Origin of the sequence: Sphingobium jiangsuense, from assembly GCF_014196495.1 — a bacterium.
In the GTDB taxonomy this organism is placed as follows: domain Bacteria; phylum Pseudomonadota; class Alphaproteobacteria; order Sphingomonadales; family Sphingomonadaceae; genus Sphingobium; species Sphingobium jiangsuense.
Genome location: NZ_JACIDT010000002.1, coordinates 57,672 through 113,104, shown reverse-complemented (window position 1 = coordinate 113,104; position 55,433 = coordinate 57,672). Strand labels below are relative to the sequence as shown.

The following is a 55,433-nucleotide window of genomic DNA, read 5'->3' as shown; positions in this document are numbered from 1 at the left end:
AGGCGATGCCGGAGCCGCGGATCATCGGGCCGGAAAAGCCCCAGCGCAGCGCGTCTTCCTTCGACACCACGGCGATGTCGACATTGCGCTGCTTGAAGATGCGGTTGTCGGCGACGAGGCTGATCGCATCCTCGAACAGGCGCGGCAGGCGGGTGTCGAGCCATTCGCCGATGTCGGTCAGCAGCTTGAGCGGCACGTCCTGATGGACGCCGCCGGGGCGGAACCAGGCGCTGTGCATGCGCGCGCCGGACGCGCGCTCGAAGAAGTTGAGGCAATCCTCGCGGATTTCGAACAGCCACAGGTTCGGCGTCATCGCGCCGACGTCCATCACATGGCTGCCAAGGTTCAGCATGTGGTTGCAGATGCGCGTCAGCTCCGCGAAGAACACGCGCAGATATTGCGCGCGCAGCGGCACTTCGAGGTTCAGCAGCTTCTCGATCGCCAGCACATAGCTGTGCTCCATGCCGAGCGGCGAGCAATAGTCGAGCCGGTCGAAATAGGGGAGCGCCTGCAAATAGGTCTTGTGCTCGATCAGCTTTTCGGTGCCGCGATGCAGCAGGCCAATATGCGGGTCGCAGCGCTCGACGATCTCGCCGTCCATTTCCATGACGAGGCGCAACACGCCGTGCGCGGCGGGATGCTGCGGACCGAAATTGACGGTATAATTCTCGATGCCGTCAATGTCGGAACCCGCGCCGTTGCCGACCGTCACCGTGCGCTTGCCGCTCGCGGCGGCCTTTCCGGCCTGTTCAAGAGTCTCGGCGCTCATGCCTTTTTCTCCGAGGCGTTCTCCGAAGCCTTTTCGTCGCCCGGAAGCACATATTGCGCGCCTTCCCACGGGCTCATGAAGTCGAAATTGCGGAAATCCTGCGCCAGCTTCACCGGCTCGTAGACGACGCGCTTGTCCTCTTCCGAATAGCGCAGCTCGACATAGCCGGTGAGCGGGAAGTCCTTGCGCTGCGGATAGCCGGAAAAGCCGTAATCGGTGAGGATACGGCGCAGGTCTTCATTGCCGGAGAAGATGACGCCGTACATGTCGTACACCTCGCGCTCCAGCCAGCCCGCGACCGGCCAGATCGCGGTGACGGACGGCACCGGGGTCGCCTCGTCGGTGCTGACCTTCACCCGCACACGATGGTTCCGCGTGACCGAGAGGAGATGATAGACGACCTCGAACCGCTCCGCGCGGTCGAGATAATCGACGCCGGCGATCTCCATCAGCTGCTGATAGGCGGCTTCGTCGCGCAGCTTCACCATCACCCGCTCGATCGACTCGCGGGCGACGATCAGCGTGATCTCGTCATGCGCCTCGACCAGCGCAATCAGATCGGCGCCGACCAGCGCGCGCAGTTCGTCCGCGATGCCTTCGGGATTGACGACGGCAGGAGCATTATGACCCATGACGCGTCCTCCTTACCGCTCGACCGTGCCGATGCGGCGGATCTTCCGCTGCAACTGCATCACGCCGTAGAGCAGCGCCTCGGCGGTCGGGGGGCAGCCCGGCACGTAGATGTCGACCGGCACCACCCGGTCGCAGCCGCGCACGACACTGTAGCTGTAATGATAATAGCCGCCGCCATTGGCGCAGCTGCCCATCGAGATGACATATTTGGGCTCGCTCATCTGGTCGTAGACCTTGCGCAGCGCCGGGGCCATCTTGTTGCACAGCGTGCCCGCGACGATCATCACGTCGCTCTGGCGCGGGGACGCGCGCGGGGCGGCGCCGAAGCGCTCCATGTCGTAGCGGGGCATGTTCACATGGATCATCTCGACCGCGCAGCAGGCGAGGCCGAAGGTCATCCACCACAGCGAGCCGGTGCGGGCCCACTGGAACAGCTCTTCCGTCGAGGTGACAAGGAAGCCCTTGTTGCCCACCTCATCGGAAAGGGATTTGAAAAAGTCGGGGTCGGGCTGCGTACCGGGCGCGGGCACCCGGCCGGTCGCGGGCCGCTCTAGCTCTACTCCCAATCCAGTGCTCCCTTCTTCCACGCATAGATGAGGCCGAGGACAAGCTCGCCGATAAACACCATCATCGTCGCCCACCCGGTCCAGCCGATCTGTTCCAGGCTGACCGCCCAGGGGAACAGGAACGCCGCCTCCAGATCGAAGATGATGAAGAGAATCGCGACCAGATAGAATCGAACGTCAAACTGGTTGCGGGGATCCTCGAACGCCGGAAAGCCGCATTCATATTCGCTGAGCTTTTCCGGATCCGGCTTGTGCGCCCCGGTCAGGCGGCCGACGATCATCGGCAGGAACACGAAGGCGCTGGACAGGATCAGCGCGATGGCCAGAAATAGGAGGATCGGCAGATATTGGGCGAGGTCGACCAAGTTCATCCCCTGCGACACGAGTGTGGGTGTTTACCGGGGCGCTTTAGGCCCGCTGCACATGCGAAGCAAGGGGGTGGACCCATGAGAATGACTCGCAATTGGCGAGTTCGCGCGGGCGCGCTCAACCCAGCAGGCGGATGCCCGACAAAAGCAGCATCGCGGCCAGCGCGGTGCGCAAATAAGCGGGGTTAATCATGCCGGTAAGGCGGGAACCGATGACGATGCCCGGAATCGAGCCGAGCAGCAGCGAGCCCAGCAGCATCAGGTCGACATGGCCCATCCAGAAATGGCCCAGCCCGGCCAGCAACGTCAGCGGCACGGCATGGACGATATCGGTGCCGACCACCTTCCCCGGCGTCATGCGTAGCGGGTAGAGCATCACCAGCATCGTCGCCCCCAGCGCGCCCGCGCCCACGGAGGTCAGCGTCACCACCGCGCCGAGAACCACCCCGGCCAGCACCGTCATCGCGGGCAGGATGCGCCGCAGGAACGCAATATGCGCGCCTTCCAGGCACAGCGCCACGTCGCGCACCCTCTTCTGCATCAGGGTGACGGCGGCGGTGACGATCAATATGCCGCCCAGCACCTGCACGATCAGGCCGCCCTTCACCTGCGGCATGTGGGACGAGGACAGATAATAAAGCGTCAGCCCGGCCGCGGGCAGACTGCCGATACAGAGGCGTCGGACGATCTGCCAGTCGGCATGCCCCTGCCCGTGATGCACCGTGCCGCCGACCATCTTGGTGATGCCGGCGAACCAGAGATCCGTTCCCACCGCCGTCGTCGGCGCGACGCCCAGCAGCAGGATCATCAGCGGCGCCATCAGCGATCCGCCCCCTACCCCGGTCAATCCCACCATGATCCCGACGATGAACCCGCAAACCGGATGCAGGAAATCCATCAGGCGGCAATCTCCGCGAGGAGATCGAGGATGGGGCCGGCATGTTCCTTGCGGCAGATGAGCAGGTCCGGCATCGAGACGTCGCGCTGGTTGTAGACGAGCGGCGAGCCGTCGATGCGGGAGGCGTGGAGGCCGTGGGCAAGAGCGACGGCGGCGGGCGCGCAGCTGTCCCATTCATACTGGCCGCCGGAATGGAGGTAGATATCGGCCTCTCCGCGCAGGATCGCCATCGCCTTGGCGCCGGCCGAGCCCATGGGGACAAGCTTCGCGCCCAGCTTGCCCGCGACCGCCAGCGCCTCGGCGGCGGGGCGGGTGCGGCTCACCACCATGCGCGGCGGCGTTCCGGCGGGCGGCAGCGGCGCAACCCGGTCGGAGCGCAGCACCGCGCCGCCGCCCGTGCCGTCCGCGTTCAGCCCCGGCAGCGCCACCGCGCCGAGGACGGGCACGCCGTCGATCGCAAGACCGACATGCACCGCCCAGTCGGGTCGCCCCTCCCCATATTCGCGCGTGCCATCGACCGGATCGACGATCCATACCCGGCGCTTGGCCAGGCGCGCGGGCGTGTCCTTGCTCTCCTCGGAAAGAAGGCCGTCGTCGGGCCGCAATTCGCGCAGCGCGTGGACGAGGAACTGGTTGGCGGTCTGGTCTCCCGCCTTGCCGAGCGACTTTTCCGCAAACACGCCCGCCTCCCGCACCGCGAGCAGGATGCGCCCGGCATGATGCGCCAGATGGGCGGCCAGTTCCGCGTCGGTCAGCGCGGCGGGATCGAACGCGTCCCCGCTCAAGGCCGCCCCGCTCAAGGGATCAGCCTCGCGACGATCGCCTCGGCGGCTTCCTCGGCGCTCATGCCGGTGGTGTCGATGCGGATCTCCGGGTTCTCCGGCGCCTCATAGGGGCTGTCGATGCCGGTGAAGTTCTTCAGTTCCCCGGCCCGCGCCTTCTTGTACAGGCCCTTGACGTCGCGCGCCTCAGCCTCGGCCAGCGGCGTGTCGATGAAGATCTCGACGAACTCGCCCGGCCGCATCATCTGCCGCACCATGTCCCGCTCCGAGCGGAAGGGCGAGATGAAGGCGGTGATGACGATCAGCCCCGCATCGGTCATCAGCTTCGCCACCTCGCCGACGCGGCGGATATTCTCCACCCGGTCGGCGTCGGTGAAGCCGAGGTCGCGGTTGAGGCCGTGGCGCACATTGTCGCCGTCGAGCAGGAAGGTGTGCCGGTTCATCCGCGCCAGCTTCTTTTCCACCAGATTGGCGATGGTGGATTTGCCCGCGCCCGACAGCCCGGTGAACCACAGCACAGCGGGCTGCTGGTTCTTGAGCGCGGCATGATGCTCGCGGCCGATGTCGGTCGGCTGCCAGTGCACATTCTGCGCGCGGCGAAGCGAGAAGTGCAGCATGCCCGCCGCGACGGTCGCATTGCTGATCTTGTCGATCAGGATGAAGCCGCCCAGCGCGCGATTGTCGGCATAGGGCTCGAACACCACCGGCTTGTCGGTCGACAGGTTGGCGACGCCGATCGCGTTCAAGTCCAGCGTCTTGGCCGCCAGATGCTCCATCGTGTTGACGTTGACCTGATATTTGGGCGCCTGCACGCTCGCCGACACGGTCTGCGTGCCGATCTTCAGCCAATAGGAACGGCCCGGCAGCATCTCCTCATCGGCCATCCACACGATGGTCGCCTCGAACTGGTCGGCGGCCTGCGGCGGACTGTCGGCGATCGCGATCACGTCGCCGCGCGAGCAGTCGATCTCGTCGGCGAAGCACAAGGTCACCGACTGGCCCGCGACGGCCTCGTCCAGATCGCCATCCAGCGTGACGATGCGGCTGATCGTGCTGGTCTTGCCCGAGGGCAGCACACGGATCGCGTCGCCCGGCTTCACCGTGCCGGTCGCGATCAGCCCGGAAAAGCCCCGGAAGTCGAGATTGGGGCGGTTGACCCATTGCACCGGCATGCGGAAGGGCCTGGCCCGGTCCGCGGCCTGATCGACCTCGACCGTCTCCAGATGCTCGATCAGCGAGGGACCCTTATACCAGGGCGTATTGTCGGAAGGCCCGGTGATATTGTCGCCCTTGAAACCGGAAATCGGGATGGCGAGGAAATGGGTGATGCCGATCTCGCTCGCAAAGGCGCGATAGGTCATCACGATGCGGTTGAACACCGCCTGGTCGTAGCCGACCAGATCCATCTTGTTCACCGCCAGCACGATGTTGCGGATGCCCAGCAGATGGCAGAGATAGCTGTGCCGCCGCGTCTGGGTGAGGATGCCCTTGCGCGCGTCGACGAGGATCACCGCCAGATCGGCGGTGGACGCGCCCGTCACCATGTTGCGGGTATACTGCTCGTGCCCCGGCGTGTCGGCGACGATGAACTTGCGCTTTTCCGTGGTGAAGAAGCGATAGGCGACGTCGATGGTGATCCCCTGCTCGCGCTCGGCGGCGAGGCCGTCGACCAGCAGCGCGAAATCGATCTCCTGTCCCTGCGTGCCCACGCGCTTGCTGTCCGCTTCCAGCGCGGCCAGTTGATCCTCGAAGATCATCTTGCTGTCGTAGAGCAGCCGGCCGATCAGCGTCGACTTGCCGTCGTCCACGCTGCCGCAGGTGATGAAGCGCAGCATCGACTTGTGCTGGTGCACGTCGAGATAACGGTCGATATCCTCCGCGATCAGCGCGTCGGTCTTGTAAATGGGTTCGTCGGTGACATCAGTCATTGGCTTGATCCTTCCCTGCGGGCAGGGCTGTGATTATCGGTTCGCGCGGAGACGCGGAGGCGCGGAGAAGGTGGAACGGGCCGAAGGCCCCCCGATCCACTCCGACCTTGCGTCCGGGGAAGCTGCCTGTCTGACAGCGTGGCTTCGCCACGGGCGCGTGCACTCCGCGTCTCCGCGTCTCCGCGTGAAAACCCGGCCCGGCGCCACCATCAGAAATACCCTTCCTGCTTCTTCTTCTCCATGCCCGCGCCGCCCGCGTCCTTGTCGATCGCGCGGCCCTGCCGTTCGGAGGTGGTGGTCAGCAGCGTTTCCTGAATGACCTCGGAAAGAGTGCTCGCCTTGCTCTCCACCGCGCCGGTCAGCGGATAGCAGCCCAGCGTGCGGAAGCGGATCGAGCGCATCACCGGCTCCTCGCCGGGCTTCAGCGGGAAGCGCTCGTCATCGACCATCAGCAGCATGCCGTCGCGCTCCACCGTCGGGCGTTCCTCCGCGAAATAGAGCGGCACGATCGGCACGTCGTTGAGCTGGATATATTGCCAGATGTCGAGCTCGGTCCAGTTGCTGATCGGAAAGACGCGGATGCTCTCGCCCTTGTTCTTCTTCGCATTATAGAGGTTCCACAGCTCCGGCCGCTGGTTCTTCGGGTCCCAGCTATGGGAGGCCGTGCGGAACGAGAAGATGCGCTCCTTCGCCCGGCTCTTTTCCTCGTCGCGCCGCGCGCCGCCGAACGCCGCATCGAAGCCGTAGAGGTCGAGCGCCTGCTTCAGCCCCTCGGTCTTCCACATGTCGGTGTGCAACGCGCCATGGTCGAACGGGTTGATCCCCCGCTCCTGCGCCTCCGGGTTGTGATAGACCAGCAGCTCCATGCCGCTTTCCTTCGCCATCCGGTCGCGCAGCTCGTACATCGCGCGGAATTTCCACGTCGTGTCGACATGGAGCAGCGGAAAGGGCGGCGGCGAGGGATAGAAGGCCTTGCGCGCCAGATGCAGCATCACCGCGCTGTCCTTGCCCACGCTGTAGAGCATAACGGGACGCTCGGCCTCCGCCACGACCTCGCGCATGATGTGAATGCTCTCGGCCTCCAGGCGCTCAAGATGGGTAAGTGTTTTCGCGTCTGCCATCGTCTCTTCCATTTTTCTTGCGGCGGGGATGACAGAAGGCCGACAGGGCTGGAACTCCCATATGGGAGTATGTATATCAGCCGCATGCGACTGGACGACGGCGACCTCCTGACCTCCCTTTACGAAGGCATGTTCGAGCAGCCCTTGTGGCAGAGCTTCCTCGAAAAGCTCCGTGCAAGGACCGGCGCATCCTACGCAACCCTTATTTTCCGCCCGATCGACGACCAGAACAGCTTCGTCGAGCTCTACGCCGGAAAGCGCCCGCCGGAACATCTGCGGCAGCTTTTCTTCGAAAAATTCGAGCGCGATCCCCTGCCCCATCGGCAGATGCGCGAAGGCAGAGTTTATGCGCTGACAGAATTGCTTGACCCCGACAATGCGACGCAGCAGGCGTTTTACGAGGAACTGCTGGTGCCGTCGGGCATGCGCTATCTGCGCACCATGCGCATTACCGAACCGAACGGCGTCACCGCCTGGCTCAGCATCGCCTCCGACCGGGATTTCAGCGCCGCCATCGCCGCGCGCCTCGCGGTGCTGGCGCCCCATGTCCGCATCGCGCTGCGCAGCTTCGTCGCGCTGGAACGGGAACGCTTCCGCTCCGCCGTGACGTCGCGGGCGATACGCAACCTGAATTTCGGCTGGCTGACGCTCGACGCGCAATGCCGGATCGTCGACAGCGACGAGCATGCGGAACGGCTGCTGGAACGATCGGGCATATTGAAACGCGGCCGCTACAACCGGCTGACCCCCGCCCTTCCCGCCATCGACCGGGAAATCGCCGAGCTTGTCCGCTCCTTCGCGCGCGGGGAAGGGGGTCGCCCGAAGGCCATCAACATCAATCGCGATCCGTGGATGGACATTTTGGTCGCCCCGTTCAGCGAGCGCTCCGTCTCCACCAACTATACGCCGGTCGCCATTCTCTATCTGCGCGGGGACAGCCAGTCGAACGTCGATCGCTACGAGCAGCTTGTCGACCTGTTCGGCCTGCTGCCCAGCGAAGCGCGACTCGCCTGGGCGATGGCGCAGGGCCTCAGCATCGCGGAAGCGGCGAAGGAACTGGGCCTGTCGGTCGAGACGGCGCGCAACTATTCCAAGAAAATCTACGCCAAAACCGGCGCGCGCGGACAGGCGGAGCTGGTGCGCACCCTGCTGACGAGCGTGCTGGCGCTCGCCTGACCCGCCCCGCGATTCGCGCGCCCTTCCTGCATGCAGGCGGCCTTTCTTATTGCGAACGAATCGCTTTTCTTTTCGCAACAAAGAGGCTATTGATATTGATTATCACAACTCGAATCATGCCCGGCAGAGGATTGAAGGCAGATGTTGGTTTGCGTTTGTAACGGAATACGGGAAAAAGACTTTCGGGCCGCCGTGCGCGAGGGGGCTTCCACCCCCTGCTCCGCCTATAATCGCATCGGCCATCGCCCCAAGTGCGGACAATGCGTCTCCTTTGCAAAAACCATTATTGCCGATGAACGGGTGAGCGCCTGATACAGGTCTATTGCGAAATATTATCACAATAGACTTGAGAATTACTATAAATCATTATCCCGCTTAACATTCCCATGTTGCGGGCTATACTAGGGTTTTGCAATCCCATTCGGAGCCAAAACCCATGAAAGGCGATGCCAAGGTCATCGAATTGTTGAACGAGGCGCTCAAGAACGAGCTGACCGCGATCAACCAATATTTCCTCCACTATCGCATGCTCGAACATTGGGGCGTGCAGAAGCTCGCGAAATTCGAATATGGCGAATCGATCGACGAGATGAAGCATGCCGACAAGCTCGCGCAGCGCATCCTGTTCCTCGACGGCATCCCGAACTTCCAGCTTCTCGGCCGGCTGAAGATCGGCGAAACCGTCGAGGAGATATTGAAGGCCGACCTCGAGCTGGAAATGGAAGCCCTGCCGGTGCTGCGCGAAGGCATCGCCTATTGCGAGAGCATCCGCGATTATGTGACCCGCGACCTGTTCAACCATATCCTCGAAAGCGAGGAAGAGCATGTCGACATGATCGAGACCCAGTTCGAACTGATCGAGCGGATCGGCATCCAAAACTATATCCAGCTCAATTCCGAATCCGCGAAGGAGCAGGACTGACCTTCCTCTCTCCGCGCCCTCTGCCTTCGCAGCACCGGGCGCGGGAGGGAGAGGAGAAAAAGGGGAAGCCGCTCAAGCCGACCCCGCCGGACCGCAGCCAGAAAGGCGCCCCATGCCACCGGCCCCACCAACGCTCTACGCCCATCCTTTCTCCTCCTATTGCCAGAAGGTTCTGGTCGCCTTGTGGGAAAAGGATATCGCCTTCACCTATCGCCATCTGGAGGAGCCGGGCGCTGCCGAGGAACTGGCGCGGCTCTGGCCGGTGAAGCGCTTTCCCGTGCTGGTGGACGGCACGGGCCGCGTTGTCGCGGAATCGAGCATCATCATCGAATATCTCGACACCCCGCATCCCGGCGAACCGCGCCTGCTGCCTCAGGAGGCGGAGGCCGCGCTGGAAGCGCGCTTCATGGACCGCTTCTTCGACAATCATGTGATGACGCCGATGCAGAAGCCCGTCTTCGCCGCGCTGCGCGGCGACCCGGCCCGCACCGAGGAAGCGCTGGGGGAAGCGCGCGAGGCGCTCGGCACCGCCTATGCGTGGTTGGAGGAAAGGCTGCGCGGCAGGCCATGGGCGGCCGGGGAAGCCTTCACCATGGCCGATTGCTCCGCCGCGCCGTCGCTCTTCTATGCCGACTGGGTGCACCGGATCGACGACGAGGCCTTTCCCCGACTGCGCGCCTATCGCTCCCGCCTGCTGGAGCGGCCATCCTTCGCGAGGGCGGTGGAGGAAGCGCGTCCCTATCGGACCTATTTCCCCCTCGGCGCGCCCGACCGCGATTGAGAATACCTGGTTGACCCGTCCAGCACTGCCCAGAATGCCGAAGAGCAGGAATGGGGAGGATGCCAGCCTGCGCTGGCATGATGCGGCAGAATAGCGGGTTTGGGTGGGAAACTGACATAGCTTCAACCGTCATGCTGAACTTGGTTAGCTGCGCTGGCCTTCGGCTCAGCATCCATCAAGCCCCACACTCCTCCGTTCAATTCGGTGAAATGGACCCTGAAACAAGTTCAGGGTGACGATGAAGGCTAAGGTCAGCTTCTGGCCCGAAGCAGCCGCCCGGCGAGTCCCGTGAAGGACAATCGCCTAGCGCAGCGCGCCCGCGACCAGCTTGTGCAATTTCGAATGGATGCCGTCATTGGCGGCGATTACCTCGCGCCGTTCGATCGGCTGGTCGCCGCCCCGGAAATCGGTGACGAAGCCGCCCGCCTCGCGCACCAGCAATATGCCCGCCGCGACGTCCCAGGGCTGCAGCCCGCTTTCCCAGAAGCCGTCATAGCGCCCGGCGGCGACATGGGCGAGGTCCAGCGAGGCCGCGCCGAAGCGGCGGATGCCCGCTACGCTCGGCGCCACCGCGCCGAAGATCCGCGTCCATTGGGGCAGGTCGCCATGGCCGAGGAACGGGATGCCGGTCGCGATCAGCGCATCGCCGAGGTCGCGCCGCGCCGACACGCGCAGGCGCTGGTCGTGCCGCCACGCCCCGCGCGACCGCTCCGCCCAATAGCTCTCGTCAGTGACCGGCTGATAGATGAGGCCGGTCGAAACCTCGCGCCGTCCGTTGGGCAGCGGCTCCTCCACCGCGATGGAGATCGCGAAATGCGGGATGCCGTGGAGGAAATTGGTCGTGCCGTCGAGCGGGTCGATGATCCAGCGCGGCTTGGTCGGGTCGCCGGGAATCTCGCCGCCTTCCTCAAGCAGGAAGCCCCAGTCCGGACGCGCCTTGCGCAGCTCGTCGAACAGCGTCCGTTCCGCCTGCTGGTCGGCCTTGGACACGAAGTCCGCCGGTCCCTTGCGGCTGACCTGAAGATGCTCGACCTCGCCGAAGTCGCGGCGCAGCTTGGCCCCGGCCTTGCGCGCGGCGCGTTCCATGACGGTGAGCAAGCCCGAATGCGAAACCATTATTCTTCTCCCACGCGCAAGGCGGCTTTTCGGGCGCTTTCGGACGGAAAACCGGTTCCCACTTTTCCTGAAAGCGCCATGGTGCGCGCGGCGCGTTCCGTAACGGTGGGCAAGCCCGAATGCGAAACCATCGTTCAACTCCCGCGCGCATCCACTGGCGCGCTTTCATCCCAAAAGAAAAACCGGCCCTCCCCGCTGTCGCAACGGGATCGAGGGCCGGACCTTATAGCGCGGAAAGTCAGTCCGCGCGCTTCACATATTCGCGCTCGTACACATCGACGATGATGCGCGTGCCGGTGACGATGTGCGGCGGCACCATCACGCGCACGCCATTGTCGAGAATCGCGGGCTTGTAGCTGGCCGAGGCGGTCTGCCCCTTCACCACCGCGTCGGCTTCCACCACGGTCGCCTCGACCTGTTCGGGCAGCTGCACCGAAATCGGGCGCTCCTCGTACATTTCGAGCATCACCATCATGCCGTCCTGAAGGAAGGCGGCAGCGTCGCCGACGAGATCGGCGGGCAGGCTGATCTGCTCATAGGTTTCGGTGTCCATGAACACCAGCATGTCACCCTCGGCGTAGAGATACTGGAAATCCTTGGTGTCGAGGCGGATGCGCTCGACCGTTTCGGCGGAACGGAAGCGGACGTTGTTCTTGCGCCCGTCGATCAGATTCTTCAGCTCCACCTGCATATAGGCGCCGCCCTTGCCGGGCTGGGTGTGCTGGATCTTCACGGCGCGCCAGAGGCCGCCATCATATTCGATATTGTTGCCGGGACGGATTTCGACGCCGCTGATCTTCGCCATAGCGCTTTTCTGCCTGTATCTGAATTTCAAGGAGCTGGTGGCGCCCTTTAGCCGCCCTCGCCCGCTTGGGCAAGGGCAAGCCGGGGTCAGCCGCCGCGAATCTCGCTCAGTTTCCGTTCCCAGCCCAGTGCGTCCGTGACGATGCGGTCGAGATCGGCATGTTGCGGCTTCCACGGGAATGCCTTCAGGATCGCGCCATTGTCGGAGATGAGCGCGGGCGGATCGCCCGCCCGGCGCCCTTCCAGCCGCCGCTCGACCTTGCGGTTGGTGACGCGGTCGACCGCATCCAGCACCTCCAGCACCGAAAAGCCCCGGCCATAGCCGCAGTTGAGCATGTAATTGCGCTCCGGCTCGGCGATCAGCGCCTCCAGCGCCAGCACATGGGCGGCGGCAAGATCGCTGACATGGATATAGTCGCGCACACCGGTGCCGTCCGGCGTGTCGAAATCCGTGCCGAAGACGGAGACATGATCGCGCTTGCCCAGCGCCGCCTCGACCGCGACCTTGATGAGGTGCGTCGCGCCCGCCGTCGACTGGCCGCTGCGCCCCTGCGGATCCGCGCCCGCGACGTTGAAATAGCGCAGCGCGCAGAAATTCATCGGATGCGCGGCCGCCACATCCTTCAGCATGATCTCGGTCATCAGCTTCGACATGCCATAGGGGTTGATCGGCCGCTGCGGGCAATCCTCCCGCACCGGGCTGGTTTCGGGAATGCCGTAGGTCGCCGCCGTCGAGGAGAAGATGAAATGCGGCACGCCGCACCGCACCGCGCTTTCGATCAGGCTGCGGGTCTTGGCGCTGTTGTTGTGATAATATTTCAGCGGATTTTCGACCGATTCGGGCACGACGACCGACCCGGCGAAATGCATGATCGCCTTGATGCCATGCTCGCGCAGCGTCGCCTCGACCAGCGGCTGGTCAGCGATGTCGCCCTCGACGAAGGGCACCCCTTCGGGCACCGCCCAGCGGAAGCCCGTCACCAGATTGTCGATCACGACGACCGGCCAGCCTTTATCCAGCAGCGCCAGCACCGCATGGCTGCCGATATAGCCGCCGCCGCCCGTCACCAGCACCGCAGGCCTGGTCGTCATAAAGCACTCCTCCGCAAAATCCCGTGCGCTTGCAGCAATAACGGCACGGATGCTGTTTGCAATGCCTTCAACTCCGCGTATCTAGGCGCGTCGGGACGGAACAGCCGCACGGCCTTGCGCGCCGTGCAATCAAGGGATTCTGGAAGTTGATGCATCATTATCGTTCCCTCCGCGCCTTGCTTCTGGGCGTGCCCTGCCTCGGCCTCGCCACGCCGGCGCCGCTGTCGGCCGAGACGCTGCAACAGGCGCTGGCCCGCGCCTATCGGAACAACCCCACCCTCACCGCTGCCCGCGCGGGGCAGCGCGCGCTCGACGAGAACGTCGCTCTCGCCAAGGCGCCGGGACGCCCGGCCGCGGGCATCGACGGCAGCTTTACCGAGCAGCTTCATCGCCAGTTTCCCGACTCCACGCCCCGGCGCAACATAAGCGGGCAGGCGTCGCTGTCGGTGCCGGTCTACCAGGGCGGCACCGTGCGCAACCGCATCAAATCCGCCACGGAGGGCGTGAAGGCCGGGCAGCAGGATCTGCGCGCGACCGAAGCCTCCGTGTTCGCCGCCGTGGTGGCCGCCTATATGGATGTGATCCGCGACACGTCGGTGGTCGCCTATAACCGCCAGAACGTCGCCTCGCTGGAAACCAACCTGCAAGCCAGCAACGACCGGTTCGAGGTCGGCGACCTCACCCGCACCGACGTCGCCCAGTCCGAATCCCGCCTCGCCCTCGCCCGCGCCAGCCTGCAATCGGCGGAAGCGCAGCTGATCGCGTCGAAGGAAAATTACATCGCGCTGGTCGGGGTGGAGCCGGAAAATCTCGAAGCGCCGCCGCCGCTGCCCGGCCTGCCCCCCTCGGTCGACCAGGCGGTCGCCACCGCGCTTTCCGACAACCCGGATCTGCTGGCGGCCGAGCACAGCCGGCTGGCAGCCCGCCATGACGTCAATGCCGCGAAAGGGCTCGTCAGCCCCCGCCTGTCCGCGGTCGCGAGCGGCTCCTACACGGATTATCTCGGTTCGCAGGACAATGGCGGCCCGCTCGCCGGCACCCAGTTCGCACCCGATGGCGCGGTCAAGGCGGCGTCGGCCGGGGTGCAGCTGACCATCCCGCTCTATCAGGGCGGCCAGCCCGGCGCGCAGACGCGGCAGAGCATCGCGCGGGAATCGCAGGCGATCGAAAACCAGATCGCGGTCGAACGCAGCGTGATCGCGCAGACCCGCTCGGCCTATGCGGCGTGGCAGGCGTCGCTGCACACGATCGAATCGACACGGCTGGCGATCAGTTCGGGCGAGTTGTCGCTGGAGGGCGTGCGCGCGGAAAACAGCGTCGGCACGCGCACCATCCTCGACATACTGGATTCGCAGCGCGACCTGCTGAACGCGCAGGTCCAATATGTGACCGCCCAGCGCGACGCCTATGTCGCGGGCTTTTCCCTGCTCGCGGCGATGGGCCGGGCGGAGGCGGCGGACCTCAACCTCGACACCGGCGGACCGCTCTACGACCCCACGGTCAATTATGAGCGGGTGAAGGGCAAGCTGTTCGATTTCGACTTCGGCAGCCCCGCCGCGCCGCAGGCGTCGCGCACCGTCGACACGGCGCCCCAGTCGGCCGATGGCGGCAGCGTTTCGGCGAACTAGCGGTTTTTCGAGCCGGATGGAGAGACCGGCCGGTTGCGGGGCGGCAGGCCGCGCTGCATAGGTAGAGGCGCGCCCAGCGCCGACGCGGGCATGCGCCCTTCCTCCTGCCCGGCCCGACCCGGCGGGCCTGATCCTTTCCGCGACTTTCCTGAAGCTCCGTTAACGATACGGAGTCAGTCTTTCTTAAGGCTGTCCCGGTAAAGCGGGTGGCGTGTGCACGGGCGCCGCAAGGGCGCACGTTCTGGAGATTCGCCATGCCGTTGCAGAGTGCCGCCACCGCCGCCGACATCGCCAAGGAAATGCCCGCCGCCGCGCGTCCGGCAAAGGCGGGCTATCAGGCGGGCGGCTCGATCGGCGCGCTCCACGAAACGCTGGAGCAAAGGCTGGCGGCGGAAGCCCGGCTTGCGGCACCGGCCCAGCCGGTCCACTGGTCCGAGCGCGCGGTCAGCCTCCTCTCCCGCGCGCTCGGTCCGGTACTGCTGATCGCGGGCTATTTCGTGGTCGCGCGCCTGCTGTTCTGACCGGCCCGGCCGGGAAGGCCCCCTTCAATTCCGCGAAACCGCGGGGTTCCACGTCTGGTAGGTCCTGCCCGCGAAGGAATCCAGCACCCCCAGAAAGGTCGCCACGATCGACAGCAGGATCTGGTAGACGCCCCGGAACAGCGGCATGCCCGCCATGCCCAGCAGCAGCGCGACCAGCGCGAGTCCCGCGCCCGCCAGCGCCAGTCCGGGCCATCCCGCCGCGATCAGCCCCGCCGCTCCCAGCACCAGCGCCGCCGCCAGCGACGCCAGGCCGAACCAGCGCAGCAGCTTGTGCGAGACATATTTGTATATGTCCCCCGCGCCATAATGCCGCCGGATGCGCGGCCAGAGATAGCGATGGGTGTTGAACGAGCGGCAGGCGATGCGGCGCTTGCGGCGGAACTCGTCGGCGCTGGAGGTCGCGTTCTTCTCATAGGCCGGCACGTCGGTCGCGTGGATCAGGCGCAGGCCCGCGAAGGTGACGCTCATCGACACGGTCATGTCGTCCAGCAGATGCGGCGGCACTTCGGGATAGTGCGCCTTGCGGGCCGCGAAGATCGATCCGTCCGCGCCCATGATCGACCCCACGCGGGATTCGCGCTGCTTGAGAGCCTCCTCCAGCCGCCAGTAGAGGCCGCCCACGCGAGCGGTCGCGCTCGCATCCTCGTTCACATAATGGAGCGCGCCGGCCACGCCGCCGATCGCCGGATCGGAGAAATAGCGCAGCAGCGGCTCGATCGCCGCCGGGTCGAGCAGGACATTGGCGTCGGTGAAGATCAGTATCTCCCCCTTCGCCTCGGCCGCCATCCTGCGCATGCCCGTGGCCTTGCCGGTCCGTTCACGCGAAGGGACCACGCGCAGAAGATCCGGTTCCGCCGACAATATCTCCAATGTCCTGTCGCTGCTGCAATCCGAATAGGCCAATATTTCGATCCATGGATAGCGGTTTTTTATTTCACGCAGATTGGCGATTTTCGCGGGAAGGGCGCGTTCTTCATTATAGGCACTGAACATCAGCGTCGCACTGGGCAGAGGAACGCTGTCGTCCCATCGGACCGGAACCTCACGGAACCAACGCAGCGACAAAGGGTAGAAGAGATAAGGATGCAAAAACAACGCCATGGAGGCCATGGCCAGGAGCAGGAGCATGATCGCCATCAGGGCCGCCTTTCGGATTTCGCCTCGCGCGGACGCCGGGGCAGCGACGTTCCGTCGCTGCGCTATTAGGCGGCGGACCCGATCCCGCGCAAGTCCCGCGCAGGAACCGCCGGCAACCGACCGCGCGCGATGGACAGGCGCGTCACGTAGCGGGATGAATTCGCTGCAACGCAAAAGAAAAACCGCCGGCGCCATCCGAAAAAGCAATTTACGGACAGTCGATTTTCCGGTATATTATCAGTATATTACAGGAGATGTAAAAAACATTATACGACCGCCTTTTGAATATTGTCATATGGGTATTTGTGATATTTAAAAATAGAAACGAATAATATCGAAATTTCCATATGATCAGGAAATTTCACACAATAAGGGGCAAGTACAGGAGGGGTTCCTTATGCAGACGTTACGGAACGATAATTTCACTCCGTCAGGCACCCATAGGAAAGGCAGGGCGGACCGCAGGCTGGAAACCATCGTTTCCCGGCTTTCGCGCACCGGCGGCTATGTCGCGCTGGCGCTCGGCATCGCCGGGGTGATCCTGCTACTCGACCTGATTTTCTGACAGGAAGCAAGGCGACCGCGCGCTGCCGCCGTCGCCGCCTGTCCCCCTGCGCGCCCGCGACTCCGCTTCCGCAATGCAGCGTCGAATGAGTCGCCCGGCCGGCGGACCACACGCCTTCTCTCTTTCCGGACCGGCCTTTTGACCCCCAAAAGGCCCGCTTCCTGTGGATTCATCGTATCTTGCGAACGCCTTGCAGTCTTTGCACTCGCCAATTCCACGTTCCATAGTAGGACATTGCGGCACAGCAAAAGCTGAGCGAAGGCATTGCGCTTTGCTTTTCTCAAAGGGTATAGATTTTACCTGTCTGAACGGGTGAGACCTTTCCTGGGTCGGCAAGGCAGCAAAAAAGACAGGGAGCAGTGTCGGTGATAGAAAGCTTTGCGCCGATAGAGCTGATGCATGGCCAGAGCCGTCGAATGATCTCCCGTCAATCGGTCAGGCTCCTGCTTTACTTTCAGTTAATGCTGCTGGACATGATGGCCATTGCCGTCGGCTTTCTGGTTGGCGGTTATCTCGGCGGCTATACCTGGGCCGCGCCCAACGGCATCAACCTCGCCTTTCTCGTCATTCCCACCTATATTTTCCTCGCCGCCAACCAGAACGCCTACAGCCTCAGCACGCTCAAGTCGCTGCAGCAAAGCCTGCGGCGGAGCCTGATCGCCTGGGCGGTCACGGCGGCCTTCATCCTGCTCGCCGGCTTCTTCATGTATTCCCGTCCGATCGCATCGCGCGGGTCGGTCGCGCTCGGCATCGCCGGGACGGGCTTCCTCCTCATCTGCGTGCGCTTCGCCTTCGACCGGCTGGTGCTGAAGCGCTATGCGGGCGGGTTGCTGAACGAGCTTGTCATCGTCGACGACGTTCCGTTCAGCAACGCCGGCGGGCGGCAGGTGATCGACGCGAACAAGGCGTCGATCCAGCCCGATTTGCAGGACCCGGCGATGATCAACCGGCTGGCCTCCTGCCTTCAGGGCGTGGACCGCGTCGTCGTCGCCTGCCCGCCGGAACGGCAGCAGGCCTGGTCGCTGCTGCTGAAGGGATCGAACATCCGCGGCGAATTGCTGCTCCAGCGAAACGACAATGTCGGCGCCATCGGCCTCAGCCGGTTCGGCGACGCCGAAACGCTGGTGGTTTCCCACGGCCCGCTCAGCCTCCGTTCGCGCGCGCAGAAGCGGGCGCTCGATCTGGCGATCACCGTGCCCCTCCTCATCCTGCTCACGCCGCTGATGGTCGCGGTCGCCATCGCGATCAAGCTCGAAAGCCCCGGCCCCATCTTCTTCAAGCAGGGCCGCATCGGCCGCTCCAACTCGGTTTTCAGCATCCTGAAGTTCCGCAGCATGCGCACCGAATTGTGCGACGCCGCCGGGCATCGCTCCGCCTCGCGCGACGACGATCGCATCACCAGGGTCGGCGCCTTCATCCGCCGCACCAGCATCGACGAGCTGCCGCAGCTCATCAACGTGCTGCGCGGCGACATGAGCCTCGTCGGCCCCCGCCCCCATGCGCTCGGCTCCCTCGCCGGGGACAGGCTGTTCTGGGAAGTGGACGAGCAATATTGGGTCCGCCACGCGCTGAAGCCCGGCATTACCGGCCTTGCGCAGGTGCGCGGCTATCGCGGCGCCACGTTGCGGCGCCAGGATCTGGAGATGCGGCTCCGGTCCGATCTCGAATATGTCAACGGCTGGAGCCTGTGGCTCGATCTGGTCATATTGTTTGCAACGGCGAAGGTTATAAAGCATCAGAACGCCTATTGACGGCACCCGCCCGCGTCGCTGCTTTCCGATGCGGCGGGCGGTTGCCGGTGGGCGTTGCACATCTGGGGCAAGGAGTTTGGTTGAATGAAGATTACGATGATCGGGTCCGGCTATGTCGGCCTGGTATCCGGCACCTGTTTCGCGGACTTCGGCCATGACGTGGTCTGCGTGGACAAGGACAAGAGCAAGATCGACGCGCTGCTGGCCGGACGTATCCCGATCTTCGAACCCGGCCTCGATCATCTGGTGGCCAGCAACGTCGCGGCGGGCCGCCTCAAATTCACCACCGACCTTGCCGAGGGCGTGCGCGACGCGGATGCCGTGTTCATCGCCGTGGGCACTCCGTCCCGGCGTGGCGATGGCCATGCCGACCTCAGCTATGTCTACGCCGCCGCCGAAGAGATCGCGCAGGCGATCACCGGCTTCACCGTGATCGTGGACAAGTCGACGGTCCCGGTCGGCACCGGCGACGAGGTCGAGCGGATCATTCGCGCCGCCAACCCCGACGCCGATTTCGCGGTCGTCTCCAACCCCGAATTCCTGCGCGAAGGCGCGGCCATCGACGATTTCAAGCGGCCCGACCGCATCGTGATCGGCGGCGACGACCAGCGCGCGCTGGAGGTGATGCGGCAGGTCTATCGCCCGCTCTACCTCAACAAGTCGCCGATCGTGGAGATGAGCCGCCGGGGCGCGGAACTTACCAAATATGCGGCCAATGCGTTTCTCGCGGTCAAGATCACCTTCATCAACGAGATCGCCGACCTGTGCGAGAAGGTGGGCGCCGACGTGCAGGATGTCGCGCGCGGCATCGGCCTCGACAATCGCATCGGCTCCAAATTCCTCCATGCCGGCCCCGGCTATGGCGGCAGCTGCTTCCCCAAGGACACGCTGGCCCTGCTCAAGACCAGCCAGGATTATGACGCGCCGCAGCGGATCGTCGAGGCGGTCGTCGCGGTCAACGACAACCGCAAGCGCGCGATGGGCCGCAAGGTCATCCATGCCTGCGGCGACGATGTGCGCGGCAAGACCATCGCGGTGCTGGGCCTGACCTTCAAGCCCAATACCGACGACATGCGCGACAGCCCGGCGATCGCGGTCATCCAGACCTTGCAGGACGCGGGCGCGTCCATCCGCGCCTATGACCCGGAAGGGATGGAGCAGGCGAAGAAGGTGCTGGAGAACGTCACCTATTGCGACGGCTCCTATCAGACGATGGAGGGCGCGGACGCTCTCGTCATCGTGACGGAATGGGATGCGTTCCGCGCGCTGGACCTCGATCGCGTCAAGTCGCTGCTGTCGCAGCCGATCCTGATCGACCTGCGCAACATCTATCCGCGCGAAATGGTCGAAAAGGCGGGCTTCACCTACAGCGCGATCGGGCGATGAACCGATGACCGACAGGTCCCCCATAGTGGTCACCGGCGTCGCCGGGTTCATCGGCCACGCCACCGCGCACCGGCTGCTGGAACGCGGCGAGACGGTCATCGGCGTGGATATCGTCAACGACTATTACGACCCCTCGTTGAAGGAAGCGCGCCTCGCGACCTTCAACGGGCGTCGCGAATTCGCCTTCCACCGCGCCGATGTCGCCGATGCGGCCGCCATGGCCGCGCTGGTCCGCGACAATGGCGTGCGCCGGGTGATCCACCTCGCGGCGCAGGCGGGGGTGCGCTACAGCCTCGAAAACCCGTTCGCCTATGAGCACAGCAATCTGGCCGGGCACCTCTCCATCATGGAAGCCTGCCGCCACGCGCCGGGTTTCGAGCATCTGGTCTATGCCTCCTCCTCCTCCGTCTACGGCGAAAGGCCGATGGGCGGCAAAGGCTTCACCGAGGAGGAACCGGCGACCAGCCCCGTCTCGCTCTACGCCGCGACCAAGCGCAGCTGCGAGCTGATGAGCCAGAGCTATGCGAAGCTATACGGCTTCCCGCAGACGGGCCTGCGCTTCTTCACCGTCTACGGCCCCTGGGGGCGGCCGGACATGGCCTATTTCAGCTTCACCGACAGGATCCTGCGGGGCGAGCCGATCGAGGTCTATGGCGAGGGCAGGATGGCCCGCGACTTCACCTATATCGACGATATCGTCGACGGCATATTGGGCGCGCTCGACCATGTGCCGCAACAGGGCGAGCACCGCGTGCTCAACATCGGCGACAGCCATCCGGTCGGCCTGATGGAGATGATCGAGACGCTGGAAAAGGCGATCGGCCGCGAGGCGGAAAAGATCATGCGCCCGATGCAGCCGGGCGACGTCACCGCCACCTATGCGGACGTGTCGAAGCTGAACGCGATCTGCGGCTATCGGCCGAAGGTGATGCTGGCCGAGGGGCTGGACCGCTTCGCCAGCTGGTACAGGGACTATTACGGGCGCGGCTGATCGGGCGCGGTTTTCCCGAACATCGGCGCGCAATGGCGGGTTGGGATGGGAAGCGGAAGTCCCGCCCTGTCGTCGCCCCGGCGCAGGCTGGGGTCGCAGGCCATGTCGCGCGCCGTCTCCTGAGATGCCAGCCTCCGCTGGCATGACGGGAAAGGGATAGCGGGTTGGAGATGGATGAGAAGCCACTCCTCCTGCCGTTCGGCTGCGCTTGTCGAAGCCCTGCCCTTTCTTAAAGAGAGGAACTACGTCCCTCCAACGGGCTCAGGGCGAACGGAGTACTGTCTGGAAATGGCCGTAATCCGCCACAAAAACCGCTGCCGGCTCCAAGCCTACCAGCCCAGCACCCCGGCAAAAGCCCCGACGCCCGCGCACGGGCCGCTTTCATGTCCCCACACCGCGCCGCTCACCGCGAGGAAATCGGCGCCCGCCGCCACCAGCGGGGCGGCGTTGTGCGCGGTGATGCCGCCGATGGCGACGCAGGGCAGCTCGAACAGCGCCGTCCACCAGCTCAGGATCGACGGGTCCGGCCGGTGCGCCGTCTCCTTGGTCGTCGTCGGGTAGAAGGCGCCGAAGGCGACATAGTCCGCCCCGGCCTCCCCCGCCTCCATCGCCAGATGGCGGCTGTCATGGCAGGTCACGCCGATCTGCGCCGACGGGCCGAGCAGCGCGCGGGCCGCCCTCGGGTCGCCGTCGCCCTGCCCCAGATGCACGCCGTCCGCGCCCAGCCGCTTGGCCAGTTCCATGCTGTCGTTGACGATGAACGCCACCTCCCGCTCGGCGCAGAGCCGTTGCAACGGCCCGGCCGCCCGCGCAATCTCCTCCTCGTCCACATCCTTGAGCCGCAGTTGAAAGGCCGCGACCGGCCCGCCCTCCAGCGCCTGCTTCAACTGCTCCGCGAAATCGGCGCCGATGCGCGGCGGGGAAATCAGGTAGAGCTGGCACGGCGGGCGCTCGTCATCCCGCTCGAAACGCGTGGCGAAATTCGGGTCGAGCTTCAGGTCGTCGTCGGAAAAGTCGGTCATGCCCCCCCATATCGCGCCCGGCATCGCGAAGCCAGCGGGGAAGAGCGCACCGTTCCGAAAGAAAGGGCTATTGGGGTTGATAGCGGTCATGCTGCCCACCGTTCGCTGAGCTTGTCGAAGCCCTGTACTTTCTAAAGGTTGAAAACAGCCGTTGGGCTTCGCCCGCCCTTCGGGTCGACAAGCTCAGGGCGAACGGTTTCTTAAGCCCGTTTTGGCCGAAACCCACCATTAACAGGAGACAGTTCGCAACCACCATACAGGCCGAAAAAGGGCGTGACATTCGAATGCAAGGAGAGGAATGAGACGGCCGGGCCGACTCCAGCCCCTCCGGCGAAAGACGACATGACCGAGCAGCACAGCCAAGCACCGGAAAGAAGCGGCGGCCATTCCCCGGCTGTGCCGATCGCGATGCTGCTCGTCGCGATGCTGTCGGTGCAATGGGGCGCGTCGATCGCCAAGGCGCTGTTCCCGATCCTCGGCGCGACCAACATGGCGGTGCTGCGCATCCTGTTTTCCACCCTTTTCATGGCAATCGCGCTGCGCCCGTGGAAAATCCGGCTGGACCGCGGCAACTGGCGTGCGCTCCTGCTCTATGGCCTCGCGCTGGGGAGCATGAACCTCACCTTCTATCAGGCGCTGGAGCGCATTCCGATGGGCATTGCGGTGGCGATAGAATTTGTCGGGCCTTTGGGGGTGGTGATCGCGACGTCGCGCCGGGCGGTGGATTTCCTGTGGGCGCTGCTGGCGATCGCCGGGCTGGCGCTGCTGACGCCGCTGGGACCGGACAGCCATGATCTCGACCCTGTCGGCATGAGCTTCGCGCTGCTGGCCGGTCTTTTCTGGGCCATCTATATCCTCGCCGGCAAGCGGGCGGGGCAGGATCACGGCTCGCGCAGCGCGGCCGCCGGGATGCTGATCTCCTCGGCGCTCGCCCTCCCCTTCGGGGTGGCGACGGCGAGCCCTGTCTCGGTGCTGCTGCCCGTGCTGCCGCTGGTGCTGGCCGTCGGCCTGCTTTCCGGCGCGATCCCCTATACGCTGGAGATGGTCGCGCTGCGCCGCATGCGTCCGGGCACCTTCGGCATATTGATGAGCCTCGAACCGGCGATCGCGGCGATGCTCGGCGCGCTGACGCTGCAGGAGCATCTGCCGCTGCTGCACTGGGTTGCGATCTGCGCGGTCATGACGGCCTCCGCCGGGGCGGTGCTGACGGCGGCGCGAACGGTGCGGGTGGCGGACGCGCCCTGAATAACGGGGCCGAATAGCAAAGGGCCGGACGCCCATCGACGTCCGGCCCTCGCCAGACTCTATCCTGTTCAGATTGAACCGGACAGAGTGTGGCTATTCCTTGTTTGCCGCGTTTTCCGAGCCGTCAGATGTTCCATCTGACCTGAAAACGCTCTATCGCTTCGGCGGCAGGCGCGAAAAGCGCGCCCGCCCGCCTGTGTCCTCAGGCCGCTTCGGTCACGGTCTTTTCGGTCGAGGCCTTGTAGATCTCGTCGATCGCGCTGCCGAGCGAGGCGTTGAATTCCTGATCGCTCATCTGCGCGCGCAGGTCTTCCAGCAGCGCGCGGCTGAAGCTGGCGATGATGCCCTTGTTCTTCGCTAGCTCGACGCAGGCTTCGGGGCGCTTGAACCCGCCCGACAGCGCCACCACCCGCAGCACGCGCGGATGGGCGACCAGCGGATCGAACAGGCCCGGCCGGGCGGGCAGCGACAGCTTCAGCATCACCTGAGCGTCACCGGTCATCGCGTCCAGCGCCTTCAGCGTCTCGTCCAGCAGGATCTGGTCGGCCTGCGCCCGCTCGGCGCTCTTGATGTTCACCTCCGGCTCGATGATCGGCACCAGCCCTGCGGCCAGCACCCGCTGCCCCACCTCGAACTGCTGCTTGACGACAGCGGCGATGCCCTCGCGGTTGGCGAGGTTGATCACCGAGCGCTCCTTGGTGCCGAACACGCCCAGCCCCCTGGCGCGGGCCAGCAGCGCATCCAGTTCCGGCATCGGCTTCATCAACTGGACGCCGTTCGCCTCGTCCTCAAGGCCCTTGTCGATCTTGATGAACGGCACCACCCCCTTGTCGATCAGCGCCTGCGGGGTCGGCTTGCCGTCGACCTGACCGTCCATCGTGCGCTCGAACAGGATCGCGCCCAGCACCTTGTCGCCGGTGAACGCCGGCGAGGTGATGATGCGGCTGCGCATCCGGTGAATGAGGGAGAACATCTCCTCCTCGCTCGACCACGCATCCGCCTCCACTCCATAGCCCGCCAGCGCCTTGGGCGTCGAGCCGCCGCTCTGGTCCAGCGCCGCGATGAAGCCCTTGCCGCCCGCAATCTTGTCACGCATTTCCGCGAAGTTCATGAGTATATCCCTTTTCTGCACAAAGGAGAGTTGATCGAAAAAACCGACAAATGACCTGGAATTCTTTGTTTTCCGCGTTTTCCGAGCCGTCAGATGCTCCATCTGACTTGGAAACGCTCTAGCCCAAGATACCGCACCGCTCAATGCTGCGGCGCGACAAAGACGGTCGACCTGCCGCCCGCGCGCGATGACAGGCCCATTTCGGGACAGGTCGCGCGGGAAGAGGCCCGCGCGCGGCGCATCGCCCCTAGGCGGTCAGCGCGGCGACGCCCGGCAGTTCCTTGCCTTCCATCCATTCGAGGAAAGCGCCGCCCGCCGTCGAAACGAAGCTGAAATCGCCGGCCACGCCCGCATGGTTGAGCGCCGCCACCGTATCGCCGCCGCCGGCGACGGAGGTCAGCGAGCCTTCCTTGGTCAGCGCCGCCGCCGTGCGGGCGAGCGCCACCGTCGCCGCATCGAAGGGCGCGATCTCGAACGCGCCGAGCGGTCCGTTCCATACCAGCGTGCGGCAGGTCTTGAGCGCATCGGCCAGCGCCTCGACCGCCGCCGGGCCGACATCGAGGATCATCTCGTCGGCCGCGACCTCATGCACGTTGCAGGTGCGCAGCGACGCCGGATTGGCCGCGAATTCCTTCGCCACCACCACGTCGTAGGGCAGATGCACGGTGCATCCGGCGGCATCGGCCGCGTCCATGATCTTCTCGGCAGTTTCGGCAAGATCATGCTCGCACAGCGACTTGCCGACATCCACCCCGCGCGCGGCAAGGAAGGTGTTGGCCATGCCGCCGCCGATGATGAGATGATCGACCTTCGCCACCAGATTGTTGAGCACGTCGAGCTTGGTCGAAACCTTCGCCCCGCCGACCACGGCGGCGACCGGCTTCACCGGCTTGCCGAGCGCGGCTTCCAGCGCATCCAGTTCCTTTTCCATCGAGCGCCCGGCAAAGGCGGGCAGCCGGTGCGCCAGCCCCTCGGTCGAGGCGTGGGCGCGGTGGGCGGCGGAGAAAGCGTCATTGACATAGAAATCGCCGAGCGCGGCCATCGCTTCGGCCAGCGCCGGATCGTTCTTTTCCTCGCCCGCGTGGAAGCGGGTATTTTCCAGCACCGCGATGCCGCCTTCGGGCAGCGCATCGACGGCGGCCTTGGCCTCGGCGCCCTGGCAATCGGCGATGAAGGCGACCGGGCGGCCCAGCACATCGGACAGCGGCTTCGTCACCATCGCCAGCGACATGTCCGGGTTCGCCTGCCCCTTGGGGCGGCCGAAATGGGCGAGGATCAGCACCTTCGCGCCCCGGTCGGACAGTTCGTTGACCGTCGGCATCGCGGCGCGCAGGCGGGTGTCGTCGCTCACCACGCCATCCTGCATCGGCACGTTCAGGTCCTCGCGCACCAGCACGGCCTTGCCGCGTATATCGCCCATGTCGTCAAGCGTCTTGAAGGATTTCACGTTGCAATCACCCTGTTGCGTCATCTGCTGCCGTTCATATGCGAAGACGCCCGCCGATCCATATCGGCGGGCGGCATCGGATCAGAGGAACTTCGCCACCACGCCGGTGGTGTCGATCATCCGGTTGGAAAAGCCCCATTCATTGTCGTACCAGCTGAGCACGCGCACCAGCTTGCCGTCGATGACCGCCGTTTCGAGACTGTCCACGGTGGAGCTGCGCGGATCGCCATTATAGTCGATCGACACCAGCGGCTCTTCCGAATAGCCCAGCACGCCCTTGAGCGGGCCGCTTTCCGACGCCGCCTTCAGCAGGCCGTTGACTTCCTCGATGGTGGTGTCGCGCTTGGCGATGAACTTCAGGTCGACGACCGAGACGTTCGGCGTCGGCACGCGCACCGACGAGCCGTCCAGCTTGCCCTTCAGCTCCGGCAGCACCTCACCCACCGCACGGGCGGCGCCGGTGGTGGTCGGGATCATGGAAAGCGCGGCGGCGCGGGCCCGGCGCATATCCTTGTGCAGCTGGTCCAGCGTGTTCTGGTCGTTGGTGTAGCTGTGGATCGTGGTCATGAAGCCGCTCTCGATGCCCACCGCCTCATGCAGCACCTTCGCCAGCGGGGCGAGGCAGTTGGTGGTGCAGCTGGCGTTCGAGATCACGATGTCGTCGCCGGTCAGCGTTTCATGATTGACGCCGTAGACGATGGTCTTGTCCACGCCGGTCGCGGGCGCGGAGACGATGACGCGCTTCGCGCCGGCGGTCAGGTGCGCGCTCGCCTTCGCCTTGTCCGCGAAGATGCCGGTGCATTCCAGCGCGATATCGACGCCCAGCTTCGCATGCGGCAGATTGGCCGGGTCGCGCTCGGCGGTGACGGTGATGCGCTTGCCGTCGACGACCAGGGCATCGCCATCGACGCTCACCTCGCCGGGGAAATTGCCGTGCACGCTGTCGCGCTTGAACAGCAGCGCATTCGACTTGGCATCGCCCAGATCGTTGATTGCCACCAGTTCCAGATCATGATCGGTGCGCTCCAGGATCGCGCGCGCGACCAGACGACCGATACGACCGAAACCATTAATAGCTACTTTGACAGCCACTGCACTAGCCTCCTGTTTATTTCAGCGCCGCAAGGACTTGCGGAGCAATCTTCTCGGCGGTCAGGCCGAAATGGTCATAAAGGGCGTCGATCGGCGCCGACGCGCCGAAGCTGTCGATGCCGAAGCGCAGCCCCTTGCCGCCGGTGATCGTTTCCCAGCCGAAGGTCGTGCCCGCCTCGATCGACACGGTCAGCGCGTCGCCGGGCAGCAGGTCGGCGCGCCAGGCGGCGCCCTGCGCGAGGAAGCGCGACATGCTCGGCATCGAGACGACATCGGCGCCGATGCCCTCGGCCTCCAGCCGATCCGCGACCGCGACCGCGATCTCGACCTCGGAGCCGGTGGCGACCAGCACCACCTTGCGGGCGGCCTTCGCCCCGCGCAAGCGATAGGCGCCCCGCGCGCTGCGATTTTCCGACGCTTCGGTGCGCAGCTGCGGCAGGTTCTGCCGGGTCAGCGCGAGGATCGAGGGCTTGTCCTCATTTTCCAGCGCCAACTGCCAGCATTCGGCGGTTTCCACCACGTCGCAGGGGCGGAACAGTTCCAGATTGGGGATCATGCGCAGCGTCATCACCTGCTCGACCGGCTGATGGGTCGGGCCGTCCTCGCCGAGGCCGATGCTGTCATGGGTCAGCACATAGACGACGCGCTGGCGCTGCAACGCCGACATGCGGATCGCGTTGCGGCAATAGTCGCTGAACACCAGGAAGGTGCCGCCATAGGGCACCACGCCGCCATGCAGCGCCATGCCGTTCATCGCGGCGGCCATGCCGAATTCGCGGATGCCGTAATAGACGTAGCGGCCGGAATAATCGTCCTTGGTGAAGGGCGCGGTCGCCTTGGTCTTGGTGTTGTTGGAGCCGGTGAGGTCGGCCGAGCCGCCGATCATCGCCGGGATCGTCTCGGTGAGCGGGCCGAGCGCCATTTCGCTCGCCTTGCGGGTCGCGACCTTCTGCGGGGCGGCGATCAGGCCGTCGATGAACGCCCTGGTCGGCGTCGCGGCGTCGAGCTTGCCCGCCATCTGCGCCTCGAACTCCGCCTTGCGGGGGGAAGCCGCGAGGCGCGCTTCCCATTCGGCCTTGGCGGCAGCGCCGCGACGACCCGCCTGCTCCCATTCCGCCTTGATATCGGCGGGGATTTCGAACGGCGCATCGCTCCAGCCCAGTTCGGCGCGGGCGGCGGCGATTTCCTCCGCGCCCAGCGGCGAGCCGTGGACATTGTGGCTGCCCTGCTTGTTGGGCGCGCCCTTGCCGATGATCGTCCGGCAGGAAACGAGCGACGGGCGCGGATCGGCGGCGGCCTCGGCCAGCGCGCGGCGGATATCCGCGAAATCATGGCCGTCGCATTCCGTCACATGCCAGCCCGACGCGCGATAGCGGCCCGGCACGTCCTCGCTCGACGACAGCGACACGTCGCCGTCGATGGTGATGTTGTTGTTGTCCCAGAGGACATTGAGGCGACCGAGGCCCAGTGTGGCCGCAAGGCCCACCGCCTCATGGTTGATGCCTTCCATCAGGCAGCCGTCGCCCGCGATCACCCAGGTGCGGTGGTCGACCAGATCGTCGCCATAGACGGCGTTCAGATGCCGCTCGGCCATCGCCATGCCGACCGCCATCGCGAAGCCCTGCCCCAAGGGACCGGTCGTGCATTCGACGCCCGGCAACTCGAAATTTTCCGGGTGGCCGGCGCAGGGGCTGTGCAGCTGGCGGAAATTGCGGATGTCCTCGATCGTCGGCCGGGCATAGCCGGTGAGGTGGAGCAGCGCATAGATCAGCATCGAGCCATGGCCCGCCGACAGCACGAAGCGGTCGCGGTCGGCCCAGCGCGGATCGGCGGCGTCATATTTCAGATAGTCGCGGAACAGCACCGTCGCGACGTCGGCCATGCCCATCGGCATGCCGGGATGACCGCTGTTCGCGGCCTGGACCGCATCCATCGCCAATGCCCGGATCGCATTGGCCAGCTTCTGCTCGGGAACGGTCATCGGAAAAGGCTCTCACTCTTGGACTGGTCAGGAATGACTCCGCGCGGCGCGAAGTGCGCGAGTCGATGGCTTGGGGTTCCTTTGTCGCGGCGGGGCCGAATCGTCAACCGCGGCAACCACGAATCTGCAACTCGCGCGCTTCGTGCGGCAAAGCTTGTGCGGGCCGCCGCTCCCTTGCTATGGTCCTTCCATGCCCAGTCCCGCCCTGCTGCAAGCGATCAACCGCCTCGATCAGGCAATCAGCCGCGCCGAAGCCGCATTCCAGGAAGCCAGAAGCCGCGCGCGGCGGAATGCCGACCGGCGCGACGCCCTCATCACCGAAGCGATGACGGAGATAGACGAGTTGATGTCCGCGCTGCGGGAGAATGGCGATGGCTGAGGTGACGCTGACCATCGGCGGCCGTCAATATGACGTCAACTGCCGCGACGGGGAGGAAAGCCACCTCCTCCGGCTGGCGGAGATGATCGACGCCAAGACGATGACGGCGCGCAAATCCTCGCCCGGCCTGACCGAGGTGCGGCAATTGCTGTTCGCCGCCGTGCTGCTGGCCGACGAGGTGCACGACCTGCGACTGGAGCGGAACAAGGGCCAGTCCTCGCTCAACCTGCCGCCGATCGACGACAGCGCCGCCGAGGAGATGATGGCGGGACGCCTCAACGCCCTCGCCGCCCGAATCGAAAAGCTCGCGGAGAAGCTTGCGGAAAGCGACGGGGCATCCTAGATGGAGGACGGCGGGTACTGCCCGGCACGAGCTTTAGCGAACATCCCTGAGGCGATAAAGACATCCAAGGGGACTGTCCCTGTCCGGGCCCTGGCCCGATGCACATGGTTCCCACCTGACGTTGAGGCGTCAGAGGATATTCCAGCAAACGACCACGGCGGTCCCGCCACCCGCCCTTTTGGTTTCATATGGGCCTGCGAAAGGCGCCTTTCTGCGCTTCGGCGCTCACGGGCCATAAGCCCGCTGCGCTCCGATGCTCGAAAATCACCCTTCTCGGCTCCATCTGAAATCAAAAGGGCGCGTCTCCCTTGGTCCGACAAGACAGGAAGTTTTCACCATGTCTGATACAGCCGGTTCCGACATGGCGGACAAGGATGCCGCGCGGCAGGCGGCGCGGGCGGCGCGCAGGGCGTTCGTCGCCGCGCTCGATCCGATGGCGCACCGCCTCGCCTTTCATGCGCTGCCCAGTCCGATTCGCGCGCTGATCGCCGATTGCGCGACCGTCGCCCTTTATTGCCCGGTCGGGGACGAAGCCCCCGCGCTGCGTCTCGCCAAAGCCTTGCTGACCGAGGGCAAGACGCTGTGCCTGCCCCATGTGGTCGACCGGATGGGCACCATGGAATTCCGCCAATGGGCGCCCGGCGACGAGCTGGAGCAGGGCAGCTTCGGCACGCTCCACCCGCCCCGCTCGGCCCCGCTGCGCGAGCCCGATGCGATCTTCGCGCCGCTGGTCGCCTTCGACGCGCGGCTGATGCGGCTGGGCCAGGGCGGCGGCTATTATGACCGCGCCTTCGCCCGCCATGAAGGGGCGATCCGCATCGGCCTCGGCTGGTCGGCGCAGGAAATCGCCCATGTCCCCGCCGACCCGTGGGACGTGCCGCTGCATCGCGTAATGACGGAGCGCAGCATATTCGCGCCCGCGCAGGGGGAGGATCTGCCTTGATCGAACCGCACAAGCCGAGCTGGCGCAAGCCCGCGGGCATGTTCATGATCCTCGGCCTGATCGCGCTGTGGGCGTTCATCATCGGCAGCTTCTCCCGCCAGATCGGCGGCCTGCCGGGCTGGGCGCAAATCCCCATTTATGTGGTGAGCGGCATCGTCTGGATCGCACCGCTGAAACCGCTGCTGCTGTGGATGGAAACCGGACGCTGGCGGATCTAGGCACCGCAGCGCCCCAATTCCCTCCATATCGGAGCAATATGCGGGCGAAAGCCGTCGCAATCGGATCAAGCCGGGAATAGCGGCCCCGCGGCCCTCCTCTAAACCTGTCCGCATGACCGTTCGGACCCTTTCTGCCTTTCTGGCGGAGCTTTTCCAATGCCGCGAAGGCGACCCGGAAATGGCCGCCATCCTGTTCGCCGATCATCGTTCCCACATCATCGACACCCGGATCATCGAGGGCGCGCCGGATATGCTGATCCTGCCCGTCAGGCAGATATTGCGCGACAGCCTGACGATGCGGGCACGGCAGATCGTGATGATCCACACCCATCCTTCGGGCGACCCACGCCCCAGCGAGCACGATGTCGCCGCCACCCGCCTGCTCTGCGCCCATCTGCGCCGGCAGCGGCAACGGCTGATCGATCATATCATCCTAAGCCGGAATCTTTATTTCAGCTTCCGCGCCAATCATATGCTATAGGAAAGCGTGGATTTTCGGGCGTTCACCGGTGCCCGTGCGGGCATGAGACGAAGAAATGCGGTGCGGCGGACAGAAAATGCCATGAGGGGTGTTGACAGCCAACCGCCCCTCCCATAGATGCCCCTCCACACCGAACGCGGGTGTAGCTCAGTTGGTTAGAGCGCCGGCCTGTCACGCCGGAGGTCGCGGGTTCGAGCCCCGTCACTCGCGCCATTTTCCCTGATCGATACAGCAGGAAAATGGCGCACCCGCCTTCCTCATTTCCATCATGAACGACGCGCCGCCCCGAAGCGTACGGGCGCCTGCTCCCCATTCTCGCAGCGATCCCCTTCGCCGCAATCGGGGGCCGCGCCTGCCGTCGCGCGGCCCTGCGGCCTCCTACACGGCGACCGGCGCCGCGATATGGGCCTGCGGCGCATAATCCGTCACCTCGAAATCCTCGATCCGATAGTCGAAGATGCTGTCCGGCCGCCGGTTGATGCGCAGCTTCGGCGCGCCGCCGGGCGTGCGGGACAATTGCTCGTCCACCAGCGCGGCATGGTTGAGATAGAGGTGCACGTCCCCGCCCTGCCAGACGATCTCGCCCGGCTCCAGATCGCATTGCTGCGCCAGCATCCGGGTAATCAGCGCCAGGCCGAAGATGTTGAACGGCACCCCCAGCACCAGATCGGCGCTGCGCTGGAACAAGAGGCCGGACAGCCGCCCGCCCGACACGTGGAACTGATAGGTCATGTGGCAGGGCGGCAGCGCCATCCCGGCGATCTCCGCGACGTTCCAGCCGGTGAACAGCAGGCGGCGCGATCCGGGGTTGGCGCGGATCGCCTCGACCAGATCGGCGATCTGGTTATGCCCCTGCTCGGCCCGGCGATAAAGGCCGTCGCCCGCCGCCTCATAGCGCGGCCAGTTCACCCATTGCGCGCCATAGACCGGCCCCAGATCGCCCCATTGCTCGGCAAAGGCGGGGTCGGCGACGATTCGCGCCTCGAACGCGTCGCGCTCGATCTCTTCCCCCGTTGCGCGGCGATATTTGTCGAGCGGCCAGTCGGTCCAGATGTGCACGCCCTGCTCCACCAGCGGGCGGATATTGGTGTTCCCGGTGAGGAACCAGAGCATTTCCCGCACGGCGACCTTCCAATAGACGCGCTTGGTCGTCAGCAGCGGCACCGCATCGTCGCGCAGGGAAAAGCGCATCTGCGCGCCGAACACCGACCGGGTGCCCACGCCCGTCCGGTCCACGCGCTCGTCGCCCGTGTCCCGGATTTGGCGCATCAGGTCGAGATATTGCTGCTCATAATGTGCTGGACCCGCCACGTCGTTCCTTTCCCCGCTCACCGATGCCCTTCCCCATGCGCCGTTTGCGCGGGGAGCGTCAACCGCCCTGTCACAACCCGGCCCATGGAACGCCCAGCCCCAGCCTGTGGCGCGCGGCCGTCAGCGCGCCGACGACGATCAGGAACAGCAGCGTCCCGCCCGTATCCTGCCGCCCGAAGGCGATGCCGAGCGCGCGCTGGCGCAGGCTCGCAAGGCTCATGTGGAGGAAGCGCCCCGCCTCGCTCGCCACCAGCGCGGCGGTCGCGCCGGCAAGGCCGTAATGGTGGAAACCCGGCGGCATGAAGAGGCACAGCAGTGCGATGCGCACGCCATTGGCGTAGCTGATGGTGCTGGCCTTGCCCAGCCCCAGCAACGCGACCTCGTTGAGCTGCGCCAGCACCGTGCACCATGCGGAGAGGAGCAGCAGGAAGAGGATCGGCCCGGCGGCGCGATAGCGGTCGTCATAGAGGATATCGATCGCGATGTCGGCCCCGGATGCGACGGCGCCGATCCCGCCGGCCGCCACCGCCACGATCAGCAGGCGGACACGGGCGAATTCCCGCAGCGCGGCTTCGTCGCGGCTCGCCTTCAGCCGGGCGATCAGCGGAAAGAACACGCGATAGCCCAGCCGCCCGGCGAGGCTGCCCGGCAGGTCGGAGATGTTGCGCGCGATGCCGTAAAGCCCCAGCGCCTGCATCGGAGCCATCCGGCCGATGAACAGGCGGTCGATATAGGTCGACGCGTAGTTGAGCAGCGAGGACGCCATGATCCATTTGCCGAAGCCGAGAATCTCGCGCACATGCTGCCGGTCCAGCAGCAGGCGGTGCGCCGGGTGCGGCAGGCGATAGCTCAGCGCGGAGCGGGCGGCGATCGACAGCAGCATGCCCCAGATCAGCGCCCAGACCGTCGGCATCAGCAGCGCCAGCCCGACGCAGAGCAGGAAATTGATGACCTCCGCCTGCAATTCGAACAGGTTGCGGCGGCGCACCTCCAGGGTCTTGACCAGCACGAAGATCGATGTCGAGGCCAGTGAATTGAGCAGCGGCGCGCAACTGACGACGAGGAAGATCGTGGGATCGAGCCGGTAAACGGCGCTGAGCCAGGGTGAGAGGGCCGCGAACAGCAGCGACAGCAACAGCCCGCGCACGATCTGCATCGTCCAGGCGGTGTTGAAGAAGCGCGGCGTCAGGCCGTGGCGGTGATTGACGATATTCTGCTCGATGCCGACATCGGTCAGCAATTCCATACCGATGCGGATGCTCTGCACCACCACCATGACGCCGAAGATTTCCGGCGCCAGCAGCCGCGCCAGCAGGACGGTGGACGCGATCTTCAACAGGAAGGAAGCGCCGAAGGCGCCCGCCGTCCACATGATCTTGTGCAACAGCGAAGTCCGCTCGCCGCCGCCCGCCGCCGCCGATCCGCCTTCAGTCATGGAAAGGCCGCTTCCTGATCAACCGCTCACTATCCTTGCCCCTCGGACCGGCATTCGCCCTAACCCACTCGCTCCTCTTCGCCAAGAGGCCCTCTTGCCGGACGAAGGCGGCTGACCCAAAACAGGATGCTGCCGCCGCGCCGCGCTTGACAGGGCGAAAACCGGGCTGTCATAGCCGGGAAGGCGAACGGGACGGGAGCGTGCGGCGTTGAAAATCCGGTCGATACACTATTGGCGGGTGGTCGCCGCGCTGATGGTCGTCGTCGCCCATACCCTGCTGCATCCCCTGCCCTTCCCCACCCCCTCGCTGCGGCGGCTCGGTTCCTTCGGCGTGCTGCTGTTCTTCGTCATCAGCGGCTTCATCATGGTCTACACGACCGGCAAGGCGAATTTCGACCCGTGGAGATTTTTGCGCCGCCGCATGGAGCGCATCGTGCCGCTCTACTGGCTGGTGACCTTCGCCGTCGCGGCCCTTGCCATCGCCGCGCCCTGGCTGCTCAAGAATACGGAATTTTCCGTCCGCCAGCTGATCCTGTCCTGCCTGTTCATCCCCTATGCGCGCGGCGACGGGGAGATCGTGCCGCTGATGAAGCTGGGCTGGTCGCTCAATTACGAGATGTTCTTCTATCTGGTCTTCGCCTGCGCCAGCCGGCTGCGGGCGGCGGCGCGGGTGGCGGCGGTCACCGGCGTCTTCCTGCTGCTGGTGCTGTTGGGCACGGCGATTGGCGGCGGCGGCGCCATCGTCACCTTCTTCACCCAGCCGGTGATCCTCTCCTTCTGCGTCGGCATGGGAATCGGCCTCTGGTATCTGCACGGCGGCATGGACAGGGGGAGCCCGGCGGCGCCGGTGCTCGCAATCGCGGCGGCGGGGCTGATCGCCGCGGGGTTCCTCATCCCCACCGCCAGCGCGATCAATCCGGCGACGGACGGCCTCTTCACGCTGGCGGCGGCGGCCATGCTCGTCCTCGGCCTGCGCGTCGAACACAGGCTTCCGGCCTCGCCGGCGGGGCTGCTGCTGGGCGATGCGTCCTACGCCATGTATCTGGTGCACATGTATGTGGTGGGCGCCGTCATCCTGGTCGGCCAGCGGCTGGGGCATGGCTCCGCCGCCCTCGACCTGCTGCTGACGATCGGCATCACGATCGCCGCTTCGGTCCTCATCCATCTGCGGATCGAACGGCCCATCGGCAAGGCGCTGCGCGGCTGGCGTCCCCGACCCGCCATGGCGCTGGGCTAGAGCATCGTGCGCAAAAGTGGGAACCGGTTTTGCGCTTAAAACGATGCGAAAACAAAAAACTAGAGCGCGCGGCCTGCATCCGATTAAATACAGCGTGCTCTAGGCCAACAGCTGCCGCGCCAATTCCCCGAAGCGCGCGCCGATCCGTTTCCAGCCATAGCGGTCCAGCATATGGTCCCGATAACGCAGGGCGCTGCTTTCCCACTCGTCATAGGGGCGCTGGAAATAGGAGAGGATCGCCGCGCCGACGCTCTCGCCCGTCACCGGCTGGGCGATGGGGGAACAGGGCATGCCTTCGGCCATCAGCGAGGCGATGCCCCCCGCCGCCGACGCGATGACCGGCCGCGCATGGCCGCCCGCGACCATCGCCACGCCGCTTTGCGAATGAAAATCCTTGTACGGCATCAGCAGCGCATCGCACCGCGCGATCAGATCCGGCAGGGCTTCCTCGCCGACATAGCCGACCTCCAGATCGACCGCATCGCCGGCGGCCTCGGCGGCGTGGCGAATCTCGGCCAGATAGGCCGCCTCGTCCCGGTGCCCGCCGCCCCGGATCAGCAGCGCGAGCGGCCCGGCCATCGCCGCGCGGGCGAGCCGGACGCCCTCGATCGCCTCGACTATCCCCTTGTTGGACCGCAGCGTGCCGAACAGCAGCAGCACCCCCTGCCGGGGCAAGGGCGCCGCCCGGTCGGCCGCGACGATGCCATGGTCGATCACCGCGACAGGGCCACGAAAATCCGGCAATTCCCGCATCAGCACTTCGCGCGTCGGCTCGCTCAGCACCACCAGCGCATGGGACAGCCGGTGCGTCCCATGCCATGCCGCCCGTTCCACGGCGCGCAGAAAGGGCGGGAGATGCCAGGCATGCGGCAGCGGATCGTGCACGACGAAAATGATCCGCGCCCCGCTCAATCGCAGCAGCAGCAGCATCGCCAGCGCAAAGGGCAAGGGGTCCATGATCGTGACGACGAACACCCTGTTGGCCAGACGCGCCCGCGCCAGCAGCAGGAAACCGGCGGCGATCCGGCTGAGGCTGAGCACGGCATTGCGCAGCCGCCCGGCGCCCGGCCGCTCATGCGGCTGGCGCAGGCGGCGCAACCCGTCCATCGGGCGCTCCAGCTTCGGGTCGGAAGAGCGGGGCGCGACGAACGTCACCTCCAGCCCCGCCTCGGCCATGCCGCGCGCCAGTTCGCTGGCGTAGAGGCCGGTCCCCGATGCCCGCCATGCGCGGGTGAAGAGGCAGAGCCGCATCGGGGAAGCCGCCGCGCTATCCATCGATCGAGGCTGTCGGCCGCAAGGCCAGATCGCGCACGGTCATCGCATAGCTTTCGGGCGCGCTCGCCCGATAGACGCCGATCTTGAAATAGGGGCCCTGCCGGTCGTTGAACCCGAACGGCCCGTCGTGAGAGGCGATCAGGCGGTCGTCCCGCCAGACGCGGACGGCCCCGGTCCCGCCCCGGTCGAACCGCACCCTTATCTTCATCCGATAGGGATGGCCCCGGCGGATATCCTCCTTGTCCTTGTACAACGGAATATACAGGAAGCCGTCCGGCGGCGTGATCTCGACCGGGGAGGACCGCGCCGCGATGACCATCTTCTCTCCCTCCATATACAGGCCGAAGGGCGGGCTGTGCCCCTGTTCGCCGGGGTCGAAGGTCGACTGGATCTGCGCCAGCGTCATCCATTTCGCGCTGTTCGCCGCGCCCGGCGCGATTTCCAGGCTGAAGCCGATCTCGTAGGTCTGACCGAAGGCCAGCTTCATCCGGTCATAGGCTTCGGACCGTTCCTTGCTCTCGGCTCCCATGTCGCCGGGCAGTTGGTCGCCCTGCCGCACCTCGAAACGGTAGCCGCGCTCGACCGGGGTCGCGCTCCACGCCGCATCGACATTCTGGAAGGAGAGATCAGGCGTTGCGGGCGCACCGGAAGGCTGCGCCTGATCGGGCATCAGCGCATGGCAGGCCGCCGCGACCGACAACCCGGCAACCAGCGCGATCAGACCGTGGAAATAGCTTTTCCGCATGCTCACTCCTCGCCGCCATGGCCTTCATCGGGTCCGGTCCGCCGCATCCGGGGCTGCGGCTTGAACGCAAGCGGATGAAGGCCGGTGCTCCCCACCGGTTTCACCCGGCGCAGCTGGATCCATCCCGCGAACATGAACGCGACAAAAAGGCTATTGTTTTCAATCATGAAGGAGGGGCTTATAATTCCCTGAATGCCGTACACCATCGCTATCATGTGAAGCGCCATTCTTTCGGGATGGGTCGAGCCGAAGCGGATCGGCAGGCGCTGCACGATCATGAACCAGGTCAGCAGCACATAGACCGCCAGCCCGCCGATGCCGAAAACGAACAGCGGCCCGATCGGCCCCAGATCGGTGGGATAGACCGAATAGAAGCTCGGCGAGCGCAGATAGGATTGCAGCGCCATGTTGCTGCCCGCGACACCCACGCCGGTCAGCCAGTGATCCAGCACGAACGGGGTGATGTGGCGATAGGCGAGCAGGCGGGCGAACCCGGACGCATCGTCGACGAAATAGGCGAAGGGTTCCCAGTCGGGAATGACAAGACCCGCCAGCAGCACCAGATAGGCCGCGACCAGCACCCCGAAGATCAGCCAGCGCACCAGCGGATTGAGCAGCCGGGCGGACCGCATCACCAGCACCAGCAGGAAGATGACGAGGAACGTTCGGTAATTGCTGAGCCAGATCGCCAGCACGGAAAGAGCCATCAGCGGTATCCGCACGATCAGGCTGCCCCTGCGCCATTCCATCATGAAGAAGAAGAGGAACGCGCCGAAGGCCGGGGCGAACAACAGGCGCACGCCGCGTTCATAATCGCCCTGCTTCAGGATATGCGCACCCGCGCTCTGCGCCGCGTTCATGATCTGGGAATAGCCCAGCGTATAGATCAGGACATAGGCGGCGGAGATCCAGACCAGATAGCGCAGGCTGCGGTCGATCGACACGCGCGAACGGGCGAGCGGCAGAAAGGCCAGCGCCGGGAAATAGGCGAAGATCGCGTTGAAATTCACCGCCGACCCCGACAGCCGGACGAAGTTGAGATGGGCGAGGACGAACATCGCTATCACCACGACCCCCGCGACGAAGGCCGGGAAATAGCGCTGGCCGGTCAGGCAGAGCGGCAGGAAGATCGCCACGGACGCCACCATCACGGCAAGGGCGAGCATATCCGCATCGGGATGGATCAGCTCGCCCAGCCCCGACGCCTTCAGCACCACCGCCACCAGCACGACGAACACGGCGCACCGCATCGCCATGCCGCCCGGCCGCTGCCTCCATCGAGAATTGCGCCTCAGAAACATTGCCGTCCCGTCGCCTTTCCGCCGCTATCCATCAGCGCCCGGCCGCCGGGCGGAAAGGGAAGGCTGGGGCCGTCATTGCGCTTTTCCCGGCAGGCGGGAACCGCGCGCAGGGCCACGCTCTCTTATCATGCCGCGCAGCTGATCCAGCAGCACATGCCGCAAAACCACAAGCCCGCCAAGCCAGAACGCCGCGCCCAGCGCGACCGCCGCGGCAAGGCTCGCCGGCGCAAGATCGGCGGCCCGCCGCCCGGCAAAGCAGACGAGCAGCAGCGCGGGCAGACAGGCGAGCAGCGTCAGCACGAGGCCGCGCCGATAGCAGCGGAGGAAATCCCGCCCGGTCGTGTCGGTCATCCGGTGCAGGTGCCGCCGGTACAGCGCCACCGCCAGCAGCGCATCGACGATCCGCACCGCCGCCGCCGCCTCCAGGCTGATGAAGCAGGCCGCGACGAACAGCGCGAAGGTCAGCGCCGAGCGGATATATTCTATGCGGGTGAGGATGGCGAGGCGATCCTTCGCGGCGAAAATCTCCCATGTCATGGAAATGGAGATCTGGATCATCGACGCGATCAGGATCATCGACAGCGCGGGCGCGGCGGGCACCCATTTCTCGCCGAAGATCAGCTTCAGCGCGGGCGCGGCCAGCACCGCCCCGCCGGCGAATACGGGCCAGAGCAGCCCGGTGGTGATGTCGAGGCTTTGCAGATAGCGGTCGCGCAGGGAGATGCCCTGCCGGTGCAGCCGCGCGAAATCGACCAGCATCACCCGGCCGATCAGCGTGTGCAGATTGACCCAGAGCACGGTGTTCAGCGAGCTGGCGCGGAAGAACAGGCCCATCGTTTCCAGCCCCTGCACGCGGGCAAGGGCGATTTCCGACAGGCGCGACGAGGCGGTGTTGACGCCCGCCACCGCCAGCATCTGCATGCCGAAACCGCCGATCCGCCGCCAGGAACGAAGGCTGAGGCGCAGCCGGATGAAAGGTGCGCCGAGAATATTGGTGAGGATCAGCGTCGCCGCGCCCGTCACCCACTGGCCATAGGGCACGCTCATATAGCTCCAGCCGCGCAGCGCCAGCAGGATCGTCGCCAGCGCCCCGGCCAGCGCGCCCGCAATGCCGATGACCGCGATGCGGGCGAACTGCCCCTCCCGCTCCATCCGGGCGGCGGGGAGGAAGAAGAAGATCGAGAAGAGCGGCGTCACCGCCATCGCCTGCAACACATGACGCACCCCCTCTTCCCGCAGGAACGCGCCGCCGAACAGCGCGAACAGCAGGATGGCGAGCGACAGCCCGATGGTGATGAGCGCGTTCATGGTGAAGGCGGTCGCCTCCACCGCCTCGCTCAGAACCTCCTCGCGGATGATGAGCGCCTTCAGCCCCGCCGCCTGGATCAGCGACAGCAGCGCGACCACCGACAGGGCGAAGGCGTAGATGCCCGCCTCATGGACCGACAGGCAGCGCGCCAGCACCACCTGCGCGACGAACTGGAACAGCACGGTCAGCAGCTGCGCGCCGCCCATCCAGGCGAAGGAGGACCGGACCGACCGCATTCAGCCTTCCTCTGCGCGCAGCGGCGGCGCCTCGGCCAGCGTCACCGCCGCCAGCGGCAGGGTCGGCGGGGTGCGGGGGCGCAGGAACCCGGCGATCGTCGCCAGCGCGATGCCGTTCCACGCCACGAAGGTATAACAGGCGAGCGGCAGCGACCGCCTGCGCGCCAGCAGGAACGCCAGCGGCAAGATCAGCAGGATCGCGCCCCAGGGCCAGAACGCCCCGGCCAGCAGCAGCGCGGCGAGCAGGCACCACCAGAAGATGACGACGAGGCTGTTGCGAATATGCCCGAAACCGCGCAGCAGCGCGGGAAACCACGGCTTGCCCAGCGCCGCGCGCGCCACCTGCCCGGCCCCGCCCGCATAGCCCGACCGCAGACGGCGCCACAAAAGGGCATAGCCCGGCATCGCATGGCCGAAATGATCGACCGCATGGATGGGAATGCGCGCCAGCCGCCACCCCGCCGAGCGCAGCCGCCAACCGAGGTCCAGCTCCTCGAACGCGCGCAGGTTGCGGTCGGCGAAATAGCCGACGCTTTCCACTGCGCTGCGCCGGTAGAGCCCGCCGCCGTCGAGATGGCCGACCGCCTCCCCCTGCGGCCGCAGCCGGGCGGCGGCCTGCGCGCGAATCGCGAATTCGGAATTGGCGATCGCCCGCTCGCGCAGTTCGCCGCCGACCCCGGCGATATCGGGGTTGCCTTCCAGATGGGCGATGGCGGCGGGCAGGAAGGCCGGGTCGAGCAGCATGTCGCCGTCGAGCAGGTAGAAATAGCGCCCCCGCGCCTCCTGAAAGGCGAGTTGCGCCCCCGCACCGCAGCAACGATCCTCGCGCCGGGCAAGCTGGACGATGCGCACCGGGAACTGCCGGGCGATCGCGACGGTCGCATCGTCCGATCCGCTGTCGGCGAGCAGCACTTCTCCCCCGCATAATCGCGCGGCGGCGACCGCATGGCGCAGGGTTTCGGCGATACGGTCCTGCTCGTTCAGCGCCTTTATGGCGACAGTCAGGGGCAATGGGCCGTCAGTCCGATCTGGTGCCACGCATCCCCGCATATGCTAAATCCGATATTGCTCTGCACTATGACAAGGCAAGAGGACTCGCAATCCCCTTGATGGAGCGCTAGGGCTTTGCATCCCGGAACGAGGCAGGTTTCGGACGAATGGCGGAGGGAGACACGGAAAAGGGCATGACGCACCCCGGCACCGGACCGAGCGCCGCCCCGGCGCGGCCGTCCCCCGTCATCCTGTTCGCCACCCATGCCGCCCCCGGCGGCATCCGCGAATTGTGGGAAAGCCTGGAAGAGGGCCTTGCCGCGCGCGGATACGACGCCCGGCTGTGGGCGCTCTACCGCCATGAGCAGGAAGAAGCGCCGGCGGACGGGCGAGAGCGCTGGTCCCATGTCGTGCCCCATTCGCGCGGCGGGCCATGGGGCGCGGCCCGGCGGATCGCCGCCCTCGCCGCCTGGCTGCGGCGCACGCGCCCCGCCGTCATCCTGTCGGCGATGCCGCTCGCCAATATAATGCTGGCGCCGCTGGTCCGCCTGTTCAGCCCCGCGACGAGAATCATCGAAACCCACCACACGCCGCTCGGCACCTATCATCCGCTGCTCCGCCGCCTTGCCCGCGCCAGCGGCAGGGCGCCGCAGGTCGCCACCATCCTCTGCGTGTCCCGCGCGGTCGCCCGCTCGCTCGATCTGCCGCCCGCGCTCGACACGGCGAAATGCCGCGTCGTTCCCAATGCGATGGCGCCCGGTGTCGAGGCGCAGCTGGCCGCGCTCGCCCCCGCGGGGCCGCGCAGCGCTTCGGGCGGGCTGGTCTGCGCGGTGGGGCGGCTGACCGAACAGAAGAATTTCCCGGCCCTGATCCGCGCCGCCGCCCTCGTCCCCGGCCTGCGGGTGGAGATCATCGGCGGCGGGCCGGACGAAGCGGCGCTCGCCGCGCTGATTGACGAACTGGGCGTTGCCGATCGCGTCAGCCTGCTCGGACAGCTTCCGCGCGCGCAGACGCTCGCGCGGCTGGCCCGCGCCGACATTTTCGTGCAGGTCAGCCGCTGGGAAGGGCACAGCCTCGCGCTGATCGAGGCCGCCAAGCTCGCCCTGCCGCTCGTCGTGTCGGATGTTCCGGTGCAGGTCGAAGGCATCACGGCGCGCGACGGAACGCGGTGCGGACTGATCGCCGCAGTGGACAATCCCGCCGAAATTGCCGAAAGGATAAGCATGCTGATCGACAGCCCCGACCATTACCGCCACTGGAGCGCGCTTTCCCGCAAGCTCGGCGGCGATCACGGTTTCGATGCGCTGTGCGACAGCTATGCCGCGCTGATCGAGCAGGCCGCCTTCCCCTCATGAAACGGCATCGCTCCCCCGGCTTCCGAGCCGCCCGCTGGCCCTCCTATTTCACGGACAAGGAATTCACCGCGTCATGAGCAGCCCCGAAGGCGAAAAAAGGAAAATCGGCGCGCCCGTCAACCAGGGACTGATGCAGGCGGGCTTCTTCCTCCTCGTCCTGCTCTCGCTTCTTTCCCCGTTCATGATCCTGTCGGATCTGCCGGGCATGGGCGAAAGCAGCCCGATACGGCAGATTTCCTATCTCGTCGTCTTCATCCTGCTGCTGGTCGCCGTCCGGCCGGATGCGGACCTGTCCCGCCTGCAACCGGTGCAATGGCCGATACTGGCGGCGCTCGCCTGGTGCTGGCTGAGCCTCGTCTGGGCGATCGACAAGGGCTCGGCCATCCGGCACCTGATCCTCACCACCATCGTGCTGTGGAGCATCTTTCTCTGCGTCGCGCATCTGAAGCTCGACCAGTTGCTGCTGCTCGTCCGCGCCGCGCTGCTCCTTCTCGTTGCGCTCAACTATCTCGTGCTGCTGGTCGATCCGGGCTTTGCGATCCACTCGACCAACGACATGATCGAATTGCGGCTCGCGGGCGACTGGCGCGGGATGATGATGCACAAGAACTATGCCGGGGCGCTGATGGCGATGGCGGTCCTGTTCTTCACCTTCCACGCTCGCGGAATGTGGCCCGCATTGCGCATCGGCGCGATCGCGGCGGCGGGCTTCTTCCTGCTGCATTCCACGTCCAAGACCTCGGTCGGCATGGTCGTCACCGCGATACTGGTCGGCCTTCTGATGCGGCATTACCGTTTCCGCTACCGGCCGCTGATGGTCTGCCTGCTGACGAGCCTCGGCATCGGGGTGGTCGTGCTCAATTTCATCTATCACAACCCGCTGAAGCAGCAATGGTCGAAGCCGGACATGTTCACCGGGCGCACGCTGATCTGGGACATGATGGTGCGCTATTGGCAGGACCACCCGTGGCTCGGGTCGGGGTTCGGTTCCTTCTGGAACATCGGCGACAATTCCCCCGTCTATAAATATGGCAAGGGCTGGGTGACGACCATCGGCACCGGCCATAACGGCTATCTCGACCTGCTGGTGCAGACCGGCATCATCGGCGCGGTGCTGGTGATCGGCGCCTGCATGGTCTGGCCGCTGGTCCGCCTGCTGCTGGGCAAGTCCAACAGCGGGGAGCGCGCGGCGTTGCTGACGGCGGTGATGGTGTTCTGCATCGGCCATAACTTCACCGAATCCTCGATCTTCGACCGCGACGCGATCATCAATATGTTCCTGATGCTGACCGTCGCGCTCATCCTGAAGGGGGAAGGCCAGCCCTCGCGCCGGGTATCGGGCTTCTCCTTCCACCGCTCCGTGGCGGCGACATAGGCGCGGCGGCGGGGGCAAGGCGGGTGAAAAGGCTTCTCGTCGTCCAATATGCCGGGGATTATCGCCAGGCATGGCGGCAGATCGCGGAATCCGGAACGGAAAACTATCAGGCGCATCGCTATGTGCTCGACAGCATGGCGGGGCTGGCGCGCGATCATGGCGCGGCGGGGCTGCTCTGCTGCCGGACGGAGGAGCGCTATAGCGAGGTCCTGCCCAACGGCGTGACGGTGATCGGCGGCGCGGCGAGCGCGGACCGCGACTGGCGCGACATCGCCGGGCTGATCGAGGCCTTTGCCCCCACCCATCTCGTCCTGCACGGCCCGATGACCCGGCTGCTCGCCTGGACGCTGCAACGCCCCTGGCGGCTGGCCTGCATCTTCGCCGATTCCTTCGAGATCAGCTGGCTGCGCCGCCGCCTGATATATGGCGCGCTGCCCGCGCTGCTGAACCGGCCCAAGGTGGAATGGGTCGCCAATCACGGCGAAAATGCCTGCCGGTCGCTGCGCGCGATCGGCGTCGACCCCGCGAAGATCCGCGTGTGGGACTTCCCCCATGACCGCAAGCCGCACGACCTGCCGCCCCGCACGGGGCCGGGCGATCCCCCCTATGTGATGCTGTATGTCGGCGCGTTGCTCGCTTCCAAGGGGGTAGGCGACCTTATCCGCGCCGTCGCCCTGCTGCGCGGGCGCGGCCTTCCGGTCGAGGCCCGCATCGTCGGCGGCGGGGATCGCGCCCGGTTCGAAGCGCTGGCGCGCAGATGCGGCATTGCCGGTCATGTCCACTTCACCGGCACCCTGCCCAATGCGCAGGTCGCCGAGGAAATGCGGCGCGCCGCGCTGGTCGCCGTGCCGAGCAGGCACAGCTATCCCGAAGGTTTCCCGCTCACCGTCTATGAAGCGCTCTGCTCGCGCACGCCGATCGTGGCGTCGGATCATCCGATGTTCGCGGGCCATCTGGTCGACGGGCGCACCGCGACCGTCCATGCCGAGCGCAATCCCCGCTCCCTCGCCCTCACCGCCGAGCGGCTGCTGACGGACGCGCCGCTTTATGAGGCGCTGTCGCGGGCGGCCCCCGCCTGCTGGGAAGGATTGCAGACCGACCGCAAATGGGGCGACCTGCTGGCCGACTGGCTTTCCTGCGATAACGGGGCTGCGGCCGGGGGTGACGCAAAAACAGGGTGAAACGGGCGTTAATTAGAACGTTTAGGCCAATATAGGGATTTGGAAGTCATTTTTCTTCGTGGGGGCGCGGAGAAAAAATATGAATTCCACATCCGCCTTGTATCTGAACGCCATTGCGGTGGCCGGCGCGGCCTTGCTGCCGGTTCCGGCGCTGGCCGGCAATGCCGCCCCCGCCTTTCTGCCCATCGGCGAGATGGCGGACGCGCCGGCGGGCTTTGCCGAAATGTGCGAAAGAGACGCTTTCCTCTGCGATCTGGGCCGGGACGACAGCCTTGCCGATGCGGCGGGCATCCGGTTCGCGCGGGCCGAAGCGGGCATTGGCGGCGATCCGTCGCTGTCCCCCACCGGCGCCATCCGACAGGCGAACGGCAAGGCCGATCGCGGTGAAGCCACCGCGCCGGAAGCCGATCAGGCCCCGATCATCGTCATGGCGCCGCCCGCGCACGATGGGGAGCCCTCACGCAAGCAGCTGTTCAAGATGCTCAAGCAGGTCAATGCGCGGGTGAACCGGGAAATCTATCCGATGGTCGACGAGCGCATCTACGGCGTCGGCGAATATTGGCAGCGGCCGGACCAGAGCCGCCCGATGGGCGATTGCGAGGATTATGCGATAGAAAAGCGCGTGCGCCTGATGGATCAGGGCTTTCCCGCCTCGCGCCTGTTCTACGCGGTGGTCTATCATCCGACCAAGGGGCTGCACACCGTGCTGGTCGCCCGCCTGCCGGACGGCGACTTCATTCTGGACAATATGACGCCGCATATCGTGCGGTGGTCGCAGGCGCGCTTCTCCTGGCTGCGCCAGCAATTGCCGGGCCAGCCCGATCTCTGGGCACGGATCGGCGGCGCGCGGCCGGAAGCGAGCTACGCCCGCGCGGACAACGCCGCTGGCGGCGGGGCGGGCTGAACGCCCCGCTCTCTCCTACCGCGCCAGCGCGCGATAGAGCGCGGCGAAGCTGTCGGCCCCGGCGCGGATCGAGAACACGCGTTGCTGGCGCTCGCGCCCAGCATGGCCCATGCGGCGGCGGCGCTCCGGGTCGGCGAGCAGCGTTTCCAGCGCCCCGGCCAGCGCCTCCGCATCGCCGGGCGGCACCAGCAGCCCGGTTTCGCCCTCGATCACCTGTTCGGGAATGGCGCCGATGCGGGTCGACAGCACCGGCATCGCGCAGGCCATCGCCTCCAATATCGACATGGGCTGGTTTTCCTGCCGCGAGGGCAGGATATAGATATCGCCCTTCCGCAATATGGCGTCCACCTCGGCGGGGCCGACCCAGCCGACGAAATCGACTCGCCCGGCCAGCCCAAGCTCTTGCGCCCGGCGGCGCGCCTTGTCGACCTCCCCATTGCCGCCGATGATCGCGCGCCACGGCCGGGTCCTTATCCTCTCGCTCGACAGCGCCTCCAGCAGGACGTCGGTGCCCTTCCTCTCGCCGACGATGCCCAGCACGACCAGCACCGGCGGCGTCCCTTCCGGGCTGCCCGGCGAGGGCGGCCGGTCGGCGACCCCGTTGGCGATGCGGTGGACCTTTCCGGGCGGCACGCCCATCGCCTCGACAAGGAAGCCCGCCCAATGCCCGCCCATCGCCACCACCGCGTCGGCCCCGCGGAAAAACGCGGCGACCGCCCCTTGCCGGGCGGGGCCCAGCCCTCCGAACCATTCGTCATAGCCGCTGCCGTGCAGGTGCAGCACCAGCCTCGCGCCGAAGCATCGCGCGACACGGGCGAACAGCATCTTGCGCCAGGTCGATCCGCGCGGGGCGATGTTGACATGGGCGACGTCCACCTTCCCCGCCGCACAGAGCGCGGTAAAGCGCGCCAGCGCAAGGGGCACGGAAAGATGGTTGAGCAGGGGCCGCTCCGTCAGCCGCGCCGCATGCCGGCACGCGCGGATATCCGGGTGCCTCCGCTTCAGCTCCTCGTCCAGATTGGCCATGATGCGGCCGATGCCCCCGCGCGAGGCCGCACCCTCGGACAGCAGCAGCGCGACGCCGACCGGCTTTTCCCCAGGCTCGCCCGCCCCCTGCATGGCTGCCCCGGCCTTAGCGCCCGCGCTGGCCGAGCAGGCGGATATGCCCGGCCACGCGATCGAGCAGGTCCTGATGCGCGGCGAGCACCGCATCCCCTTCGGGCCGGGCGAGGTCCTGTTTCAGATAGGCGGAGATTTCCGCCGCATCCTGCGCGACATAGACGCCGCGCCGCCCCTCTAGCGACCCGATCGTCGCCATCTGGTGATCGTTGCGATGCTCGCCGAGCTCCGCCCTGCGCGGAAAGAGGATGACGGGCTTGCCGGTCTTGCGGGCGTTGAGCACCGTGCCGATCCCGGCATGGGAGATGATGAGCCGCGTGTCGGTCAGCAGGCGGTCGAACCGCACCGGCTCGATGAAGCGGTGCCATTCCATATGGGCGGGCCGATAGCTGCCGTCGCCGATCTGCGCCACGAAGGGTTCGTCCGTCTCGGCCGCCAGCGCATCGACGATGCGGATCAGCCGGTCGAACGGCAACTGGGTTCCGACGGTGACGAGTATCAAAGCAGCGCCCCGGCATATTCCGGCCCCGCATCGCCGGAAAGATGCTCCCACTGCGTCATCCAGCGGTCGGCGAACAGCCCGGCGCAGCGCCCGCTCATCGACAGGCGGCCGCTATTGGCGACGCTGTCGAGCCAGATGGTGCGCGCGCCGCTCATCCGCCCGCAGACCAGCACGAGCAGCCCCGGCAGCGCGCCGGTCGTGACGATGACGTCGGGCCGCACCTGCCGCACCAGACGCCAGGCGCGAAAACAGCAGCGGAGCACGCGCAGCGGGCGGCTGCGGTTGCTTTCGGGCAGGTCCAGCACATCGGGAATGGCGTGCCTTTCCCCCAATTGCGGATTGGACGTCGCATAAGTGACGGAAAATTTCTCAAGCGCGGGACGGAGCAGCATCAATTGCTCCCAATGTCCTCCGGCAGAAGAAACGGCCAGCACCCTGATCCGCCTGTCTTCGTCATCGCAGAGGTTACTCAAACAGACCCTTTCCCGGTTTCGCTGGCGGCGGCATTGCCGTTAAAGCCCCATGCACGGCGCAGGATAGACCAGCCGCCGGTGCAGCACAACCGATCCCGACAGGGCGCCACTGTCCTGCGATGAACCAATCGGGACCGGCGCCGTCGATGGCGATTGCGCCGCGCGCGGGAAATTGCTTCAAAGGCCGCATGCCCAAAACCCTCGTCGTCATCGTGAACTGGAATGGCTGGCGCGACAGCATCGCCTGCATCCGCTCCTGCCTGATGCTGGACCGGCCGGTCCGCATCATGCTGTGCGACAATGACTCGGCGGACGGGTCGGTGGACCAGATCCTCGCCTGGGCGAAGGGAGAGGGCGCGCCGCCGGACGCCGCCGCGCCCGTGTCGCTGGACCCCGGCAAAAGGCCGGACGGCGTCGCGCTGATGGAACGGGCCGCCGCCGAACGGGGCGACGACGGCGGCGGCGCGCAGTTGCTGATCGTGCGGACGGGCGGCAATCTCGGTTTTGCGGGCGGCAACAATATCGGCCTGCGCTGGGCGCTGGCGCGCGATTACGACCATGCATGGCTGCTCAACAACGACGCGGTGGCCGCGCCCGATGCGCTGTCCGCGCTGGTCCGGGCGATGGAGGCCCAGCCCGCGCCGGGCATGGCGGGATCGATCCTGCTCGATTTCGAACGGCCCGACCGGGTTCAGGCGCTGGCGGGCGCGATGCGGCGCAAGACCTTCAAGGCGCGCCATCTCGGCACCGGCCTGCCCGCGCGGGAAGCGGAGCGCGCCGATGTCGCCGCGCTGCTGCGGCCGGGCGAGTTCCTCTATCCGGTGGGGGCGTCGATGCTGGTCAGCCGCGATTTCCTGACGCGCGTCGGCCTGATGCGGGAGGATTATTTTCTCTATCATGAGGAAGCCGACTGGGTGCTGCGCGGCGAAGGACTGTTCCCGCTTGCCATCGCGACGGACAGCCGCGTCTATCATCACATGGGGGCGAGCACCGGCTTCACCGAAAATGCAATGTCGCGCGGCGCGGCGGGCTATCTCTATCGCAGCCGCCTGCTGCTCGCCCGTCATTTCGCGCCCCGCAACATGCCCTTCGTGATCCTGCGCATGCTGAAGGACGCCGCCCATGCGGTGCGCCACGGCAATGGCGCACGGGCGCAGGGCATCTTGCGCGCGCTGCTGGGCCGGGTGCGGCCTCCGCAGGGTTAAGCTCACTCGCCGCGCCGGATCAGCCCCCGGCCGCGATGCCCTTCAGCATCAGGCGCAGATTTTCCCGCCAATGGGGGGCCGGACCGCCCAATGCCGCCCATGTCGCCTCCTTGTCGAGAACCGAGAAAGGCGGCCGTCGCGCTGGGGTGGGGAATGCCGATGTGGGAATGGGCAGCACCGGCGCCGCCCCGTCGAGCACGCCGCCGGCCAGCGCTTCCTCCCTTATGGCGACGGCGAAATCATACCAGCTGGCGACGCCGCTGTCGGTGTAGTGATAGACGCCCCGCCGCTCGCCCAGCGCGAGGTTCCAGAGCGCGCGCGCCAGCGCCGGGGCATAGGTCGGCGTGCCGATCTGGTCGGCGACCACGCGCACTTCGGGGCGCACTTCGGGCCGTTCGGCCATCAGGCGCAGCATGGTGCGCACGAAATTCCCGCCCTCCGGCGCATAGACCCACGCCGTGCGCACCACCAGCGCGGTGTCGAGCGCCAGCGCATGGCCTTCCCCGGCCAGCTTGGTGCGGCCATAGGCGCAGAGCGGACGGGTCGGCGCATCGGGCGCATAGGGCGTGCCGGATGCGCCGTCGAACACGAAATCGGTCGATATATGGACGAGCCGCGCGCCCGTCCGGTCCGCCGCCTCGGCCAGATTCGCGACGCCCCCGCCATTGACCGAGAGCGCCAGCGCCTCCTCGCCCTCCGCCCTGTCCACCGCCGTATAGGCCGCCGCGTTGAAGAGGATGTCGGGCCGCTCTTCCGCGACCAGCGCGGCCACGGCGGCCCTGTCGCGGATATCGAGTCCGTCCGACCCCCGGCAGACGAGGCGCGCCTGCGTCGGCGCCGCCGCCTGCAGGCACCGCCCCACCTGCCCGTTCGCCCCGACGATCAACGCCTTCATGCCGTCACCGCTCCCTCGCGCCGCGCCGCAAATGGCCGCCGCCCGCGCAGCGCGTCCAGCAGCGGGCGTTCGACATAATGATAGAAGGGCAGGCTGACGGCGATCGCCGCCAGCGCGATCAGCACCGGGAAAAGCTGCGCCATTGCTCCGCCCCCGACATGATGCGCCGCGACGCGCAGCAGGGCGGAGAGGATCGTCGTGTGCAGCAGATAGGTGGTGTAGCTGGCATCGCCCAGCGCGCTCAGCCATCGCGGCGCGCGCAGACGCCCCTGCCCCTCCAGCACCACCAGCCCCAGCAGGATCAGCGCGCTCGCAAGGCCGAAGCAGAAGGAGGGGAGATAGCCGCCGATCCATCCGCCCTGGGCCGACAGCGCCGCCCCGGCCAGCCCCGCAAGCCCAAGCCCCAGCGCTGCCGCCGCCGCCCTTGCCGAAACATGCCGCCACAGCAGCGCCACCGCGATCCCCATGAAGAATTCCAGATTGAGGAGGTCGAAGGCGACGCTGAAGAAGGTCGGGGAGTCCGCCCCGCGCGACTGGTGGAACAGCAGGATCAGCGCCAGCCACAGCCCCAGCGCCGCCGCCCCCATCCTGCGCGAGGCGAGCAGCAGCACGAACATCGCATAGAAAAAGACTTCGTGGAACAGCGTCCATGCGACCTGCAATGGCGGCATTTCCGGCGTGAAGCGGACGAGCGAGAAGGCGGTCAGCAGATTGGCGGCGGAAAGCGGCACCTCCTGCCGTCCCATGCCCAGCAGCAGCAACGCCAGGAAACCGCAGAGATAAAGCCAGTAGACCGGATAGATGCGGATCGCCCGCCGCCAGAGATAGGTGCCGATCCGGCCCGGCCTGCCGATGTCGCGGCGATGGGCGGAAAAGATGATGAAGCCGCTCAGCACGAAGAAGAAGTCGATGCCGTGCCGCCCCAGCTCCCCCCAGCCGTTCCAGACCGGCATATTCCCGTATCGCGGCAGCGCGAACATGGTCGAGGCATGGTGGAACACCACCATCGCCGCCGCGATGCCCCGCCCCGCCTGAACGGTCGTCATGATGCCGCCGGGCGCGGCGGGCCCGGTCGCGCCGGTGGTTATCGCCACCGTGCCGGTCAATCGAAGACCTTGCAGGCCGCCAGCGGCGCGCCCCGGCTGTCCTTGGCCGACAGTATCGGCTCCATGCCGTCGAGCGGCCAGTCGATGCCGAGCGCCGGGTCGTTCCACAACAGCACATGTTCCTGCGCGGGCTCATAGGGCTCCGTGCATTTGTAGAGGAAATCCGTCCCGTCCTCCAATGTCAGGAAGCCATGGGCGAAGCCGGGCGGAACCCACAGCATGCGATGGTTGCGTTCCGACAGCTCCAGCCCGAAGCACCGGCCGAAGGTCGGCGAGGCGCGACGCAGATCGACCGCGACGTCCCAGACGCTGCCGGACACCACCCGCATCAGCTTTCCCTGCGGATGGGGATTCTGATAATGCAACCCCCTCAGCACCCCTCGCGCCGAGCGGCTGTGATTGTCCTGCACGAAGCGTTCGTCGAGCCCGATCGCGGCGAATTTCGCGGCATGCCAGCTTTCCAGGAAGAAACCACGATCATCGTCGAACACCCTGGGTTCGATGATGAACAGGCCCTCTATGCCGGTTTCGATGCGCTTCACCAGTGACTTCCCCGGTTTTTCCTCCTGTTGCTCATAGGATAAGCGGCACCGCTTGCGCAACGCACAAGGGCCGTCTGTCCCCCGCTGGGACAGCACGTCACGTCGAAAAACATGCTGCAATGCACCAGACCGGTTTGATCCCCAGCCGCTTTTCGCCTATGCGTCGCCCGGAGCCATGCCCCAAACCATGGAAGCGTTGCAGCGATGATCTTATCCTACGGCTATGAAGGCGACCGCGCGGCCCCGCGCAATCGCCGCGCCGCGAAAGCGGCGGCTGTCGTCATCGCCATGCTGCTGGTCGTCGGCGGCTGCCTCGCGCTCGCGCTGCGCGACTGGAGCGGATTTGCCGGGTCGGACGGGCGCGCGCTGTCCCGTTTCGGCTTCAAGGCCCCGATCGCCTCCGCGCCGCCGCTGGTCCTGCCCGTGTCCGCGCCGGAATCATTGCGCAACGTCAGCCGCACGGAGGCGGAGCGGATCAACGCGGCCATCCCGATCTCGGCCGCCGCCAATCCCGCAGCCGCCTCGCTCTATATCCCGGTCGGCGACGGCAAGTCCTTCCTGCGCGCGCTCGATTGCATGACGAGCGCCGTCTATTACGAAGCCGCGAGCGAGAGCGACGACGGGCTGCGCGCGGTGGCGCAGGTCGTCCTCAACCGCGTGCGCCATCCCGCCTTCCCGAACAGCGTCTGCGGGGTCGTGTTCGAAGGGTCCCAACGCCGGACCGGCTGCCAGTTCAGCTTCACCTGCGACGGCTCGCTCGCGCGGCAGCCTTCGGCGGCGGGCTGGGCGCGGGCGCGGCGCATCGCCGGGGAGGCGCTGGCCGGACGGGTTTTCGCGCCGGTGGGCTGGTCGACCCATTATCACACCGACTGGGTTGCCCCCTATTGGGCGCCGACGCTGACGAAAACCGCCGTCGTCGGCGCGCATATCTTCTATCGCTGGCCGGGCGGCTGGGGGCAGCCGCGCGCTTTCCAGCAAAAATATGCCGGGGCGGAAACCGGGGACGGCCTGCCGCTGCTGCCGGGGCAGGAAGCCCCCGCCGAAGCGCTCGCCGCCCTTACCGAAACGGGCGCACCGTCGCAGGAGCGCACCGTGCTGCCGATCGACGGCAGGCTGCCGGCGGGCGCGGTGCCGCTGGCCGACATGAACAAGGACGCCGCCAGGCCGCCCGCGCACCCCACGGCGCAGGTCGGGGCGAACCGCTGGGTAATCTCCGCCGCCGCGCCGGCGCACACGGCGGAAGCGGCCGCGCCGCCCGCCGCTTCCGCCCGGCCGGGCCAGCCGCACCCCTGACCGCTCTTCATACCCCGCTTTACCTTTTCTTAGCCATGTCCGGGGTATCAGCGACCCATGTCGCCGATCGCCTCCTATATCGACACGCTCGACTGGCTTGCCGAAGCCAGCGGGGCGAGCCATGCCATGCTCCATATCCATGCCGGTCTGGCTATCTATGTGCTGGTGCAGCTGCTGCTGCGCGAGCGCCGCGCGTCCGTCACCGCGCTCAAGGCGGTGATCGTGGCCGAGCTGGTGCATGAATGCATGCAGCGGCTCCATTATGGCGAATGGCGCTGGCCCGACACGCTGGCTGACGTGGCGCTGACGATCCTGTGGCCCGCGCTGCTCACGGCGACCGGCCTCTATCGCCGCCGCCGCTGGAAGCTCGCGGAAAAAGGCGAACGTCTGCTACGGCAGGTTTCCGCCAACGGGCCACGCGCAACGCAGCGCTGAAGCCCCTCCCGCCCTTTCAATCGGGCGATTTGGGTGCGGCGGGCATCTTTTCCGGCACGGACGGGGGCACGGGGCGCGGATCGGGCGGGCAGGTGAAGGTCTGCTTCAGCGCCACCGCGACGACCGAGGCGGCCTGTCCGCTGCCATTTTCGGGATAGGCGCTGAGATAGGTGAGGAAGGCGCGGCGCAGGTCCGCCTGCGCATTGCCGCCGCCGATGCAGAATTCCCGCTGGCTCAGCCAGATCTCATAGGCCTTCATCGTATCGTGCACGGCAGTGATATAGGCGTAGCAATAGGAAATGGCGGCCGGGCTGCTGTCCTGACAGCGCCGCGCGAGGGTGGCGGCGGTGAAAAAGCCGATATTGCCCGCCTCGCCCGTCCCGGCCGATGGCGGAGCGGGTGGAGGCGGCGCCGGTGCCGGGGTCGGTGCCGGGGTCGGTGCCGGTATCGGGGCGGACGGCTGCGCGGGGGGCGGGGCGCTTCCAGCGGCGGCCCGCGGCATCGGCGCGGCGGCGGACGCCAGCGCAAGGGCGGTCAGGGAAACGAGCATCGGCCATTCACCATGATGTCAGGAACGGGGAACAACGGATCGGCCGCGCGTCAGCCGCCGACCATCAGCGGCAGCGGCGCGCTGTCCGCGCCCTGGCCGGTGGCGAGTATCTCCTGCCGGTCGCCCTCCAGATAGAGCGCGGTCAGCACGCCGGTGCGATAGGCGCCGGTGTCGATGCCGATGCGGTTGCCACAATATTCCACCTCGTCCGCGATGCTGTGGCCATGGACGACGACGGCGCCATGCTCCTGCCTGTCATCCAGAAATTCATCTCGGATCCACAACAGGTCGGCCTTTTTCTGGCGCTTGAGCGGCACGCCGGGACGTATGCCCGCATGGCAGAAGAAATAGTCGCCGGATCGCGCTGAATAGGGCAGCCGCGACAGCCACGCCACCCATTGCTGCGGAATGGTCGCGGCGAAGCGGCGGGCGTAGAGCTCGTAATCGCCCCCGCGCGGCGGCGGCTCCATGCCGAAGCTGCGCAGCGTGGCGTCGCCGCCGATGCGCATCCACGCGCGGAAGATGCCATATTCGCTATTGAGCGCCCGCAACATCAATTCCTCATGATTGCCCATGAGGACGATCAGCTGATCGGTCTTTTTCTGGATATTGTAGACATAGTCGACGACCTGCGAGGACTGCTCGCCGCGATCGATCAGGTCGCCCAGCAGGATGACATGCTGCGTGCGCGGGTCCGGCAGGCTGCGGGAATGGCGATCGATCTTTTCCAGCAACTCGGTCAGGAGGTCGAGCCGGCCGTGAACGTCGCCGACCGCATAGATCCTCTCGCCCTCGGCGGTCCGCGGCGGCGAATAGCGCGCCTCCGGTCCGGTTCTGAATGCGCCGATCAGTCTACCCAACACCACCTATCCGTCCACCTTCCTGTATCAAGGGCTTTTTTCGCGCCATCCGAAACCGGGCCCGCTCCGGCGCAGGGACTCGCCCCGTTCCGTCCGCCTTTGGTGGCAGAAGCGAAATGCACCCGGAATGAACCGTTCCCCCAAATCCGTCGCCCGCCGACAGAAAAATTGCATTGATCGCATCGTCCCTTGCCGCGCCCGCCCGAAATGCGGCAATCCCCCTTCTCATTAGCTTCCCGTTAATCGTCCCGTATCGCAACATCAAAAGATTATCGAAATGGTTAGCAATCTTGCTGCATCGCGTCATCCCGTATATGCCGGATTCGTATGTGTTCGCAATCCGGGACTGTCCGCATGAAAATGAAACTGCTCATTGCCTTGATTTTTGGGTTGCTGACCGCAGCCTGTTCCGCAAGCGTTTCGGAAATGAGCGTTTCGGGCCCGCGTTACACCGCGGAAATATCGGGGCCTGAGGAATATAAGCTCGGCGCGGGCGACAAGGTCCGGCTGACGGTCTATAACGAACCGACCCTGTCCGGCGAATTTTCGGTCAGCTCCTCCGGCGTCCTTTCCTTCCCGCT

57 protein-coding genes, 1 tRNA gene and 1 pseudogene (2 of these 59 cut by a window edge) are annotated in these 55,433 nt (G+C 66.2%); 27 read left to right on the top strand and 32 right to left on the bottom strand.

Annotated elements, in window-relative coordinates; genetic code table 11:
• The 8 genes and pseudogenes from GGR43_RS02925 to cysD all read right to left on the bottom strand — a co-directional run.
• A protein-coding gene (locus GGR43_RS02925) for an NADH-quinone oxidoreductase subunit D (RefSeq protein WP_246343303.1) crosses the window boundary here: on the bottom strand, positions 1–769 show its 5' portion. Its footprint begins 494 nt before the window's first position; the window shows 769 of its 1,263 coding nt (coding positions 1–769); its start codon is at positions 767–769; its stop codon lies beyond the left edge, outside the window.
• A 20-nt stretch (positions 770–789) separates the two neighbouring features.
• Positions 790–1,401 (bottom strand): annotated as a pseudogene (locus GGR43_RS02920) (NADH-quinone oxidoreductase subunit C); the annotation flags it as partial.
• A 12-nt stretch (positions 1,402–1,413) separates the two neighbouring features.
• A complete protein-coding gene (locus GGR43_RS02915; protein WP_188070456.1) occupies positions 1,414–1,968 on the bottom strand; it encodes a NuoB/complex I 20 kDa subunit family protein in 555 nt (184 codons plus the stop codon).
• On the bottom strand, positions 1,959–2,333 hold the full coding sequence (gene ndhC / locus GGR43_RS02910) for an NADH-quinone oxidoreductase subunit A (protein WP_188070455.1): 375 nt from the start codon (positions 2,331–2,333) through the stop codon (positions 1,959–1,961). The genes GGR43_RS02915 and ndhC overlap by 10 nt, the downstream gene beginning before the upstream one ends.
• A gap of 121 nt (positions 2,334–2,454) precedes the next feature.
• Positions 2,455–3,234: a sulfite exporter TauE/SafE family protein gene (locus GGR43_RS02905; protein ID WP_188070454.1), complete on the bottom strand. Its 780-nt coding sequence runs from the start codon at positions 3,232–3,234 to the stop codon at positions 2,455–2,457.
• A complete protein-coding gene (locus GGR43_RS02900; protein WP_246343302.1) occupies positions 3,234–4,034 on the bottom strand; it encodes a 3'(2'),5'-bisphosphate nucleotidase CysQ in 801 nt (266 codons plus the stop codon). Before GGR43_RS02900 ends, GGR43_RS02905 begins: the two co-directional genes overlap by 1 nt.
• Positions 4,031–5,944, bottom strand: a complete 1,914-nt coding sequence (gene cysN, locus GGR43_RS02895) for a sulfate adenylyltransferase subunit CysN (RefSeq protein ID WP_188070453.1) — start codon at positions 5,942–5,944, stop codon at positions 4,031–4,033. The genes GGR43_RS02900 and cysN overlap by 4 nt, the downstream gene beginning before the upstream one ends.
• Before the next feature lie 209 nt (positions 5,945–6,153).
• A complete protein-coding gene (gene cysD / locus GGR43_RS02890) occupies positions 6,154–7,077 on the bottom strand; it encodes a sulfate adenylyltransferase subunit CysD (RefSeq protein WP_188070452.1) in 924 nt (307 codons plus the stop codon).
• A gap of 72 nt (positions 7,078–7,149) precedes the next feature.
• On the opposite strand from cysD, the gene GGR43_RS02885 reads away from it, so the two are divergent.
• The 4 genes from GGR43_RS02885 (at position 7,150) to GGR43_RS02870 (ending at position 9,944) form a co-directional block, all read left to right on the top strand.
• The gene (locus GGR43_RS02885; protein ID WP_188070451.1) at positions 7,150–8,241 is read left to right on the top strand and encodes a helix-turn-helix transcriptional regulator; all 1,092 of its coding nucleotides are present in this window, start codon (positions 7,150–7,152) and stop codon (positions 8,239–8,241) included.
• Between the two features lie 141 nt (positions 8,242–8,382).
• Complete coding sequence (locus GGR43_RS02880) at positions 8,383–8,553, top strand: (2Fe-2S)-binding protein (protein WP_188070450.1); 171 nt, start codon at positions 8,383–8,385, stop codon at positions 8,551–8,553.
• A 124-nt stretch (positions 8,554–8,677) separates the two neighbouring features.
• On the top strand, positions 8,678–9,163 hold the full coding sequence (bfr, locus tag GGR43_RS02875) for a bacterioferritin (RefSeq protein ID WP_188070449.1): 486 nt from the start codon (positions 8,678–8,680) through the stop codon (positions 9,161–9,163).
• A 112-nt stretch (positions 9,164–9,275) separates the two neighbouring features.
• Positions 9,276–9,944 carry a glutathione S-transferase family protein gene (locus GGR43_RS02870; RefSeq protein ID WP_188070448.1) on the top strand — a complete coding sequence of 223 codons (669 nt, stop codon included), beginning with the start codon at positions 9,276–9,278 and terminating at the stop codon, positions 9,942–9,944.
• A gap of 303 nt (positions 9,945–10,247) precedes the next feature.
• On the opposite strand, the gene GGR43_RS02865 is transcribed toward GGR43_RS02870, so the two are convergent.
• The 3 genes from GGR43_RS02865 to galE all read right to left on the bottom strand — a co-directional run bounded on the left by GGR43_RS02865 (position 10,248) and on the right by galE (position 12,956).
• A complete protein-coding gene (locus GGR43_RS02865; protein WP_188070447.1) occupies positions 10,248–11,060 on the bottom strand; it encodes an inositol monophosphatase family protein in 813 nt (270 codons plus the stop codon).
• A 238-nt stretch (positions 11,061–11,298) separates the two neighbouring features.
• Positions 11,299–11,865, bottom strand: coding sequence for an elongation factor P (gene efp, locus GGR43_RS02860; RefSeq protein WP_188070446.1), 567 nt, complete (start codon positions 11,863–11,865; stop codon positions 11,299–11,301).
• A gap of 86 nt (positions 11,866–11,951) precedes the next feature.
• Positions 11,952–12,956 carry a UDP-glucose 4-epimerase GalE gene (gene galE / locus GGR43_RS02855; RefSeq protein ID WP_188070445.1) on the bottom strand — a complete coding sequence of 335 codons (1,005 nt, stop codon included), beginning with the start codon at positions 12,954–12,956 and terminating at the stop codon, positions 11,952–11,954.
• A gap of 149 nt (positions 12,957–13,105) precedes the next feature.
• On the opposite strand from galE, the gene GGR43_RS02850 reads away from it, so the two are divergent.
• Together GGR43_RS02850 and GGR43_RS02845 are read left to right on the top strand one after the other, a co-directional pair.
• Entirely contained in the window at positions 13,106–14,584 is a 1,479-nt protein-coding gene (locus GGR43_RS02850) for a TolC family outer membrane protein (protein WP_188070809.1), read from the top strand.
• 254 nt (positions 14,585–14,838) lie between these two features.
• On the top strand, positions 14,839–15,105 hold the full coding sequence (locus tag GGR43_RS02845) for a hypothetical protein (RefSeq protein WP_188070444.1): 267 nt from the start codon (positions 14,839–14,841) through the stop codon (positions 15,103–15,105).
• Between the two features lie 24 nt (positions 15,106–15,129).
• Here the strand turns inward: GGR43_RS02845 and GGR43_RS02840 are convergent, their stop codons facing one another.
• Positions 15,130–16,119, bottom strand: coding sequence for a glycosyltransferase (locus tag GGR43_RS02840; protein ID WP_246343300.1), 990 nt, complete (start codon positions 16,117–16,119; stop codon positions 15,130–15,132).
• Between the two features lie 90 nt (positions 16,120–16,209).
• Between GGR43_RS02840 and GGR43_RS23710 the strand changes: the two genes are divergently transcribed.
• The 5 genes from GGR43_RS23710 (at position 16,210) to GGR43_RS02820 (ending at position 20,956) form a co-directional block, all read left to right on the top strand.
• Entirely contained in the window at positions 16,210–16,332 is a 123-nt protein-coding gene (locus tag GGR43_RS23710; RefSeq protein WP_281392406.1) for a hypothetical protein, read from the top strand.
• 328 nt (positions 16,333–16,660) lie between these two features.
• Complete coding sequence (locus tag GGR43_RS02835) at positions 16,661–16,828, top strand: hypothetical protein (RefSeq protein ID WP_188070442.1); 168 nt, start codon at positions 16,661–16,663, stop codon at positions 16,826–16,828.
• Between the two features lie 473 nt (positions 16,829–17,301).
• Positions 17,302–18,579, top strand: a complete 1,278-nt coding sequence (locus GGR43_RS02830) for an exopolysaccharide biosynthesis polyprenyl glycosylphosphotransferase (RefSeq protein ID WP_246343299.1) — start codon at positions 17,302–17,304, stop codon at positions 18,577–18,579.
• 84 nt (positions 18,580–18,663) lie between these two features.
• Positions 18,664–19,965: a UDP-glucose dehydrogenase family protein gene (locus tag GGR43_RS02825; protein ID WP_188070440.1), complete on the top strand. Its 1,302-nt coding sequence runs from the start codon at positions 18,664–18,666 to the stop codon at positions 19,963–19,965.
• 4 nt (positions 19,966–19,969) lie between these two features.
• Entirely contained in the window at positions 19,970–20,956 is a 987-nt protein-coding gene (locus tag GGR43_RS02820) for an SDR family NAD(P)-dependent oxidoreductase (RefSeq protein WP_188070439.1), read from the top strand.
• Positions 20,957–21,285: 329 nt separating this feature from the next.
• Here GGR43_RS02820 and thiE read toward each other — a convergent pair whose 3' ends face one another.
• Entirely contained in the window at positions 21,286–21,978 is a 693-nt protein-coding gene (thiE, locus tag GGR43_RS02815) for a thiamine phosphate synthase (protein WP_188070438.1), read from the bottom strand.
• Between the two features lie 342 nt (positions 21,979–22,320).
• Between thiE and GGR43_RS02810 the strand changes: the two genes are divergently transcribed.
• Complete coding sequence (locus tag GGR43_RS02810; protein WP_188070437.1) at positions 22,321–23,223, top strand: EamA family transporter; 903 nt, start codon at positions 22,321–22,323, stop codon at positions 23,221–23,223.
• Between the two features lie 202 nt (positions 23,224–23,425).
• Here the strand turns inward: GGR43_RS02810 and GGR43_RS02805 are convergent, their stop codons facing one another.
• From GGR43_RS02805 to tkt, 4 genes are all read right to left on the bottom strand, one after another.
• On the bottom strand, positions 23,426–24,334 hold the full coding sequence (locus tag GGR43_RS02805) for a fructose bisphosphate aldolase (RefSeq protein ID WP_188070436.1): 909 nt from the start codon (positions 24,332–24,334) through the stop codon (positions 23,426–23,428).
• Between the two features lie 247 nt (positions 24,335–24,581).
• Positions 24,582–25,805 carry a phosphoglycerate kinase gene (locus GGR43_RS02800; protein WP_188070435.1) on the bottom strand — a complete coding sequence of 408 codons (1,224 nt, stop codon included), beginning with the start codon at positions 25,803–25,805 and terminating at the stop codon, positions 24,582–24,584.
• A gap of 57 nt (positions 25,806–25,862) precedes the next feature.
• Positions 25,863–26,873, bottom strand: coding sequence for a type I glyceraldehyde-3-phosphate dehydrogenase (gene gap / locus GGR43_RS02795; RefSeq protein ID WP_188070434.1), 1,011 nt, complete (start codon positions 26,871–26,873; stop codon positions 25,863–25,865).
• A 16-nt stretch (positions 26,874–26,889) separates the two neighbouring features.
• Positions 26,890–28,854, bottom strand: coding sequence for a transketolase (gene tkt / locus GGR43_RS02790; protein WP_188070433.1), 1,965 nt, complete (start codon positions 28,852–28,854; stop codon positions 26,890–26,892).
• A gap of 190 nt (positions 28,855–29,044) precedes the next feature.
• On the opposite strand from tkt, the gene GGR43_RS02785 reads away from it, so the two are divergent.
• The 6 genes from GGR43_RS02785 to GGR43_RS02760 all read left to right on the top strand — a co-directional run bounded on the left by GGR43_RS02785 (position 29,045) and on the right by GGR43_RS02760 (position 31,431).
• The gene (locus GGR43_RS02785) at positions 29,045–29,233 is read left to right on the top strand and encodes a hypothetical protein (RefSeq protein WP_188070432.1); all 189 of its coding nucleotides are present in this window, start codon (positions 29,045–29,047) and stop codon (positions 29,231–29,233) included.
• On the top strand, positions 29,226–29,576 hold the full coding sequence (locus GGR43_RS02780) for a cell division protein ZapA (RefSeq protein WP_188070431.1): 351 nt from the start codon (positions 29,226–29,228) through the stop codon (positions 29,574–29,576). The genes GGR43_RS02785 and GGR43_RS02780 overlap by 8 nt, the downstream gene beginning before the upstream one ends.
• 337 nt (positions 29,577–29,913) lie before the next feature.
• Entirely contained in the window at positions 29,914–30,519 is a 606-nt protein-coding gene (locus GGR43_RS02775; RefSeq protein WP_188070430.1) for a 5-formyltetrahydrofolate cyclo-ligase, read from the top strand.
• Positions 30,519–30,737 (top strand): DUF2842 domain-containing protein, encoded by a 219-nt coding sequence (locus GGR43_RS02770; protein WP_284277799.1) that lies wholly within the window; start codon positions 30,519–30,521, stop codon positions 30,735–30,737. Before GGR43_RS02775 ends, GGR43_RS02770 begins: the two co-directional genes overlap by 1 nt.
• Positions 30,738–30,849: 112 nt before the next feature.
• Complete coding sequence (locus tag GGR43_RS02765; protein WP_188070429.1) at positions 30,850–31,218, top strand: JAB domain-containing protein; 369 nt, start codon at positions 30,850–30,852, stop codon at positions 31,216–31,218.
• Between the two features lie 136 nt (positions 31,219–31,354).
• Positions 31,355–31,431 (top strand) — tRNA-Asp (locus GGR43_RS02760).
• A gap of 165 nt (positions 31,432–31,596) precedes the next feature.
• On the opposite strand, the gene thyA is transcribed toward GGR43_RS02760, so the two are convergent.
• Both thyA and GGR43_RS02750 read right to left on the bottom strand, forming a co-directional pair.
• The gene (gene thyA, locus GGR43_RS02755; protein WP_188070807.1) at positions 31,597–32,529 is read right to left on the bottom strand and encodes a thymidylate synthase; all 933 of its coding nucleotides are present in this window, start codon (positions 32,527–32,529) and stop codon (positions 31,597–31,599) included.
• Positions 32,530–32,599: 70 nt separating this feature from the next.
• Positions 32,600–33,964 (bottom strand): oligosaccharide flippase family protein, encoded by a 1,365-nt coding sequence (locus GGR43_RS02750; RefSeq protein WP_188070428.1) that lies wholly within the window; start codon positions 33,962–33,964, stop codon positions 32,600–32,602.
• A gap of 208 nt (positions 33,965–34,172) precedes the next feature.
• Between GGR43_RS02750 and GGR43_RS02745 the strand changes: the two genes are divergently transcribed.
• A complete protein-coding gene (locus GGR43_RS02745; RefSeq protein ID WP_188070427.1) occupies positions 34,173–35,201 on the top strand; it encodes an acyltransferase family protein in 1,029 nt (342 codons plus the stop codon).
• A 99-nt stretch (positions 35,202–35,300) separates the two neighbouring features.
• Here GGR43_RS02745 and GGR43_RS02740 read toward each other — a convergent pair whose 3' ends face one another.
• The 5 genes from GGR43_RS02740 to GGR43_RS02720 form a co-directional block, all read right to left on the bottom strand.
• Positions 35,301–36,476, bottom strand: a complete 1,176-nt coding sequence (locus GGR43_RS02740; protein ID WP_188070426.1) for a glycosyltransferase family 4 protein — start codon at positions 36,474–36,476, stop codon at positions 35,301–35,303.
• Positions 36,469–37,221, bottom strand: coding sequence for a polysaccharide lyase family 20 protein (locus tag GGR43_RS02735; protein ID WP_188070425.1), 753 nt, complete (start codon positions 37,219–37,221; stop codon positions 36,469–36,471). Before GGR43_RS02735 ends, GGR43_RS02740 begins: the two co-directional genes overlap by 8 nt.
• A 2-nt stretch (positions 37,222–37,223) precedes the next feature.
• Positions 37,224–38,477: an O-antigen ligase family protein gene (locus GGR43_RS02730; RefSeq protein ID WP_188070424.1), complete on the bottom strand. Its 1,254-nt coding sequence runs from the start codon at positions 38,475–38,477 to the stop codon at positions 37,224–37,226.
• A 117-nt stretch (positions 38,478–38,594) separates the two neighbouring features.
• A complete protein-coding gene (locus tag GGR43_RS02725) occupies positions 38,595–40,067 on the bottom strand; it encodes an oligosaccharide flippase family protein (protein WP_188070423.1) in 1,473 nt (490 codons plus the stop codon).
• Complete coding sequence (locus GGR43_RS02720) at positions 40,068–41,078, bottom strand: glycosyltransferase family 2 protein (RefSeq protein WP_188070422.1); 1,011 nt, start codon at positions 41,076–41,078, stop codon at positions 40,068–40,070.
• Between the two features lie 173 nt (positions 41,079–41,251).
• Here GGR43_RS02720 and GGR43_RS02715 point away from each other — a divergent pair, with 173 nt between their 5' ends.
• From GGR43_RS02715 to GGR43_RS02700, 4 genes are all read left to right on the top strand, one after another.
• Positions 41,252–42,412: a glycosyltransferase gene (locus GGR43_RS02715; protein WP_223177264.1), complete on the top strand. Its 1,161-nt coding sequence runs from the start codon at positions 41,252–41,254 to the stop codon at positions 42,410–42,412.
• Between the two features lie 73 nt (positions 42,413–42,485).
• Positions 42,486–43,787, top strand: a complete 1,302-nt coding sequence (locus GGR43_RS02710) for an O-antigen ligase family protein (RefSeq protein WP_188070420.1) — start codon at positions 42,486–42,488, stop codon at positions 43,785–43,787.
• Between the two features lie 23 nt (positions 43,788–43,810).
• Positions 43,811–44,968: a glycosyltransferase family 4 protein gene (locus GGR43_RS23480; protein WP_188070419.1), complete on the top strand. Its 1,158-nt coding sequence runs from the start codon at positions 43,811–43,813 to the stop codon at positions 44,966–44,968.
• A gap of 79 nt (positions 44,969–45,047) precedes the next feature.
• Positions 45,048–45,872: a transglutaminase-like cysteine peptidase gene (locus GGR43_RS02700; RefSeq protein ID WP_188070418.1), complete on the top strand. Its 825-nt coding sequence runs from the start codon at positions 45,048–45,050 to the stop codon at positions 45,870–45,872.
• Positions 45,873–45,887: 15 nt separating this feature from the next.
• On the opposite strand, the gene GGR43_RS02695 is transcribed toward GGR43_RS02700, so the two are convergent.
• The 3 genes from GGR43_RS02695 to GGR43_RS02685 are packed head-to-tail and all read right to left on the bottom strand — an operon-like array spanning position 45,888 to position 47,885.
• Positions 45,888–46,991, bottom strand: a complete 1,104-nt coding sequence (locus GGR43_RS02695) for a glycosyltransferase family 4 protein (RefSeq protein ID WP_188070417.1) — start codon at positions 46,989–46,991, stop codon at positions 45,888–45,890.
• Between the two features lie 13 nt (positions 46,992–47,004).
• On the bottom strand, positions 47,005–47,493 hold the full coding sequence (locus tag GGR43_RS02690; RefSeq protein ID WP_188070416.1) for a glycosyltransferase: 489 nt from the start codon (positions 47,491–47,493) through the stop codon (positions 47,005–47,007).
• Positions 47,490–47,885: a glycosyltransferase family protein gene (locus tag GGR43_RS02685; RefSeq protein WP_188070415.1), complete on the bottom strand. Its 396-nt coding sequence runs from the start codon at positions 47,883–47,885 to the stop codon at positions 47,490–47,492. The genes GGR43_RS02690 and GGR43_RS02685 overlap by 4 nt, the downstream gene beginning before the upstream one ends.
• A 269-nt stretch (positions 47,886–48,154) precedes the next feature.
• Here GGR43_RS02685 and GGR43_RS02680 point away from each other — a divergent pair, with 269 nt between their 5' ends.
• Positions 48,155–49,171, top strand: coding sequence for a glycosyltransferase family protein (locus tag GGR43_RS02680; protein ID WP_188070414.1), 1,017 nt, complete (start codon positions 48,155–48,157; stop codon positions 49,169–49,171).
• A 19-nt stretch (positions 49,172–49,190) separates the two neighbouring features.
• Here the strand turns inward: GGR43_RS02680 and rfbD are convergent, their stop codons facing one another.
• The 3 genes from rfbD to rfbC are packed head-to-tail and all read right to left on the bottom strand — an operon-like array spanning position 49,191 to position 51,717.
• Positions 49,191–50,066, bottom strand: a complete 876-nt coding sequence (gene rfbD, locus GGR43_RS02675) for a dTDP-4-dehydrorhamnose reductase (RefSeq protein WP_188070413.1) — start codon at positions 50,064–50,066, stop codon at positions 49,191–49,193.
• A complete protein-coding gene (locus tag GGR43_RS02670) occupies positions 50,063–51,160 on the bottom strand; it encodes an acyltransferase family protein (RefSeq protein ID WP_223177263.1) in 1,098 nt (365 codons plus the stop codon). The genes rfbD and GGR43_RS02670 overlap by 4 nt, the downstream gene beginning before the upstream one ends.
• Before the next feature lie 8 nt (positions 51,161–51,168).
• The gene (gene rfbC / locus GGR43_RS02665; RefSeq protein ID WP_223177284.1) at positions 51,169–51,717 is read right to left on the bottom strand and encodes a dTDP-4-dehydrorhamnose 3,5-epimerase; all 549 of its coding nucleotides are present in this window, start codon (positions 51,715–51,717) and stop codon (positions 51,169–51,171) included.
• 201 nt (positions 51,718–51,918) lie between these two features.
• Between rfbC and GGR43_RS02660 the strand changes: the two genes are divergently transcribed.
• Together GGR43_RS02660 and GGR43_RS02655 are read left to right on the top strand one after the other, a co-directional pair.
• Positions 51,919–53,007 carry a cell wall hydrolase gene (locus tag GGR43_RS02660; RefSeq protein ID WP_246343298.1) on the top strand — a complete coding sequence of 363 codons (1,089 nt, stop codon included), beginning with the start codon at positions 51,919–51,921 and terminating at the stop codon, positions 53,005–53,007.
• Between the two features lie 57 nt (positions 53,008–53,064).
• Entirely contained in the window at positions 53,065–53,442 is a 378-nt protein-coding gene (locus GGR43_RS02655) for a hypothetical protein (RefSeq protein ID WP_188070410.1), read from the top strand.
• 16 nt (positions 53,443–53,458) lie between these two features.
• On the opposite strand, the gene GGR43_RS02650 is transcribed toward GGR43_RS02655, so the two are convergent.
• Positions 53,459–53,992, bottom strand: a complete 534-nt coding sequence (locus GGR43_RS02650) for a Rap1a/Tai family immunity protein (protein WP_188070409.1) — start codon at positions 53,990–53,992, stop codon at positions 53,459–53,461.
• Between the two features lie 50 nt (positions 53,993–54,042).
• Complete coding sequence (locus GGR43_RS02645) at positions 54,043–54,858, bottom strand: metallophosphoesterase family protein (protein WP_284278026.1); 816 nt, start codon at positions 54,856–54,858, stop codon at positions 54,043–54,045.
• 420 nt (positions 54,859–55,278) lie between these two features.
• Between GGR43_RS02645 and GGR43_RS02640 the strand changes: the two genes are divergently transcribed.
• On the top strand, positions 55,279–55,433 hold the beginning of the coding sequence (locus GGR43_RS02640; RefSeq protein ID WP_246343297.1) for a polysaccharide biosynthesis/export family protein. It continues 349 nt past the right edge of the window; 155 of the gene's 504 nt are visible here — the first part of the coding sequence; the start codon lies at positions 55,279–55,281; the stop codon falls past the right edge of the window.

Coding starts and splice junctions, on each gene's coding strand:
- GGR43_RS02905 (WP_188070454.1), bottom strand. CDS start 3,234: ATGGATTTCCTGCATCCGGTTTGCGGGTTCATCGTCGGGATCATGGTG.
- cysN (WP_188070453.1), bottom strand. CDS start 5,944: ATGACTGATGTCACCGACGAACCCATTTACAAGACCGACGCGCTGATC.
- cysD (WP_188070452.1), bottom strand. CDS start 7,077: ATGGAAGAGACGATGGCAGACGCGAAAACACTTACCCATCTTGAGCGC.
- GGR43_RS02885 (WP_188070451.1), top strand. CDS start 7,150: ATGCGACTGGACGACGGCGACCTCCTGACCTCCCTTTACGAAGGCATG.
- GGR43_RS02880 (WP_188070450.1), top strand. CDS start 8,383: ATGTTGGTTTGCGTTTGTAACGGAATACGGGAAAAAGACTTTCGGGCC.
- bfr (WP_188070449.1), top strand. CDS start 8,678: ATGAAAGGCGATGCCAAGGTCATCGAATTGTTGAACGAGGCGCTCAAG.
- GGR43_RS02870 (WP_188070448.1), top strand. CDS start 9,276: ATGCCACCGGCCCCACCAACGCTCTACGCCCATCCTTTCTCCTCCTAT.
- GGR43_RS02865 (WP_188070447.1), bottom strand. CDS start 11,060: ATGGTTTCGCATTCGGGCTTGCTCACCGTCATGGAACGCGCCGCGCGC.
- efp (WP_188070446.1), bottom strand. CDS start 11,865: ATGGCGAAGATCAGCGGCGTCGAAATCCGTCCCGGCAACAATATCGAA.
- galE (WP_188070445.1), bottom strand. CDS start 12,956: ATGACGACCAGGCCTGCGGTGCTGGTGACGGGCGGCGGCGGCTATATC.
- GGR43_RS02850 (WP_188070809.1), top strand. CDS start 13,106: ATGCATCATTATCGTTCCCTCCGCGCCTTGCTTCTGGGCGTGCCCTGC.
- GGR43_RS02845 (WP_188070444.1), top strand. CDS start 14,839: ATGCCGTTGCAGAGTGCCGCCACCGCCGCCGACATCGCCAAGGAAATG.
- GGR43_RS02840 (WP_246343300.1), bottom strand. CDS start 16,119: ATGTTCAGTGCCTATAATGAAGAACGCGCCCTTCCCGCGAAAATCGCC.
- GGR43_RS23710 (WP_281392406.1), top strand. CDS start 16,210: ATGCAAAAACAACGCCATGGAGGCCATGGCCAGGAGCAGGAGCATGAT.
- GGR43_RS02835 (WP_188070442.1), top strand. CDS start 16,661: ATGCAGACGTTACGGAACGATAATTTCACTCCGTCAGGCACCCATAGG.
- GGR43_RS02830 (WP_246343299.1), top strand. CDS start 17,302: ATGATGGCCATTGCCGTCGGCTTTCTGGTTGGCGGTTATCTCGGCGGC.
- GGR43_RS02825 (WP_188070440.1), top strand. CDS start 18,664: ATGAAGATTACGATGATCGGGTCCGGCTATGTCGGCCTGGTATCCGGC.
- GGR43_RS02820 (WP_188070439.1), top strand. CDS start 19,970: ATGACCGACAGGTCCCCCATAGTGGTCACCGGCGTCGCCGGGTTCATC.
- thiE (WP_188070438.1), bottom strand. CDS start 21,978: ATGACCGACTTTTCCGACGACGACCTGAAGCTCGACCCGAATTTCGCC.
- GGR43_RS02810 (WP_188070437.1), top strand. CDS start 22,321: ATGACCGAGCAGCACAGCCAAGCACCGGAAAGAAGCGGCGGCCATTCC.
- GGR43_RS02805 (WP_188070436.1), bottom strand. CDS start 24,334: ATGAACTTCGCGGAAATGCGTGACAAGATTGCGGGCGGCAAGGGCTTC.
- GGR43_RS02800 (WP_188070435.1), bottom strand. CDS start 25,805: ATGACGCAACAGGGTGATTGCAACGTGAAATCCTTCAAGACGCTTGAC.
- tkt (WP_188070433.1), bottom strand. CDS start 28,854: ATGACCGTTCCCGAGCAGAAGCTGGCCAATGCGATCCGGGCATTGGCG.
- GGR43_RS02785 (WP_188070432.1), top strand. CDS start 29,045: ATGCCCAGTCCCGCCCTGCTGCAAGCGATCAACCGCCTCGATCAGGCA.
- GGR43_RS02780 (WP_188070431.1), top strand. CDS start 29,226: ATGGCTGAGGTGACGCTGACCATCGGCGGCCGTCAATATGACGTCAAC.
- GGR43_RS02775 (WP_188070430.1), top strand. CDS start 29,914: ATGTCTGATACAGCCGGTTCCGACATGGCGGACAAGGATGCCGCGCGG.
- GGR43_RS02765 (WP_188070429.1), top strand. CDS start 30,850: ATGACCGTTCGGACCCTTTCTGCCTTTCTGGCGGAGCTTTTCCAATGC.
- GGR43_RS02750 (WP_188070428.1), bottom strand. CDS start 33,964: ATGACTGAAGGCGGATCGGCGGCGGCGGGCGGCGGCGAGCGGACTTCG.
- GGR43_RS02740 (WP_188070426.1), bottom strand. CDS start 36,476: ATGGATAGCGCGGCGGCTTCCCCGATGCGGCTCTGCCTCTTCACCCGC.
- GGR43_RS02735 (WP_188070425.1), bottom strand. CDS start 37,221: ATGCGGAAAAGCTATTTCCACGGTCTGATCGCGCTGGTTGCCGGGTTG.
- GGR43_RS02730 (WP_188070424.1), bottom strand. CDS start 38,477: ATGGCGATGCGGTGCGCCGTGTTCGTCGTGCTGGTGGCGGTGGTGCTG.
- GGR43_RS02725 (WP_188070423.1), bottom strand. CDS start 40,067: ATGCGGTCGGTCCGGTCCTCCTTCGCCTGGATGGGCGGCGCGCAGCTG.
- GGR43_RS02715 (WP_223177264.1), top strand. CDS start 41,252: ATGACGCACCCCGGCACCGGACCGAGCGCCGCCCCGGCGCGGCCGTCC.
- GGR43_RS02710 (WP_188070420.1), top strand. CDS start 42,486: ATGAGCAGCCCCGAAGGCGAAAAAAGGAAAATCGGCGCGCCCGTCAAC.
- GGR43_RS02700 (WP_188070418.1), top strand. CDS start 45,048: ATGAATTCCACATCCGCCTTGTATCTGAACGCCATTGCGGTGGCCGGC.
- GGR43_RS02695 (WP_188070417.1), bottom strand. CDS start 46,991: ATGCAGGGGGCGGGCGAGCCTGGGGAAAAGCCGGTCGGCGTCGCGCTG.
- GGR43_RS02685 (WP_188070415.1), bottom strand. CDS start 47,885: ATGCTGCTCCGTCCCGCGCTTGAGAAATTTTCCGTCACTTATGCGACG.
- GGR43_RS02680 (WP_188070414.1), top strand. CDS start 48,155: ATGCCCAAAACCCTCGTCGTCATCGTGAACTGGAATGGCTGGCGCGAC.
- rfbD (WP_188070413.1), bottom strand. CDS start 50,066: ATGAAGGCGTTGATCGTCGGGGCGAACGGGCAGGTGGGGCGGTGCCTG.
- GGR43_RS02660 (WP_246343298.1), top strand. CDS start 51,919: ATGATCTTATCCTACGGCTATGAAGGCGACCGCGCGGCCCCGCGCAAT.
- GGR43_RS02655 (WP_188070410.1), top strand. CDS start 53,065: ATGTCGCCGATCGCCTCCTATATCGACACGCTCGACTGGCTTGCCGAA.
- GGR43_RS02650 (WP_188070409.1), bottom strand. CDS start 53,992: ATGCTCGTTTCCCTGACCGCCCTTGCGCTGGCGTCCGCCGCCGCGCCG.